At 66.0% G+C, this 55,128-nt stretch carries 59 protein-coding genes and 1 tRNA gene (2 of these 60 cut by a window edge); 22 read left to right on the forward strand and 38 right to left on the reverse strand.

Annotation, left to right across the window (positions count from 1 at the left end):
• The 17 genes from rplF to rpsJ form a co-directional block, all read right to left on the reverse strand.
• A protein-coding gene (gene rplF, locus RIE32_03120) for a 50S ribosomal protein L6 (GenBank protein MEQ9095235.1) crosses the window boundary here: on the reverse strand, positions 1-175 show its 5' end (the start). It extends 377 nt beyond the left edge of the window; 175 of the gene's 552 nt are visible here — the first part of the coding sequence; it begins with the start codon at positions 173-175; the stop codon falls past the left edge of the window.
• Positions 176-231: 56 nt separating this feature from the next.
• A complete protein-coding gene (gene rpsH / locus RIE32_03125; GenBank protein ID MEQ9095236.1) occupies positions 232-630 on the reverse strand; it encodes a 30S ribosomal protein S8 in 399 nt (132 codons plus the stop codon).
• Between the two features lie 118 nt (positions 631-748).
• The gene (locus RIE32_03130) at positions 749-934 is read right to left on the reverse strand and encodes a type Z 30S ribosomal protein S14 (GenBank protein ID MEQ9095237.1); all 186 of its coding nucleotides are present in this window, start codon (positions 932-934) and stop codon (positions 749-751) included.
• A 54-nt stretch (positions 935-988) separates the two neighbouring features.
• A complete protein-coding gene (rplE, locus tag RIE32_03135; protein MEQ9095238.1) occupies positions 989-1,633 on the reverse strand; it encodes a 50S ribosomal protein L5 in 645 nt (214 codons plus the stop codon).
• A gap of 32 nt (positions 1,634-1,665) precedes the next feature.
• Positions 1,666-2,025, reverse strand: a complete 360-nt coding sequence (rplX, locus tag RIE32_03140) for a 50S ribosomal protein L24 (protein ID MEQ9095239.1) — start codon at positions 2,023-2,025, stop codon at positions 1,666-1,668.
• On the reverse strand, positions 2,025-2,411 hold the full coding sequence (rplN, locus tag RIE32_03145; GenBank protein MEQ9095240.1) for a 50S ribosomal protein L14: 387 nt from the start codon (positions 2,409-2,411) through the stop codon (positions 2,025-2,027). The genes rplX and rplN overlap by 1 nt, the downstream gene beginning before the upstream one ends.
• 72 nt (positions 2,412-2,483) lie before the next feature.
• Positions 2,484-2,774 (reverse strand): 30S ribosomal protein S17, encoded by a 291-nt coding sequence (gene rpsQ / locus RIE32_03150; protein MEQ9095241.1) that lies wholly within the window; start codon positions 2,772-2,774, stop codon positions 2,484-2,486.
• 48 nt (positions 2,775-2,822) lie between these two features.
• Complete coding sequence (gene rpmC / locus RIE32_03155; GenBank protein MEQ9095242.1) at positions 2,823-3,026, reverse strand: 50S ribosomal protein L29; 204 nt, start codon at positions 3,024-3,026, stop codon at positions 2,823-2,825.
• Positions 3,027-3,092: 66 nt separating this feature from the next.
• Entirely contained in the window at positions 3,093-3,521 is a 429-nt protein-coding gene (rplP, locus tag RIE32_03160; protein MEQ9095243.1) for a 50S ribosomal protein L16, read from the reverse strand.
• A 54-nt stretch (positions 3,522-3,575) separates the two neighbouring features.
• Positions 3,576-4,283 (reverse strand): 30S ribosomal protein S3, encoded by a 708-nt coding sequence (gene rpsC / locus RIE32_03165; protein ID MEQ9095244.1) that lies wholly within the window; start codon positions 4,281-4,283, stop codon positions 3,576-3,578.
• Positions 4,283-4,618: a 50S ribosomal protein L22 gene (gene rplV, locus RIE32_03170; protein MEQ9095245.1), complete on the reverse strand. Its 336-nt coding sequence runs from the start codon at positions 4,616-4,618 to the stop codon at positions 4,283-4,285. The genes rpsC and rplV overlap by 1 nt, the downstream gene beginning before the upstream one ends.
• A gap of 290 nt (positions 4,619-4,908) precedes the next feature.
• Positions 4,909-5,193: a 30S ribosomal protein S19 gene (gene rpsS / locus RIE32_03175; GenBank protein MEQ9095246.1), complete on the reverse strand. Its 285-nt coding sequence runs from the start codon at positions 5,191-5,193 to the stop codon at positions 4,909-4,911.
• 60 nt (positions 5,194-5,253) lie between these two features.
• Positions 5,254-6,114, reverse strand: coding sequence for a 50S ribosomal protein L2 (gene rplB / locus RIE32_03180; protein MEQ9095247.1), 861 nt, complete (start codon positions 6,112-6,114; stop codon positions 5,254-5,256).
• A gap of 38 nt (positions 6,115-6,152) precedes the next feature.
• On the reverse strand, positions 6,153-6,431 hold the full coding sequence (gene rplW / locus RIE32_03185) for a 50S ribosomal protein L23 (GenBank protein MEQ9095248.1): 279 nt from the start codon (positions 6,429-6,431) through the stop codon (positions 6,153-6,155).
• Positions 6,431-7,138, reverse strand: a complete 708-nt coding sequence (gene rplD, locus RIE32_03190; GenBank protein MEQ9095249.1) for a 50S ribosomal protein L4 — start codon at positions 7,136-7,138, stop codon at positions 6,431-6,433. The genes rplW and rplD overlap by 1 nt, the downstream gene beginning before the upstream one ends.
• 283 nt (positions 7,139-7,421) lie before the next feature.
• Positions 7,422-8,123: a 50S ribosomal protein L3 gene (gene rplC / locus RIE32_03195; GenBank protein MEQ9095250.1), complete on the reverse strand. Its 702-nt coding sequence runs from the start codon at positions 8,121-8,123 to the stop codon at positions 7,422-7,424.
• 92 nt (positions 8,124-8,215) lie between these two features.
• Complete coding sequence (rpsJ, locus tag RIE32_03200; GenBank protein ID MEQ9095251.1) at positions 8,216-8,524, reverse strand: 30S ribosomal protein S10; 309 nt, start codon at positions 8,522-8,524, stop codon at positions 8,216-8,218.
• Positions 8,525-8,886: 362 nt separating this feature from the next.
• Between rpsJ and RIE32_03205 the strand changes: the two genes are divergently transcribed.
• From RIE32_03205 to RIE32_03215, 3 genes are all read left to right on the forward strand, one after another.
• On the forward strand, positions 8,887-10,245 hold the full coding sequence (locus tag RIE32_03205) for a hypothetical protein (protein ID MEQ9095252.1): 1,359 nt from the start codon (positions 8,887-8,889) through the stop codon (positions 10,243-10,245).
• A gap of 68 nt (positions 10,246-10,313) precedes the next feature.
• Positions 10,314-11,366, forward strand: coding sequence for a Holliday junction branch migration DNA helicase RuvB (ruvB, locus tag RIE32_03210; protein MEQ9095253.1), 1,053 nt, complete (start codon positions 10,314-10,316; stop codon positions 11,364-11,366).
• 36 nt (positions 11,367-11,402) lie between these two features.
• Positions 11,403-11,474 (forward strand) — tRNA-Gly (locus tag RIE32_03215).
• A 44-nt stretch (positions 11,475-11,518) separates the two neighbouring features.
• Here the strand turns inward: RIE32_03215 and RIE32_03220 are convergent.
• The 7 genes from RIE32_03220 to RIE32_03250 all read right to left on the reverse strand — a co-directional run bounded on the left by RIE32_03220 (position 11,519) and on the right by RIE32_03250 (position 18,782).
• Positions 11,519-12,535: a glycoside hydrolase family 3 N-terminal domain-containing protein gene (locus tag RIE32_03220; protein ID MEQ9095254.1), complete on the reverse strand. Its 1,017-nt coding sequence runs from the start codon at positions 12,533-12,535 to the stop codon at positions 11,519-11,521.
• Positions 12,532-13,983, reverse strand: coding sequence for a hypothetical protein (locus tag RIE32_03225; GenBank protein MEQ9095255.1), 1,452 nt, complete (start codon positions 13,981-13,983; stop codon positions 12,532-12,534). Before RIE32_03225 ends, RIE32_03220 begins: the two co-directional genes overlap by 4 nt.
• Entirely contained in the window at positions 13,977-14,891 is a 915-nt protein-coding gene (gene murQ / locus RIE32_03230; GenBank protein ID MEQ9095256.1) for an N-acetylmuramic acid 6-phosphate etherase, read from the reverse strand. The genes RIE32_03225 and murQ overlap by 7 nt, the downstream gene beginning before the upstream one ends.
• Positions 14,888-15,967, reverse strand: coding sequence for an anhydro-N-acetylmuramic acid kinase (locus RIE32_03235; protein ID MEQ9095257.1), 1,080 nt, complete (start codon positions 15,965-15,967; stop codon positions 14,888-14,890). The genes murQ and RIE32_03235 overlap by 4 nt, the downstream gene beginning before the upstream one ends.
• A 135-nt stretch (positions 15,968-16,102) precedes the next feature.
• Complete coding sequence (locus tag RIE32_03240; protein ID MEQ9095258.1) at positions 16,103-16,798, reverse strand: NAD(P)H-dependent oxidoreductase; 696 nt, start codon at positions 16,796-16,798, stop codon at positions 16,103-16,105.
• Positions 16,799-16,991: 193 nt separating this feature from the next.
• Positions 16,992-18,197 (reverse strand): YHS domain-containing (seleno)protein, encoded by a 1,206-nt coding sequence (locus RIE32_03245; protein ID MEQ9095259.1) that lies wholly within the window; start codon positions 18,195-18,197, stop codon positions 16,992-16,994.
• A 90-nt stretch (positions 18,198-18,287) separates the two neighbouring features.
• On the reverse strand, positions 18,288-18,782 hold the full coding sequence (locus RIE32_03250; protein MEQ9095260.1) for a nuclear transport factor 2 family protein: 495 nt from the start codon (positions 18,780-18,782) through the stop codon (positions 18,288-18,290).
• Positions 18,783-19,021: 239 nt separating this feature from the next.
• On the opposite strand from RIE32_03250, the gene RIE32_03255 reads away from it, so the two are divergent.
• Positions 19,022-19,621, forward strand: a complete 600-nt coding sequence (locus tag RIE32_03255) for a TetR/AcrR family transcriptional regulator (protein ID MEQ9095261.1) — start codon at positions 19,022-19,024, stop codon at positions 19,619-19,621.
• Here RIE32_03255 and RIE32_03260 read toward each other — a convergent pair.
• Entirely contained in the window at positions 19,618-20,439 is an 822-nt protein-coding gene (locus tag RIE32_03260; protein MEQ9095262.1) for a type 1 glutamine amidotransferase domain-containing protein, read from the reverse strand. The genes RIE32_03255 and RIE32_03260 overlap by 4 nt on opposite strands.
• A gap of 100 nt (positions 20,440-20,539) precedes the next feature.
• Here RIE32_03260 and RIE32_03265 point away from each other — a divergent pair, with 100 nt between their 5' ends.
• The gene (locus RIE32_03265) at positions 20,540-20,764 is read left to right on the forward strand and encodes a hypothetical protein (protein MEQ9095263.1); all 225 of its coding nucleotides are present in this window, start codon (positions 20,540-20,542) and stop codon (positions 20,762-20,764) included.
• Position 20,765: 1 nt separating this feature from the next.
• Here the strand turns inward: RIE32_03265 and RIE32_03270 are convergent, their stop codons facing one another.
• Positions 20,766-22,166 (reverse strand): GC-type dockerin domain-anchored protein, encoded by a 1,401-nt coding sequence (locus tag RIE32_03270; protein ID MEQ9095264.1) that lies wholly within the window; start codon positions 22,164-22,166, stop codon positions 20,766-20,768.
• Between the two features lie 82 nt (positions 22,167-22,248).
• Between RIE32_03270 and smpB the strand changes: the two genes are divergently transcribed.
• Positions 22,249-22,749 (forward strand): SsrA-binding protein SmpB, encoded by a 501-nt coding sequence (smpB, locus tag RIE32_03275; GenBank protein ID MEQ9095265.1) that lies wholly within the window; start codon positions 22,249-22,251, stop codon positions 22,747-22,749.
• Between the two features lie 395 nt (positions 22,750-23,144).
• Positions 23,145-24,446, forward strand: coding sequence for an FG-GAP repeat protein (locus RIE32_03280; GenBank protein MEQ9095266.1), 1,302 nt, complete (start codon positions 23,145-23,147; stop codon positions 24,444-24,446).
• Between the two features lie 178 nt (positions 24,447-24,624).
• Here the strand turns inward: RIE32_03280 and RIE32_03285 are convergent, their stop codons facing one another.
• The 3 genes from RIE32_03285 to RIE32_03295 are packed head-to-tail and all read right to left on the reverse strand — an operon-like array spanning position 24,625 to position 29,067.
• A complete protein-coding gene (locus tag RIE32_03285; protein ID MEQ9095267.1) occupies positions 24,625-25,254 on the reverse strand; it encodes a response regulator in 630 nt (209 codons plus the stop codon).
• A gap of 17 nt (positions 25,255-25,271) precedes the next feature.
• On the reverse strand, positions 25,272-27,728 hold the full coding sequence (locus RIE32_03290) for a prolyl oligopeptidase family serine peptidase (protein ID MEQ9095268.1): 2,457 nt from the start codon (positions 27,726-27,728) through the stop codon (positions 25,272-25,274).
• 43 nt (positions 27,729-27,771) lie between these two features.
• Positions 27,772-29,067 carry an NAD(P)/FAD-dependent oxidoreductase gene (locus tag RIE32_03295; protein ID MEQ9095269.1) on the reverse strand — a complete coding sequence of 432 codons (1,296 nt, stop codon included), beginning with the start codon at positions 29,065-29,067 and terminating at the stop codon, positions 27,772-27,774.
• 32 nt (positions 29,068-29,099) lie between these two features.
• On the opposite strand from RIE32_03295, the gene dtd reads away from it, so the two are divergent.
• Positions 29,100-29,555 (forward strand): D-aminoacyl-tRNA deacylase, encoded by a 456-nt coding sequence (dtd, locus tag RIE32_03300; protein MEQ9095270.1) that lies wholly within the window; start codon positions 29,100-29,102, stop codon positions 29,553-29,555.
• Here the strand turns inward: dtd and RIE32_03305 are convergent.
• From RIE32_03305 to RIE32_03320, 4 genes are all read right to left on the reverse strand, one after another.
• Positions 29,533-30,069: a hypothetical protein gene (locus RIE32_03305; protein MEQ9095271.1), complete on the reverse strand. Its 537-nt coding sequence runs from the start codon at positions 30,067-30,069 to the stop codon at positions 29,533-29,535. The two genes, dtd and RIE32_03305, sit on opposite strands and share 23 nt — an antisense overlap.
• Positions 30,069-30,560 (reverse strand): YkgJ family cysteine cluster protein, encoded by a 492-nt coding sequence (locus RIE32_03310; GenBank protein ID MEQ9095272.1) that lies wholly within the window; start codon positions 30,558-30,560, stop codon positions 30,069-30,071. The genes RIE32_03305 and RIE32_03310 overlap by 1 nt, the downstream gene beginning before the upstream one ends.
• Positions 30,557-31,918: a SpoIIE family protein phosphatase gene (locus RIE32_03315; GenBank protein ID MEQ9095273.1), complete on the reverse strand. Its 1,362-nt coding sequence runs from the start codon at positions 31,916-31,918 to the stop codon at positions 30,557-30,559. Before RIE32_03315 ends, RIE32_03310 begins: the two co-directional genes overlap by 4 nt.
• A gap of 84 nt (positions 31,919-32,002) precedes the next feature.
• On the reverse strand, positions 32,003-34,123 hold the full coding sequence (locus tag RIE32_03320) for a LamG-like jellyroll fold domain-containing protein (GenBank protein ID MEQ9095274.1): 2,121 nt from the start codon (positions 34,121-34,123) through the stop codon (positions 32,003-32,005).
• Between the two features lie 183 nt (positions 34,124-34,306).
• Here RIE32_03320 and RIE32_03325 point away from each other — a divergent pair, with 183 nt between their 5' ends.
• A complete protein-coding gene (locus tag RIE32_03325) occupies positions 34,307-34,855 on the forward strand; it encodes an HYExAFE family protein (protein ID MEQ9095275.1) in 549 nt (182 codons plus the stop codon).
• Here RIE32_03325 and RIE32_03330 read toward each other — a convergent pair.
• A complete protein-coding gene (locus RIE32_03330; GenBank protein ID MEQ9095276.1) occupies positions 34,852-36,048 on the reverse strand; it encodes a hypothetical protein in 1,197 nt (398 codons plus the stop codon). The genes RIE32_03325 and RIE32_03330 overlap by 4 nt on opposite strands.
• 257 nt (positions 36,049-36,305) lie before the next feature.
• Here RIE32_03330 and RIE32_03335 point away from each other — a divergent pair, with 257 nt between their 5' ends.
• From RIE32_03335 to RIE32_03345, 3 genes are all read left to right on the forward strand, one after another.
• On the forward strand, positions 36,306-37,565 hold the full coding sequence (locus RIE32_03335) for a GC-type dockerin domain-anchored protein (protein MEQ9095277.1): 1,260 nt from the start codon (positions 36,306-36,308) through the stop codon (positions 37,563-37,565).
• A 49-nt stretch (positions 37,566-37,614) separates the two neighbouring features.
• Entirely contained in the window at positions 37,615-38,346 is a 732-nt protein-coding gene (locus RIE32_03340) for a GC-type dockerin domain-anchored protein (GenBank protein MEQ9095278.1), read from the forward strand.
• Between the two features lie 141 nt (positions 38,347-38,487).
• Positions 38,488-39,303, forward strand: a complete 816-nt coding sequence (locus tag RIE32_03345) for a type III pantothenate kinase (GenBank protein ID MEQ9095279.1) — start codon at positions 38,488-38,490, stop codon at positions 39,301-39,303.
• Between the two features lie 6 nt (positions 39,304-39,309).
• Here the strand turns inward: RIE32_03345 and RIE32_03350 are convergent, their stop codons facing one another.
• A complete protein-coding gene (locus RIE32_03350; protein MEQ9095280.1) occupies positions 39,310-40,143 on the reverse strand; it encodes a peptidylprolyl isomerase in 834 nt (277 codons plus the stop codon).
• 355 nt (positions 40,144-40,498) lie between these two features.
• On the opposite strand from RIE32_03350, the gene RIE32_03355 reads away from it, so the two are divergent.
• The 6 genes from RIE32_03355 to serC all read left to right on the forward strand — a co-directional run bounded on the left by RIE32_03355 (position 40,499) and on the right by serC (position 47,731).
• A complete protein-coding gene (locus tag RIE32_03355) occupies positions 40,499-41,539 on the forward strand; it encodes a type II secretion system protein (protein MEQ9095281.1) in 1,041 nt (346 codons plus the stop codon).
• A 236-nt stretch (positions 41,540-41,775) separates the two neighbouring features.
• Positions 41,776-42,828: a type II secretion system protein gene (locus RIE32_03360; GenBank protein ID MEQ9095282.1), complete on the forward strand. Its 1,053-nt coding sequence runs from the start codon at positions 41,776-41,778 to the stop codon at positions 42,826-42,828.
• Between the two features lie 202 nt (positions 42,829-43,030).
• Entirely contained in the window at positions 43,031-44,074 is a 1,044-nt protein-coding gene (locus RIE32_03365; GenBank protein ID MEQ9095283.1) for a type II secretion system protein, read from the forward strand.
• Between the two features lie 296 nt (positions 44,075-44,370).
• Positions 44,371-45,432: a type II secretion system protein gene (locus tag RIE32_03370; protein MEQ9095284.1), complete on the forward strand. Its 1,062-nt coding sequence runs from the start codon at positions 44,371-44,373 to the stop codon at positions 45,430-45,432.
• Positions 45,433-45,573: 141 nt separating this feature from the next.
• On the forward strand, positions 45,574-46,554 hold the full coding sequence (locus tag RIE32_03375; GenBank protein ID MEQ9095285.1) for a hydroxyacid dehydrogenase: 981 nt from the start codon (positions 45,574-45,576) through the stop codon (positions 46,552-46,554).
• Positions 46,555-46,609: 55 nt separating this feature from the next.
• A complete protein-coding gene (serC, locus tag RIE32_03380) occupies positions 46,610-47,731 on the forward strand; it encodes a phosphoserine transaminase (protein ID MEQ9095286.1) in 1,122 nt (373 codons plus the stop codon).
• On the opposite strand, the gene RIE32_03385 is transcribed toward serC, so the two are convergent.
• Entirely contained in the window at positions 47,728-48,792 is a 1,065-nt protein-coding gene (locus tag RIE32_03385) for a glycosyltransferase family 9 protein (GenBank protein MEQ9095287.1), read from the reverse strand. The genes serC and RIE32_03385 overlap by 4 nt on opposite strands.
• Positions 48,793-48,852: 60 nt before the next feature.
• Between RIE32_03385 and RIE32_03390 the strand changes: the two genes are divergently transcribed.
• The gene (locus RIE32_03390) at positions 48,853-50,076 is read left to right on the forward strand and encodes a hypothetical protein (GenBank protein ID MEQ9095288.1); all 1,224 of its coding nucleotides are present in this window, start codon (positions 48,853-48,855) and stop codon (positions 50,074-50,076) included.
• A gap of 23 nt (positions 50,077-50,099) precedes the next feature.
• Here the strand turns inward: RIE32_03390 and RIE32_03395 are convergent, their stop codons facing one another.
• Positions 50,100-51,791, reverse strand: coding sequence for a GspE/PulE family protein (locus RIE32_03395; GenBank protein ID MEQ9095289.1), 1,692 nt, complete (start codon positions 51,789-51,791; stop codon positions 50,100-50,102).
• A 183-nt stretch (positions 51,792-51,974) separates the two neighbouring features.
• On the opposite strand from RIE32_03395, the gene RIE32_03400 reads away from it, so the two are divergent.
• The 3 genes from RIE32_03400 (at position 51,975) to RIE32_03410 (ending at position 54,203) form a co-directional block, all read left to right on the forward strand.
• The gene (locus RIE32_03400; protein ID MEQ9095290.1) at positions 51,975-52,493 is read left to right on the forward strand and encodes a DinB family protein; all 519 of its coding nucleotides are present in this window, start codon (positions 51,975-51,977) and stop codon (positions 52,491-52,493) included.
• A gap of 20 nt (positions 52,494-52,513) precedes the next feature.
• On the forward strand, positions 52,514-53,338 hold the full coding sequence (locus RIE32_03405) for a metalloregulator ArsR/SmtB family transcription factor (GenBank protein MEQ9095291.1): 825 nt from the start codon (positions 52,514-52,516) through the stop codon (positions 53,336-53,338).
• 265 nt (positions 53,339-53,603) lie between these two features.
• A complete protein-coding gene (locus RIE32_03410) occupies positions 53,604-54,203 on the forward strand; it encodes an SRPBCC domain-containing protein (GenBank protein ID MEQ9095292.1) in 600 nt (199 codons plus the stop codon).
• Between the two features lie 4 nt (positions 54,204-54,207).
• Here the strand turns inward: RIE32_03410 and RIE32_03415 are convergent, their stop codons facing one another.
• Positions 54,208-55,128 carry the 3' portion of a SpoIIE family protein phosphatase gene (locus tag RIE32_03415; protein ID MEQ9095293.1) on the reverse strand. Its footprint extends 348 nt past the window's final position, so 921 of the gene's 1,269 nt are visible here — the last part of the coding sequence; the start codon falls outside the window, past its right edge — the gene reads right to left on this strand; its stop codon occupies positions 54,208-54,210.

Below are 55,128 nucleotides of genomic sequence, written 5' to 3' on the forward strand. Positions count from 1 at the left end.
CCTCGGGCACGGCGAAGGACAGCGTCTGCTCACCTTCGTCCCAGGCAACGCTCACCAGAGGATGCACCTCATGGGTCAGCGATCCCTTGGAACCCTCGACGCGCACGGTCTGACCGTCGACGTTGACCTTGACGCCCTTGGGCACGGAGATGGGCTTCTTGCCGATGCGTGACATTGCGAATCAACCTCCTCGGCGTGCCGGATTGCCGGCCGCCGATCATTGCCCCTGGCTTACTGGACCACCGCCAGCAGTTCGCCGCCCACGCGCTCGTTGCGGCACTTGCGATCGCTCATCACGCCCCGGCTGGTAGACACCACGGCGATGCCCATGCCCTGCAGCGGACGCGGCAGCTTCTCGACGCTGCTGTATACGCGGCGACCAGGCTTGCTCACGCGAGTGAGCGAGGCAATCAGCGGCTCGCCAGCCGAGCCGTACCGCAGCGACACCCGCAGGATGCCTTGGCGGCCGTCCTCGACCACTTCGAAGCCTTCGACGTAGCCCTCGTCCTGGAGGACCTGAGCGACGCCACGGCACACCTTGCTGTTCAGGCAGTCCACCTGGCGGCTGCGGTTGCGCAGGCCGTTGCGGATCCGCGTGAGCATGTCCGAGATCGGATCGTTGACCGACATCGTTTCCGATGACCTCCTGCCCGGCCCCACGGGGCTCGAGCCTTACCTGACCGCCGTTGCCGCCCGTCGTGGGCGCCGGCGCGTGTGCCTGACGAAAGAGTCTTGTCGCCCGCCGAACTTACCAGCTTGCCTTGCGCATGCCCGGAATCTTGCCCTCGTGGGCAAGCTTGCGGAGCATGATGCGGCTGATGCGGAACTTGCGGTACACCCCGCGAGACCGCCCGGTCAGCTCGCACCGGCGCACCGTCCGAGTCGAGAACTTGGGCGTCTTGTTGCTCTTTGCGATCTGTGCCTTGGTCGCCATACTTCTACTTCACTCCCGGCGGCCCTGTCGGCCGCCTTGGTGGTTGGATCTCTTTCAGCTGGCCTTCTTCTTCGGCGGCGCGGGCTTGCGGAAGGGCATGCCCAGGCTCTCGAGCACGGCCCTGCTCTTGGCCTTGTCCGAGTTGCGGAAGACGAAGTTGATGTTCATGCCGTGCGTGAACGTCACGTTCGCCATATTGATTTCGGGGAACACGCCCTGCTCGTTCAGGCCCAGCGAGTAGTTGCCAGCCTTGTCGAACGAAGTCTCCGAAACGCCACGGAAGTCCTTGATTCGAGGCGTTGCGAGGTTGATGAAGCGATCGAGGAAGTCCCACATGCGATCACCACGCATCGTGACCATCGCCGAGGTTTCCATGCCCTCGCGAACCTTGAAGTTCGAGACGCTCTTCTTGGCCTTGACCACCACGGGCTTCTGGCCGGTGATCTGCGTCAGCGTGTCGATCACAGTCGAGCGGATGTTCGGCGGAATCTTCGGACCATCCAGGAAGCGTCCCATGTTCACGTTGATCACGATGCGATCGAGCACGGGCATGGCCATGGGGTTGGACACGCCGAACTGCTTGGTGATCTCGGAACGCGCCTCTTCGAGGTAGCGCTTCCGCAACCGCTGCATGCCCTCGCGGGGCGCGGCCGCCGCCTTGATGGCGGGATCGTCCTGATTGGGCTTGTTCTTAGCCATCTCGTATCAGTCCTTCCGAAGAACCGCGTGGGTTACAGGGTGTCCTTGCTTGCCGACTCGCCGCCCTTGCGCCGGGCCTGGACGGACAGGACCTTTCCGCCCCGCACCGCCACGCGCTGCTTCTTTCCATCGTCGCCCGTCGGGAAGCGCACCCGCGTGGGCTTGCCGTCGACCGCCGGACTTAAGTTTGAGATGTGGAAGGGCGCTTCCTTCGTGACGCGGCCGCCCTCGGGGTTGATTCGCGTGGGCTTGACGTTCCGCGTGCGAAGGTTGAGCCCCTTCACGTACACGCGATCGCGAGCCGTATCGACCCGCATCACCTCACCCGTACGGCCCTTGTGGTCGCCGCTGGTCACGATCACGTTGTCACCCTTGCGGATATGACGCGCCATTACACCACCTCCGGAGCAAGCGACACGATCTTCATGTAGTTCTTCTCGCGAAGCTCGCGGGCCACCGGCCCGAAGATGCGCGTGCCGCGGGGGTTGCCATCAGGGTTGATGAGCACCACGGCGTTGCTGTCGAACTTCACGTACGAGCCATCGGGGCGACGCGTGTTGCGGGCGGTCCGCACCACAACGGCCTTGGACATGTCGCCGGGCTTGATGTCGGCGCCGGGCAGGGCCTTCTTGACCGAGATGAGCACGCGATCGCCCACGCCGGCCGCCGGGCGGGTGTTGTTCCCGCTGGCGCTGGTCCGGCCGTAGACGCGGATGACGTAGGCCACCTTGGCCCCCGAGTTATCCGCGACTTCGCATCGTGATTCTTGCTGAAGCATGGCTTGCTACTTCCTACGTGCCCAACACGGGCGTGCGAGACTTGGGTCGGACCCTCAACGGCGCGGGCTCGTTCAGCCCGGTGTGTGCTCCAGAACGCGGGCGAGCTTCCAGGACTTGGTCTTGCTCATGGGCCGGCACGGCACGACTTCGACACGGTCCCCCACCTGGGCCTGGTTGCCCTCGTCGTGGGCGTGGAGGACGGTTCGCCGGCGGACGTACTTGCCGTACTTGGGGTGCTTGGCCACGTAGCTGACGACGACCTTGATGGTCTTGTCGCGGCCGGCGGTCGTCACCTCGCCCACGCGGGCGCCCTTGGCCTTCTCGCCGGTGGTCTGGGTCGTGCTGGCGGTGTTGTCGCTCATACGTTCACGTTCTCTTCTAGTCGGTGTGCCGAACCGCGATACCTGCTGTTAGCTGGCCTTCTTTGCGTGCTGCCTGGCCGAACGCTCGGTCATCAGGCGGGCGATGTCCTTGCGGGTCTTGGAGAACTCGCTGTTGTCCTCGACCTTCTCGGTGGCCGCCTGTACGCGCAGCTGGAACAGACGCTTGCGCAGCCGGACGAGCTCGGCCTGGATCTCGTTGTTGTCGAGCTTGCGAACTTCTTCGCCGGTCATGACGCCTTCTCCAACTGCGTGCCCCTCGAGGCCCGCGATTCATTCCAGGGACTCAAACCCGTCCTATCAACCCACCGTGGTGCGACGCTTGACGAATCGGCAGCGGATGGGCATCTTCATGGCCATGCGCTTCATCGCCTCGCGAGCCATCTCTTCGGGCACTCCGGCCAGCTCGTAGAGCATCGTCCCCGGGCGAACCCGAGCTGCCCAATAGTCCACGTCGGCCTTGCCCTTACCCATGCGCTGCTCGAGGGGCTTCTTGCTCACCGGCTTGTCAGGAAACACGCGGATGAACAGCTTGCCCTGACGCTTGAGGAAGTGCGTCGACGCGATGCGTCCGGCCTCGATCTGGTTGCTCTTGAGCCAGCAGCCCTCGAGCGCCTGGAGCCCGTAGTCGCCGAACGCGACGTAGTTGCCCTTGGTCGCCTTGCGATCGCGGACGCGGCGGAACTCCTTGCGGAACTTCACTCGCTTTGGGATCTTATACGGTGGCATCGATCAAACCCTTCCTGGCGGCCTCCGAACGCTTCGGATGACCGAGTGTCTTGCTTACCTGCGGCCCCGGCTGCGAACGCGGGCGCCCGCGGCCTTCGAGGTGGTCTCTTCGTCCTGGGCCTCGTACTCACCCTTGTAGATCCACACCTTCACGCCGATGCGGCCGGCAGTGGTGCGGGCTTCCTCGAAGCCGTAGTCGATGTTCGCCTGCAACGTCGAGAGCGGCAGTGCTCCCAGACGCACGTCCAGGCGGCGGCTCATCTCGGCGCCGCCCAGGCGACCGGAAATCTGGATCTTCACGCCCTTGGCGCCATTCTGCATCACACTCTCAGCACGCATCTTCACCACGCGGCGGAAGCTGCTGCGCCGGCTGAGCTGTTCGGCCACGTTGGCAGCCACGAGCTGGGCGCTCATGTCGGGGTTCTTGATCTCGATGATCTTGATCGAGACCTTGCGGCCGGTCATGAGCTGGAGCTCTTCGGTCATCCGCTCGACCTCAGCGCCCTTGGGGCCGATCACCACGCCCGGGCGAGCCGTACGGATGAGCACGACCAATTCCTCGCGGGTGCGCTCGATCTCCACGCTCGCGACGGCGGCGTGGGGGCGACCCGGGTTGCGGTTGAGCCGCTTGTCCAGGTACTCGCGGATCTTCTGGTCTTCGACCAGCAACTCGCCGTAGATCGCCTTGGGGGCGTACCAGCGGCTGCGGTGGGCTTCGGTGACTCCCAGGCGGAAGCCGAAGGGGTGGATCTTCTGTCCCATTACGCTCGCTCCTGGACGCCCACGGTAATGTGGCTGGTCTGCTTGATGATCGGGTGGGCCCGGCCGCGGTCCTTGGGGCGGAATCGCTTGATCTGAGGGCCCTCGTCGACGCGGCTCTCCACGACGAACAACTCGGTCACGTCCGCGTCGGCCTGCTCGGCGTCGGCAATGGCCGCGTTCAGGGCCTTTGACATGTTGTCCGAAGCACGCTTCTGGCTGAAGTTCAGCAGGTTGAGCGCCTCGTCCACGGACTTGCCGCGGATCAGGTCGGCAACCAGCCGAGCCTTCTGCGTGCTGCCGCGGTGGAAGCGGACCTCGCTGACGAAGCGGGCGATGTCCCGCGGCTCGGCGTTAACTACGCGGGCCAGGGCACGAATATGCGCCGCCTTGCACGTGGGCTTGGGGCGGCCCGCCAGCCAATTGCGCACGGCGCTCTCGGCCTTGGCGCCCGGCAGCCCGAGCGGACGGACAGCCTCGGCGAGGGCCTCGACGCTGGCGCCGGCCTCGTCGGCAAACTTCTTGAGTTGATCGCTACGCAGTCTCACCGATGGATCTCCGAAGTCGTCCGTTTCCTGTCACGCATCGAATCGAAAAGTCACGAATCCGCTCTTGCCTCAGGCCGGGCCTACTTGCCCGACTTGATGCCTTCCTTCTTGTTCGTGTGGCCCCGGAAGGTGCGCGTCAGCGAGAACTCGCCGAGCTTGTGGCCCACCATGTCCTCGGTCACGAACACCTCCAGGAAGGCACGGCCGTTGTGCACCTGGAACGTGTGGCCCACGAACTCGGGCACGATCGTGCTCCGCCGGGCCCAGGTTTTGATGGGCTCGCGCTCGCCCGACTCCTGCTGCTTCATCACCTTCGTGTACAGCTTCTCGTCGACGAACGGACCCTTCTTGAGGCTACGACCCATGCTTCACGCTCCTGCCAGTGCTTCCAACACTCGTCCGAATCACCTGTGCCCCTGCCACACTCACTTGGACAGCTGCCCGTACCGCTTGCTGCGGCGGCGACGGATGATCAGCTGCGTGCTGTACTGCTTCTTGTTACGGGTGCCACCGCCCTTGGCGTCCACGCCCGTCGGGCTCACCGGTGTGCGGTTGCCCTTGCTTCGGCCCTCACCGCCGCCCAGCGGGTGGGCGTGGTGGCTCTTGGCCACGCCGCGGGTGATCGGCCGGCGGCCCAGGTGCCGCGTCAGGCCGGCCTTGCCCAGGCGGCGGTTCTGGTGGTCGCTGTTTCCAACGGCCCCCACCACGGCCCGGCAGTCCAGGCTCACGCGACGCGTCTCGCCCGAGGGCATCACCAGGGTGGCGTACTTGCCCTCGCGGTTGGTCAGGCGGGCGGACGAACCGGCCGAGCGGCACATCTGGGCGCCCTTACCCGGGGCCAACTCGATGCAGTGCACTTCCATGCCCGAGGGGATGTACCGCAGCGGCATGCAGTTACCAACCGTCGGCTCCACGGCCGAATCGCTGGACGTCAGCACGGTCATGCCCGTCTTCATGCCCTTGGGGGCAATGACGTAGCGCTTCACGCCGTCGGCATACTCGATCAGCGCGATATGGCTGGTTCGGTTGGGATCGTACTCGATGCCCACGACCTTGCCGGCGATGCCGTCGCGGTCCTTGCGCTTGAAGTCGATCTTGCGGTACATGCGCTTCGCGCCGCCGCCACGACCCCGGACGGTGATCACGCCGGTGTGGTTACGACCGCCCGTCTTCTTCAGCGGGCTGAGCAGCGCCTTTTCCGGACGCTTCTTGTCGACCTCGACGTGGAGGTTGACCGAGGCGTTGCGCCGGCCGGGCGAGGTTGGTTTGTAGACTCGGATGGCCATTGAAAATCTCCGATACTCAGTCGTTGCCTACGCCCGATTCAGAACAGGTCGATGGTCTGGCCCTCGGCCAGCCGAACGATGGCTTTCTTGGTCGGCGGCGCCTGCACGTAACCGTACTTCAGGCGACGCTCGCGGTTCTTGCGAACCTGGGTGGTGATGCCCAGCACGCTCACGCCATAGAGCGATTCGACGGCACGCTTGATGCTCGTCTTGTCGGCCCGGCGGTCCACCAGGAAGGTGTAGCGGTTCTCGTCGGCCATGGCGGCGGTGCTGCGCTCGGTGACGATGGGCTTCTTGATCACGGTGCTCGGGTGCATCAGGCGGCCTCCCCTTCACTCGTCTTGGCCTGGGCGGCGTCGCGGCCGCGGGGCTCGAGCTTGGCGTCCTTGCCCGTCTGCGTGTGCGGACCGGCCAGGAAGGCTTCAAGTTCGCTCTTCTCGATGATCACGTAGCGGCTGTTGAGCAGGTTCCAGGCCGTGAGCTGATCGCTGCGGCACATGGTGATGTCGTCGATGTTGCGAGCGCTCAGGCGGGCATCAACGGCGCCCTCGGACAAGGCCAGCAGCACCGTGCGATCGATCTTGAGCGCCTTGAGCAGGTCGGCCATCGCCTTGGTCGAAGGCTTGTCGAAGCTCAGGCTGTCGACGATCCGCACCTCGTTGTCCACCAGCTTGGCCAGCAGGGCGTTGAGATTGGCCTTGCGACGCATCTTTTTGGGCATTGACAGGTGGTAGTCCTCGCGGGTGCGACGCTTTTCGTGCGCGTGGCCACCCTTGCGGAACTGCGGGGCCTTCTTGTTGCCGTGGCGTGCACGACCCGTGCCCTTCTGCTTGTAGATCTTGCGCGTCGAGCCGGCGACATCGCCGCGGCCCTTCGTGCGGGCAGAGCCCTGACGCAGGTTAGCGTGGTAGCAGACGTAGGCCTGCTTGATCAACTGAGGGTTCAGGGAACCGCCCAGGATGGCTTCGTCGATCGACATCGAGCCGACCGAATCGCCTTGCATGTTGTAGACCGGCACATCCATCGTGCTCGCTCCTGACGCCTGTGCGACCCTCTTGAAAACCGAGGAGGAGTCGCCTGCCGCACCGGCCCACTCCTGTTGGGAGTCTTGCTCCCCACCTGGCCGACGCAGCCAGGCGGGAATGGGCTCGGATCAGACTCGGCCGTCTGTTCCACGGGGCCTTGCCGAACGAGCGAGGCCCCAACCTGTTTGTCCATACCCGGCGGTTTCGCTTGGTGCGACCTTCCGGGCCGCCCCATCGCCGTCGTTTCCCGACGAAAGGGCGTCCATCATTCCGCGTGCCCCATCAGCCTGAAGCGGCCTGCTGGGCGGCGGCCTTGCTCGGCCGCAGTCGAATCGCCGGACGAATGTGGACCACACCGCCATTGGCGCCAGGCACGGGGCCCTTCACCAGCAGCAGGTTACGGTCCGCCTCGACCCGAACAACGTCGAGGTTGCGAACGGTGACGCGCTCGTTGCCCATCTGGCCGTTCATCTTCTTGCCCTTCTTGATCCGGCCGCTCATACCAGCGTTATTGGCATGGCCGCCGATCGAGCCGGGCGAACGGTGCTTGCGCTCCACGCCGTGGGTGGCGCGCATGCCCTTGAAGTTGTGCCGCTTCATGGTGCCGGCAAAGCCCTTGCCCTTGCTGGTGCCCGACACGTCCACGAACTTGTAGTTCTGGAAGTGGTCGACCGTGATGGTCTGGCCCAGCTCGAACTCGCCGGCCTCGGCCTCGTCCATGCGGTATTCCACGTGGACGGCCTTGGGACCGGTTCCGGCCTTGTTGTCGTGGCCCATGATCTGGAAGGTCGAACGGCGGGGGCGGGCGTCTTGGCCACCGATCTGGATGGCCGAATAGCCATCACGCTCGGGGGTGCGCACCTGGGTGACCACCGCGGGCTCCACCTCGATCGCCGTCACGGGAATGGACACGCCGTCCTGATAGACGCGCGTCATGCCGATCTTGCGACCGATGAGCCCCAGCTTGTCGTTTCCGCCTGCCATGGTCTGTTCCACCTTGCTTCATGGCTCTCGGAGTGCCCGGGCCAGAGGAAGCGATGATTCCCGTCTGATGCTGACGCCTGCGAACGGGTCCGTCAGGCCTTGATCTTCACGAACACGCCCGCGGGCACCACCAGCCGATTCAACGCCTCGACCGTGCGGGCGTTGGGCTCGTGGATGTCGATGATCCGCTTATGCGTGCGGATCTCGAACTGCTCGCGGCTCTTTTTGTCAATGAACGGACCACGGAGAACCGTGTACCGCTCGATGCGAGTCGGCAGGGGGACCGGACCGGCTACGCGAGCATTGGTCCGCTTGGCGTGGTCCACGATCTCCCGAGCCGAAGCATCGAGGGCGATGTGGTCGTACGCTTCCATCCGAATTCGAATGCGACCGCCTTGCATGAGCCGGCCAACCTCCTGCCTGCTGGGTTTCGCGTCAACCGTCCGGCAACCCCGAACGGCACTGACCCGCACCAGAAGGGGCCGCAGCCCCCCGCCACCGGCGCGGAGAGAAGGATAGATCGTCGCGGATCCCCGTCAACTGCCCAGCGACAGGAATGTGAAGATCGGGCGATCTTGCCACGTATCCTATCCTTTAAGACAGAGACGCCACGCAGCGACGCGTTCGACCCAAGGAGGGGCGCATGACTTGTCCGGCACCGGCCCGATTGATCAGATTCGCCCTGCTCACGCTGTCGCTTGCGGCCGCGTTTGCACTGCAGTGCCGGGCTTGGGGGCAACAAAGCGGGCCCTCGAGCATCATCATGTCGAACGACCCGGTGGCCCTGGACCCGGTCGGTCTGGAGATCCAGATCCCAGAAGATGCCACGGCGTTTCGCGCTGATCGCGGGGATATACCTACGATCGAGGTCAGCCCCACCCTGGGCCACTGGTTCCTGCTCGTCCAGGCTCCGCAGCGCCGCGCCGCCCGGCCGAGCGACGCCCAGACGCAGGTCGGCGGGAATCTCCGGGTCGACGACCTGACCGATCGCGTGCTCGACAACCTCATGGGCAGCTATCGGGTGGATCAGACTGGCACCGAGACCATCGAGAGCCGGGCCCGGGTGCTACTCCGCGAAACCGGCCTGACGGTCGCGGGGCGGCCCGCTTCGAGGTTCTACGTGGCGTTTCCCGAAGCAGACCGCGAGCGCGTTCGGATGTACACGCTCGTCGACGCGGGCGCCGGTCAGATGGTGAGCTTCGACCTCATGTGCGACCCGCGCGACGAGCGTGAGGCCCGTATGGCCTATCTGGCGGTGCTCGCCAGCGCCCAGTTTTCGGGCAACACCGAAATTGCCGCGGCGCGGGCCGTCGCCCTCGAAACGACCGAGGCGCTCATCGGCTCGCTGACCGAAGCGGACTACCTCGAGGCACTTGACCAGATCGACGGCCGCTGGGATCGGCTGAGCGATGCCTCCGGGACGGGCCTGGAAATGGACGACACCGAGCGGGGCTATCGGCGCATCCGTACCTGGAAGGGGCATCGAGGCGAGATCAATCCCGAACGCAGCAGGGAGTCCTGGTCGCAGGAAGAGCAGGAAGAGGGCTATCTCGTCCGCATGGATGGTCGGATGATCGAACGAACCCTTGGCGGCACGTGGAACATCATCGACACTCGAATCATCTGCTTCATGAGCCCGGATCGGAGCAAGGAGGCCTGGACCGCCTCGACGACCTTCCGCCAGGGAGAGCAGAAGCCCATCGTGAACACCGAATTCGGCGTTCGCGTGGGCGAAGAAATGCGGGTCGCCCGCCGCGGCATCACTTCGAACACCTTCCAGCCGGCCGTGCCGCCCCGCGGGTACGTGAACCAGGTGGAGTTCTATCTGTTGCCCCAGTTGCTCATCGGACAAGGCGCCAAGGCGAGCTATGGCGTGTATGCATACGCCAGCGGTGACACGAGCGTCCGCTACCGCCAGTTCGACCTCGAGGAGGGCGCCGGCGCCGCGTCGTGGCAACTGAGCACCGAACTGGGCGACGAGGCAAGATCCGTCTCGCTGTACGACGAAAACGCCGAGTTCCTTGGCAGCGACCGAGGCGATGGATCGCAGTGGACGCCCTCGAGCCAGCGTGACCTGCTGGATCTGTGGCAACGCAAGGGCCTGCCGACGAGCACTCGATGACGGTCGCCCCGAGCGACCGAACGAACCTATAACTCACGCATTGCACACTTCCGGGCAAGGAGTCGCCCATGGCCCTGGATCGCGTCATCGCCCCCACCGCCACGGACACCGCCGACGAGCACGCCGGCTGGGCGCTTCGCCCCCAGCGGTTGGCCGAGTACGTCGGGCAGCGTGACACGCTCGAGCGGCTCGCCATCGCGGTGCAGGCAGCCCGCGGCCGCGGCGAGTCACTCGACCACGTGCTGCTGCACGGCCCGCCCGGGCTGGGCAAGACCACCCTGGCCCACGTCATTGCTGCCGAGATGGGGACGAAGGTGCACGTCACCAGCGGACCGGCGCTGTCCCGCGGCACGGACCTGGTGGCAGCGCTGACGCGGCTGGAGTCGGGCGACGTGTTGTTCATCGATGAGATCCACCGCACGCCGGCGGCTGTCGAAGAGTTCGTCTACCCAGCCATGGAGGATTTTCGGGTCGATGTCACGCTCGATGCCGGCCTCAATGCTCGGACGGTGCAGATCAAATGCAAGCCATTCACGCTGATCGGCGCCACCACGCGGGCCGGCCTCCTGAGCGCTCCGCTGCGCAGCCGCTTCGGCCTGATTCATCACCTGCGGTTTTATGAAGTCGCCGAACTGGCAGCCATCGTGGAACGCAGCGCGGGCCTGCTGGGACTGAAGATCGAAGCGTCCGCCATCGATGCGATCGCCCGCCGCAGCCGCGGAACTCCCCGCATCGCCAATCGCCTGCTTCGCCGCGTACGAGACTTTGCATCGGTTCGTGCCGATGGCACCGCGACGGCCGCGACCGTCGACGAGGCGCTGTCGCTCGAGGGCGTCGACGCGCTCGGCCTGGACGAACTGGACCGCGGCTACCTCCGGACCATCGGCACGACCTACAAGGGCGGACCGGTCGGCCTGGAGGCACTCGCCGCCACGATGAACGAGGACCCGGGTACGCTGGAGGACATGGTCGAGCCCTTCCTCCTGAAATTGGGCTTCGTCGCCCGCCACCGGCGCGGCCGGGAGCTGACCGAAGCCGGCGCCTCACACGTGGGCGTCGACGCCCCGGTCAAGCCGGCCACGGACGCTTCACCGCTCTTTGACGACGAGCGGAGCGCGTGACGGGCGGGATCCAGGCATAGAATCGTCGCACCGCTGGCGGGTGTAGTTCAGTGGTAGAACGTCAGCTTCCCAAGCTGAATGTCGCCGGTTCGAGTCCGGTCACCCGCTTTCCCCTCCATATCCCTGGATGCGAAGTTCGCGGGGTCGTCGGCTTATGCCAGCGACCGGACGCGTTCACGCGACAACCTCGATCGGGCAGTGAGCCCGTCGATTTTCGGGTACACGCTTTCCATCGCTTTGACGACGTCCGGGGCATACTCGCCCCTGGCCGAGTTGCAAGCGTGCACGAGCACGTCGGCGCCGGCCTCCACGCCCAGTCGGATCGTCTCCTCGAGCGACCAACGTGCTCGCACGCCCTCCATGTCAAGCGCATCGGTAAACACCGGACCGGCAAACCCGAGCTCCTCGCGGAGCAGCCCGGTCGTCACCGCGTACGACAACGAAGCCGGAAGGTCCGCATCGATGGCGTCCAGCAAGAGGTGCCCCGTCATCACGCCCACACGCTCATCCGTCAGCAAGCGGTAGGGTGCCAACTCGCGTTGGCGCTCCCAACTCCGCGAGATATCGACCAAGTTGTGATGCGAGTCGAGAGACGCTGACCCATGCCCGGGGAAGTGCTTAAGCACGCAACGCACCTCATGCTCCTGGTGCGCTCGAATGACACGCTTTGCACACGCCACGACCTCATCGGGATCAATCGAGAAAGACCTGCCGAGCGCCCCGATGACCGGCGACGCGGGATCGACGTTCACATCAACGCACGGTACGAAGTTGAGGTCGATGCCTACACCGCGGAGCGCGCCCGCCATCGTGAGCGATTGCGATTCCTGCTCGTTCACCGTCAGAGATGCGAACTCTCGCGGCGAGGGCCAGCTCGCGAAACCGTGCGCATGCGAAAGTCGCTGCACACGGCCACCCTCCTGGTCGATCGCAACCAGTACATCGTCGCCAAGTCGCGATCGCACGTAATTGGTGAGCATCCGGAGTTGCCCGGGCGATCGCACGTTTCGTTGACCTCCAGTGGCGAGATCGCGATCGAACAGGATCACCATCCGCACGCCCGCATGGGCGCAGGCATTGAGATCTTCCTCCAGCCCCGGTTCGCCCGGTGTTGCGCCGCGGATGCCCAGCATCATCATCGAGCCGACGTCGCGTAGCGCCGCGTTCATCGCTGCGGGCCCTTGATGAGCGAACAGACCACGAGACTCACGAGGAATCCGCCGAGCATGCGCCAGCCCAGCGACGGAGCCGGATCGACCACGAACTGCAGCACCGCGACGGTGCCCGCCCCACAAATCAACGCGTATATGACCGTCAGAGCGCTCCCGCGGCCAAGCAGCAGCGTCGATACGAACACGCCCAGCAGCCCCGCGTAGGCGTAGATCATCACGCCCAGGGCGAAGGGAATCAGCCCTTCGCCCTTTCCGCCCTCGGCGAGCACGAAGACACACGCCATTATGATCAACGCCGAGCCGCAGAGCGCGTTGACGATTCGGGCGGTGCGAGCGCCGGGGTCGTTCTTGCCAAACCCCAGATCGACGACCACCGAGCTCGACATCGCGTTGAGCGCCGAATCGGTGCTGCTCATCGCGGCGGCGAACAGACCGGCGACCAGCAGCCCCCGTAGTCCCGTCGGGAGATCGTCGAGGATGAACGCGAGGTACACCCCGCGTGTATCGCCCTCCACCACCGCGCCGCCCGAGGCGTCGCGCACGAACAGCAGCAGCCCCACGCATAGGAACAGCCCGACGACGAGCGTCCCAAGCAGGCTCGACGCGATGAGCGACCACGCCGCCCGGGGCGCGCTCCGCGAAGTCAGGAGCCGTTGCGCGAGATCCTGGTCGGTGCCAAATGCCGCGGCGTTGAAGAGCGTCAGCCCCAGCAACACCGCCCACAGCGTAAAGGGAGAACCGAGATCCCACGACAGGTCGATCAGCACGAGCTTATCGCCCGTCGGGTCAGCGTCGGCAATCGCCCCGGGCAGGTCGCTCGGCACGACGCCGATCTGCCCCACGAGAACCCAGATGCTCGCGACCACCGCGACGACCATCACCAGGGCCTGCAGCGCGTCCGTCCAGATGACGGCCTTGATTCCGCCCCAAGACGTATAGATTAATGCCAGTGCTCCCAGGGCCACGACGCTCGCCAGCAGGTGACCGATCGCCAAGTCGCCGAACACGATGAGGCTGCACGGCACCGCCGCGATATAGAGCCGCGAACCGCTCGCGAGCAGGCGTCCGAGCAGGAACGCCGCGGCACAGGATTTCTGTGCGAGTACCCCGTGCCGTGCGCCGATGGGCTCGTACACCGTCGTCGCTCGCGCCGCGTAGAACTTTGGCAGGAACAGCCACGCCACCAGCACCGCCCCGAGCACCGACGCGATCGATGCGGAGAGGTATGTCAGGTTCGACGCGTACGACTGCTGCGGCCCGCCGATGAATGTGGCGCCCGAGACCGACGTGGCGACGACCGAAACTGCGATCGCCCACGCCGGCACCCGCCGATCGCCCGTGTATAGCGCCTCGGCGCTTCGCACCCGCCGGGCCGCGAGCCAGCCGATCGCCAGTACCGCCAGGGCGTACGCCGCGAAGACAACGAAGTCGAAGGCCGTTAGCACGACGCCTCCCAATCCAGCGCACTCCGCAGGCTTCCGCCCGATGCCTCGAGCATCGCCTCCGCGTCGTCTCTCGAAATGCGCCGCGAGCGCATAACCACCGCCGTCTTCACGTGCCCACCGGCCTCGTCGAGCAGCACGAGGGCCTCTTCGCGCGATCCACCGACCAGACGTACCACGATCCGTGCCGCCCGGTCACGAAGCTTGTCGTTCTTGGCGCTCACGTCCACCATGAGCCCGTCGTGCACCTTGCCCAGACGCACCATCAGGGCGGTCGAGATCATGTTGAGCACGAGCTTCGTCGCGGTCCCAGCCTTCAGCCGCGTCGAACCCGCCAGCACCTCAGGCCCCGTGTGGATACGGATCACGTGATCCGCGGCATGATCTTCCGGAAGGCTTCCGCACGTCACCAGAGCCGTCAGTGCACCCCGCGAGCGCGCTATGTGCAGCGCCCCAAGCGGGTAGGGCGTGGTTCCGCCCGCAGTCAGCCCCACAACGGTATCGAGCCGGCTCAGGTTGAGCCGATCCAACTCGTCCTGGGCGCCCTGCGGATCGTCTTCGAGCGACTCGCTCGAACGACGTAGAGCGGCATCGCCGCCGGCGATGATCCCAATGACGCGAGACGGGTCCACCAGGAAGGTCGGCGGGCACTCCGAGGCATCCAGTACGCCGAGGCGACCCGACGTTCCGGCTCCAACATAAATCAGGCGCCCGCCCGCCCGGAACCTCGGCACGACCTCCTCCACCAACGCGGCGATGCGCTCGGTCTCGGCGCGCACCGCACGAGCCGCGCGTTCATCCTCTTCGGACATCAACGCCAGCAACTCCGAGGTCGGCAGCGCATCCAGACCATCGCTTCGCGGATGCACGCCCTCCGTGGGCACGTCCGAACGATCCGGCGGCGCCTTCATGGTCGCACTCCGATCCACGATCCTTCGGTCATCAGCGGCCCCTTCCGCCCGGTGATCGGGGCTTGGGTGTAGATGACGCCATCGAGCGCGAGCAGTCCAAGAACCGCGATGCACGCCGCCTCGCGTTCCTGCGCGTCAATGCCGAACGCATCAGTTGTCCGGCATGGACCGACAACATCCTGAATCGCGCGCAAGAGTGCAGCGTTCCGAACTCCACCGCCAGCGAGTACGGCTGCGCCCGTGGCCCGCACCCGCTCGCCGATCACGGTGCCCACCGCCCGGGCGGCACTGGCCAGCAGGTCTTGCCCAGCCAGCGAGGCGTAACGGTCCACCCATGCCCCACACTCATCACCCGTGCCGAGCGACCGTTCACCCGAAGATTGCGCACGGAGCATGTCCAGCAGCGAGCCAACCGCGTCAGCGTCGGGCGTCCCCGCCAGGGCGGCTCGCCCGTCCACGTCGTACGACTCATCCAATGCCCGTCTAGCGCAGGCGTCGAGGACCTGATTGCAGGCACATACGTCGTACCCACGCACGCCCTCGGGACCCGAACCAGCGGGCAACGTGGTGACATTGCAGAACCCGCCCAGGTTCACGATCGCGCGGTCTTCGTCCTCGGAGCGAAACAACACCCAGTCGGCAATCGGGGTGATCGGGGCGCCCTGGCCGCCCGCCGCAAGGTCGGCGCCGCGAAGGTCGTGCAGCACCGGGCAACCCAGCCGCTGAGCGACTGGCCATGGGTTGATGAGCTGCATGGAGACTGGGGGCGCGTGAACGATCGTCTGGCCCGGTAAGACGCACACCGATAGCTCAACATCCGCCGAGTCGAGCAACTCTCCCACCACCTGGGCATGCAGCTTCCCGAACTCCAGCGCGAGGCTCGAAAACTCCCCGGCGGTCATCGGCGTGCCGCTCGCGGCCGCCCGGAGCCCGTCGGAGAGATCGCCAAGCCCCGATCCGACGTGTCCGACCGTGTGCACGCGTAGTTCCAAACCAGTTCCCGATGCCTTCACGAGGACGGCGTCGAGCCCGTCGAGGCTCGTCCCGGTCATGCAGCCTATCGCGTAGCGCACCATCGGGACTGTATCGGCGACCGCCCCCTTGCGCCCCCAACCCGGCCCGTCTTTGGCATGGCCAGTTCTGCCGCCGAACCTCGCAGCGTTGACTCCGGCCAAGGGACGTGGTCCGCGTGGATGGACTCGGGGCGGCGCTCACTGCCCCGCAGGGCAGTGCTGCGCGACCTCTTCGGCGCGGCGCGCGGCCGCGAGCCGAGACCCGAGTTCTGCCGCGTCATGCAGGGCCTGTTCACGCGAGCGTTCGTGCCGTTCATCGTGGAACTCCTGATACTCCGAGGCGATCTCGTAGATGTCCTCGGGCGCGATGCCGAGCAGACGAGTCGCAACCGTCCGAAGGTGTGGATTCAAGTGGTTCCACCCGTCGCGAACGCCGCCCGGCTCGAAGCCGAACTCCCCCCTCGAGGAAAGCACGACGAGCGACTTGCCGCTGAGCGTGCTCTGGATCGGGAAGTTCCCCCGCCGACGATCGAACGAGAACGTCTGCCCGACCCGGATGATCTGGTCGATCCACGCCTTCAAGGACGCAGGGAGTCCATAGTTGTAGAGTGGCGCGCCAAGCACGAGAACGTCTGCCTTCCGGACCTCTTCAATGAGGGCCGTCGATTCTGCGAGGGCATTCCTCATCTCCGGCGTCCGATCTTCGCCCGGCGTAAACGCCGCTCGGATCCAGGCCTCGCTCACCGCAGCGGGCGGCCGCTGGCCAACATCTCTGAGCGTGACCTGAGCATCCGGCTCGCTGATGCGCCACGCCTCAATGAACCGGTCGGCCATCTGGCGGGTGATCGAACGATCGAGGCTTGCGCTGGCGTCGACTCGGAGCAAGGCGGTCATCATGGCTCTCCTTCGTGCCTGGGGTTGGTGAACGCGTGTGGTGATCGAGCAGACATCACCTCACGGCGATATGCGGAACTCGCATTCGCCCCGCTCAGGGCTTCATCTCGCGGGTTCGGATGGTTCCGCGAATCGGCCGACGAGGCGTGTCCGCCGCGCCAGCCGAGGGGGAAGAGGAGAGTGATGCTCGTGGCTACTCGGCGAACTCGCTGAAAAGCCCGGGCCAGTTGGCATTGGCCCGTTCGACGCTGCCCTCGAAATCGGCGTTGAACTTCTCCAGGATTTCGGCGTTGACGTTCAGGTACAGCTTGCCGTTGCGCACCTGTGCCGTGGTGATGTCGACCGGCAGCAGGATGCCCAGCGACACGCCGTAGGCACAGAACCCGCCGTACTGCGGTGCGAACCGATCCGGATTAGCCAGGAAGCGGTCGCGATTACGCTCCGATGCGAAGAGGTACGTAGCGCCCGCGTGCTCGCCTCGGATCATCGGCGAGCCGTTCAGCGGCGTGTCGCCCTCGAAGAAGCTGACCGGGTCGAAGCCCGCCAGGCCGATGCCGCTGGCGCCCGACGTATTGACCAGGTTGCCACGAGCCGCGCCGATCTTCGCGACCGCTTCATCGGTGCTCCAGACGTCGCTGGCGATCATGCGGTAGTTGACGAACGCTGCTTCGAACCCGTCGTAGCCGGGCAACTTGGCGGCAGCCGTCGCGTCAGACACGATGGCAACCTCGAAGCCTTCCTCGATCAGGTCTCGCATGTGCGACTCGACGCACAGGTTGGCCGACATGCCGGCAATCACGACCTGGCTGATTCCCGCCTTGCGCAGCTGCAGCGCCAGATCGTTCGACTCGGGACCGTAGACCTTGTGCGGCCCGACGATGATGGTTTCGCCGTCCTCGATGTAGGGCTTGTACTGCTCGAGCCAGTCGGCGCCCGAACCCTTGATGCCTTCGGTGTCCAGCGGGCCGGCGCGATCGAACATGCCGATGTCGTGCATCAACCGCTCGAGCGCCCCCTCGAACTGCCACTGGTGGTCGTGCGGGTAGTAGTAGTGCGGGCTGATAACCACCTGCGCGTCGGCGCCTTTAGCCGCCTTGAACAGCCGCTCGATGTTGTCGACCGTGCCGTTCTCGGTCACGCTCTGGCCGACCACCCCCCAGGCCACGCCATCAGGGCTGAGAAAGTCGTTCTGCGGATCGATTACCAGCACGGCAAAGCGACCAGGCGCCAGCTCCAAGCCGGGGCGGGGAATGGGCGCATCCTCTCGAGGTCCGTCGATGTAGTGAACGTGGCCGGCATGGTCGGCGTGAGCCCCGTCCTGGGCAAGCAGGTCGTACGGAGCCGCGACGAGGCAGGCAATCGCGGCGAGCTTTACGGCGAAGGTCTTGCGGTTGGACATCTTCAAACTCCTGGTCGTTGCTTATTGTGTCTGAGTCGGGTGCAGAACATCGCGGCAGGACACCCTCCGGCCGCGCGGGTATTGGTCCGTTCAACGCACGGCGGGAATGCCTGGGTGGTCCTGGGGGCGGGGACCGGGCGCACTCCAGCGGAAGCGACGCTGCCGCTCGAGGATGGGCACGTCGTTGATGCTGGCTTCGCGGCGACGCATCAAGCCGGCCTCATCGAACTCCCACAGCTCGTTGCCATAGCTGCGGAACCACTGGCCCTCGCCATTGCGCCACTCGTACTGGAAGCGGACGGCGATGCGATTCTCGCGAAAGCCCCAGAGCGCCTTGGCGAGCCGGTAGTCCAGCTCCCTTGCCCACTTGTTGCTCAGGAAGGACTTGATCTCGTTTCGGCCACGCAGGAACGTGTCTCGGTTGCGCCACTCGCTGTCGGGCGAGTAGGCCATCGCCACGCGTTGGGGGTCACGGCTGTTCCAGGCATCCTCGGCCGCACGCACCTTTGCGGTGGCCGTCTCGAGCGTGAAGGGCGGCACGAGCTTCTTGGAAGTCCCGGCGGCGGGCTGAACGGCGGGGTTCATGGGGGTCTCCTGTCTTGGCCGCCCACCCCACAAGGGTTGGACGACAGAGAACTATACTGACTGATCAGTATGTATCAACGTCTGGCCAGCAAGAAAATTCGGCCTGGGCACAGCAAAAAGCGCAAGTATCCCAGAATCAGGAGTTTATAGGGGCTAATTTTTTTGGAAGGAAGCCGTCCAAGATCCAATTATCTATACTGGTTGGTCAGTCTTTATGCCAACCATCGAAGGAGCCACGCTTGCCCCCCAGCCGCCGAGACGAACTCATCGATGCCGCCATGCGGGTCTTCTACAAGTACGGCTTCCACGCCACAAGCCTGGACGACATCCAGAAAGAGGGCGGCATCAGCCGCATGACCCTCTACAACCACTTCAAGTCCAAGGACGAGCTCATCGTCGCGGCCATGCGTCGACGCGACGAGATCTTCCGCAATCGACTCATGAAGTTCGTCGATGCCAACGCCAAGACGCCTCGCGAGCGCATCCTCGCGGTCTTCGACTTCCACGCCGACTGGTTCGACGGCGACGAGTTCTGCGGCTGCATGTTCATCAACGCCGCCGCCGAGTTCTCCGTCGCCCAGTCCGCGCCGCGTCGATTGGCGGCGGATCACAAGCAGGACATCGTGCAGTATCTGCGAGAGCTGTGCGCCGCGGCCGGCATCGAAGACCCCGGCGAAGTAGCAGATCAACTCAACATCCTGCTCGAGGGCGCGATCGTCACCGCACGCGTAGTCGGGCAGGTCGCCAACGGAGGCGCCGAGCCGGCAACCGCGGCCCACCTAGCCCGGCGCATGGCGGTCGACGTGCTGGACCGCGCGGGCGTGCCGAGCGACGCCTAACGATCCGCTTCCTCGGCCGCGATGCGCACGACGGCCTGAGCCGCACCCCGGGCCGACGCGGGATTCTGCCCCGTCACCATGCGGCCATCGACGACGACGTTCTCTTCGAAGTTGCCCGCCCCGACGAACTCGGCTCCAAGCTCACGAAGCCGAGTCTCGAGCAGGAAGGGCACCGCGTCAGTTAACTCCACCGCGTCTTCCTCGGCATTGGTAAACCCCGTGACGCGGCGGCCGGCGATCAGCGGCTGGCCGTCCTTGCCCCGCAGGTTCACCAGGGCGGCCGGGCCGTGGCAGACCGCGGCGAGGACGCCCCCGCTCTCGTACACCCCCTCGGCCGTCTCGCGTAGGCCCGGGCCGTCTGGAAAGTCCCACATCGTCCCGTGGCCGCCGGCGAAGAAGATCGCCTCGAAGGCGCTGGCCTTCATGCTCGTCAGCCGGGCCGTGCCTGGCACGACCATGCCGTCCTTGCTCTCGCGCGCGAACTTGTCCAGGAATCGCTGGCTCTCCTCGTCGACGTTCTCCAGGCTCCTGGGGTCGATGGGCGCCTGGCCACCCTTGGGGCTCGCGAGCACGACGATCCAGCCCGCCTCGTTGAAGACGTGCCAGGGGTGGGCCGCCTCGGACAGATAAAAGCCCGTGGGCTCGCCGGTGTCGCCCGGCCCCCCACCCAGTTGGTCATGGTTGGTCAGCACCAGCAGCACGGCGGGCCGGGCGTCGCTGGGGGCCAGCTTGCCGCTCTGGCAGCCTGTGAGCGCCCCGGCACACGCCATGGCTACGAGCAGGGACAGGGCGAGGCGGAACGTCCGGATAGGCAGCATCGGGGGCCTCCAAGGGCAACGATGAAAAACGCCGCGGCGGGCCCCCAACAATACCGCCGGGCGTGTTGCCGGCCGGGGCCCACCGGCGGAGGGTATGGCCATGGAATCGATTCTCCACGAGATCGTCAAGGACGGCGGGGTGTTCTGGATCGTCGGCGGGCTGATCGCGATCATCGCCATCGTGTTCGGCATCATCGGCGGGACGATCAAGGCCGTCGCCCGTGAGCGGACCCGCCGCGAGATCGCCGCCTACATCGCCGAGGGCTCGATGACCCCCGAGCAGGGCGCCAAGCTGATGAAGGCCGCGCCCAAGGACGAGTGCTGACTCAGCCGCACCCCGCCTGAAACGCGTCCTGGAACGCCAGGAAGTCGAAGATCGTCAGCTCGCCGTCGCCGTCGAAGTCGGCTTGGGGGTTGCCGTCCTGGAAGAGGTTGAGGTAGGTCAGGAAGTCGTAGATGGTGAGCGAGCCGTCGAGGTCGAGGTCGGGGGGGCAGATCTCGCACGAGAGGTCGAACGCGTGGGCGGCGCCGCGCTTGTCTCCATCGATCATCGTGTACGACGCGCCGACCACGACATCGTTGCCACGCATCGCCACGGCGCCGCCGTACTCGAGCACCCACTCGGGCGTGCTGGGCGGCAGTTCGGCAACCTGCGCCCACAGCCCGCCCGCGCCGCGTGCGAACACGTAGGCCGAGCCGGTCGGCCCCGCCGCCGTGTCGCCTTGCATCGACGTCACGACGAGGCGATCACCGTCGAGGGCCATGGCCCTGCCGAAACGGTCGCGCTCGTTCGAACCTTCCGCCGTGAACTCCTGAACGAGCTCCCAGCGTCCTTCGATCAGGCGATAGGCGTAGGCCGCGCCCTGGGCTGTTTCCGGGCGATCCGAGAGCATCCCGCCCAGCACCAGCGTGTCGCCCTCGATAGTGACCGCGGTTCCCAGCCTTGGCCCCTCCAGCACGTCGGGCGCGATGAGCTTCTGCTCGAAGGCCAGCGTGCCGTCGGGCTGGCGGCGGAAGACGTAGGCCGCGCCGCCGTTGGTCACTGTGGAACTTTCCAACTGCGCCCCGATGACCACACGCTGGTCGTCGATGGCGAGGGTGTAGCCGAAGCCTGCGTCCTCACCGACGGCATCGATCGACTCGAGAATCTCAATCTGATTCCATCTCTCGCTATCAAAGTGATAGACGATGGCGCCGTTGCCGCCGGTTGGCCCTACTCCGCCTTGGATCACAGCGATGTCACCGTGAAGCACCGCGCTATAGCCAAAGTCAAATCGAGATGGATTGAACACCTGCTGCCGCTCGACCCATTGCTCGCCGTCGTGCTGGAAGAAGTAGGCCGCGCCGTGCCCGCCCATGCCGGTTCCATCGCCCGCCGCGGTGGCCACCATCCAGTCCTCATGCACGGCCACCGCCGCGCCGTAGGCGAACCGCGGCCCCAGGTCGGCCGGCTCGACGCGCTGGGCCAGCACCCAGCGCCCGTCGGCGTCCTTCTCGTAGGCGTACACCATGCCGTTCGAGCAGGTGGGGTCGATCGTGCAATACCGGCTGTCGTGCCAGTCGCCGATGAGCAGGTGCCTGTCGGTCATGGCCACGGCCCTGCCGAAGCTGCTCGCGCTCGCGTCGGGCGTCAGATACTGCGGCTCGCACGAGGTCTGGACGGGGGCGGCACTCGACAGCCCATAGATGCAGCAACCCGCGATCAGCCATAACGAGTTCGTGTTCATGTCGTCATTGTGACCGAACCCCGACCGCGATGCAACCCCATGTCACTCCAAACACCCAACACCCCCTCCCCTACCATCCCCCATGGCCAAGAAGCCCCGCAAGCCAAAGCCCGTCATGATCGAGAACCGCAAGGCGCGGCACGAGTATGACATCCTCGACACGCTCGAGGTCGGCATTCGCCTGACCGGCAGCGAGGTCAAGAGCGTCCGCGACGGCAAGGTCTCTCTGGGCGAGGGCTACGTGCGGGCCCAGCTCACGCCGCTGGCACTCGAGCTGCACTCGGTGAACATCGCCGAGTATCCGCCCGCCCAGGGGCACCAGCACATCCCCACCCGAGTGCGCACGTTGCTGGCCCACAAGCGCGAGATCAGCAAGCTTGCCAAGGCCAGCGACGAGAAGGGCATCACCCTCATCCCGCTGCGGCTCTACTTCCAGGGCCCCTACGCCAAGCTCGAGATCGCCCTGGCCCGGGGCCGCGGCAAGGTCGACAAGCGGCACGCCATCGCCGACCGCGAGATGAAGCGCGAGCTGGACCGCTCGATGAAGAGCCGGCTCAAGGGCGGCGCCGGGGTGGTCGGGTAGCGAGGCACGAAGGCACGCAGGCACAAGGGGCGGGGAGGCCCAGGCCCGAGAACGCCGCGACCACGACCCCGCCAGGCCCGAAGCCGGCCACGCGAAGTGCGACATTCCTTGCACGGGGAGCGGTTCCGGGCGTGCACGGAGCGACGCCGAGCGTACACGGCACGGCTCCGGGCGTACACGGAGCGACTCCGGGCGTACACGGAGTGGCTCCGGGCGTACACGCAGCGACTCCGGGCGTACACGGAACGGCTCCGAGCGTACACGGAGCGGCTCCGAGCACGCTCGGAACTCTTCTTGGGGTCGCCAGGGCGGTTTCTCTATCGGACGCATGGTTTGTTCGGGGGCTGCCGAACATCGGGCTGCAACCGGGCGCGCTGGCCGGCGGAAGAATGGGCATGCGAGGAATTGCCCATTGCGTGTGCGCCCTGGCGGTGGTCGTGGGTGGTCCGGGAAGCGCGCTCGCCGACGAACCCTGCCAGCTCCAGCGGCTGCTGGCTCCCGGGCCGTACGCATCGACATCGTTCGGTAACGCCGTCGCTCGAAGTGGGGAGTACTGGTTCGTCGCCGACTACCGCGCAGAGGTCCTCTGCACCGGCTTTGGGTGCGGGGCCGGGGCGGTCTACGTGTACCAGATGATCGACGGGCAACTCGAGCATGTCCAAACACTCACGTCCCCATTCCCGCAGTCGCCGGACAACTACGGCATTTCGATCGATGCGGACGATGTTCATCTGGTTGTTGGGGCACCGTTCAGCGGACTTCCAGGGCGCAGCGACCGACCTGGTGCCGTGTTCGTATACCGTCTTTCAGATGGGTCATGGGCGGAGAGCGCACGAATAGAGCCACCCGCGGAAGCCCTCGAATTCGGCACGGAGGTGGCCGTTGATAATGGCCAATTGCTCGTATCAGAAAACTACAACGACCGCCTAGGCCGTCTACCCCGCGTGCTGGCTTATGAAGCGCGGGGTTCGAATTGGGAACTACGCGACATTGTTTCCCGTCCCGACGACGTTTCAGAGAACTCGTGGTTTGGGATTGCACTCTCGCTCAGCAACGAACGGCTGGTCGTCGGAGCTCCTTTCGACAGGGCCGAGCGAACCAATGGCGGTTCCGTGCACGTGTACAGGCGTTCGGTCGACGGCACATACGAGTTGGAGCAGAGCCTTCGCGTGGACGCCGCCGAGCGGATCGGCCGCAGCATTTCAATCAGCGGCTCGCGTCTGCTGGCCGGGGCGCCGCTCGCCACTCGCGATTTCGAGTTCCAGGGCGTGGTTTACGAGTACGAGTTCGATGGCTCGCAATGGGTGCAGTCAGCGGAGATCCGCAGCAACGAGCCCGATCAGCAGGATACGTTTGGTACGACAGTCACGCTCGAAGGCAACCAACTCTTTGTCACGGCGGAGGGCGACAGCGTGGGCTCGGTCCAGGCGTTCGGGCGATCAGCCGATGGCGACTGGCAGCAGCAATCCCGCATCGTGCCCGACACCACGACGCTCGCTTTGCGCTTCGGGTGGAGCATGGCGACCGATGGCCGATTCCTGCTCGTGGGCGCCCCCGAAGAGAGCGACGTCTTCTCCAGCGACGACTACGGCGCCGCCTACTTCTTCGACCTCGCCTGCACCGACTGCCAGCCCGACCTCGACCTCGATGGCTCTCTCACCATCTACGACTTCCTTACCTTCCTGAACCTCTTTTAAGACGGCGACGCGCTTGCCGACTTCGACGGCGACGGCGAGCTGACGCTCTTCGACTTCCTGGCGTACCAGACAGCGTTCGACGCAGGGTGTTGAAGAGAGGCACCGAGGCACTGAGGCACAAAGGAATCAGAGATCCGCCCCTTCGTGCCTGCGTGCCTCGGTGCCTTCGTGCCTTCCCCTAAAACTCCGCCCCCGCCAGCCACTCGCTCGGCAGCGCGCCCAGCGCCTGGGCGATCATCAGCAGGCTCTCCAGGCTCGGCAGGTGCGCGCCGCGCTCGATGCTGCTGAGCTGGCTGACGCTGACGCCCGACGCCTCGCTCAGGTCCTTAAGCGTCCAGTCTTTCGCCGAGCGCGCGAGGCGTATCTGCCGGCCGAGCGCGGCGCGGAGCTTGTCCTGGGGCCGCACGCCCAGCGCGTACTCGCTGGCCGCCTGGGCGAGCACGCGGGTCAGCTCGGCGGGCTCGAAGGGCTTGGTGACGTAGTCGAAGACCTGCTTCTTGAAGGTCTGCCGCATCGAGTCCATGGTCGGGTGGCCGGTGATGACGATGACGCAGAGCTTCTCCCAGCGCTCCCGCAGCTCGGCCAGCACGTCCTCGCCGCGGTCCTTGCCCATGTTGATGTCCAGGAGCACGACCTCGGGGAGCCGGGCCTCGCACGCGTCGTAGAGCGCCGCGGGCGTGGCGACCGTGCGCACCTCGTGGCCCGCGTCGGCCAGCAGGCCCTCGAGGTACTCGCGAAAGTCCGCGTCGTCGTCGAGCGCGACGATGCTGAGGCTGGGAGCTGGGTCGTTCGTGTCGGGGCCGGCCATGGGCGGAGGATAGGGCTTCAGCGCCAGGCGCTCTGGGCCGGGTCGACCGACCAGTCGGGCCCGAAGAAGCCGGCGCCGATCACCCCCTCAAGGCCCTTCTCCAGCACGTCGGGGGTGAGGAGCAGCCAGTCCGGATAGCCCACGCCCGAGATGAAGTACCGCGGCTCGTCGGCCAGGCGCCGGCCGATCGCGCCCGTGCCCGCGACCACGCCCACCAGTGCCTCGTCGGTCCCGGCCCGCGGGTAGGCGAAGAACGCGGCCACGTCGTCGCGCTCGATGGTGCGATCCCCCACCGTCGCCGAGCCCCGGCCGATGCGTACGGGCCCGTCGCCGAGCAGTTGGTCCCACAGCCGGTGCGAGTCGGCGCAGCCGTAGAGGATGACGTTGCGATTCGCGTTGACCTCGGCATCGGGATCGAAGGCCGTGTCGGGCACGACGTCGACCGCGCCGTTGGCCCGGTACTGCCAGGTGTCGGCGTCGTAGCGAGCCTTGGCGAGCGCCCAGGCGTTCTCTTCCTCGGTGCCGCCGGTGGCGTAGACGAAGGCCATGTTGTTGTCGAAGGCGTGCTTGAAAGGGCCGGCGCGGTGGGCGCCCTTGAGGGCGGGGTCGTGGAAGGGCGCGATCGCCTTCCATGGGTCGTCGAGCGTCGCACGCTGGAAGTCGTACAGGATGCCGCCGCCCATGCGGTGCACCTCCTGGCCATCGATCATCACGGTGTCGCGGAAGTGCTCGCCATCGATCACATCGTGATCCAGCGAGAAGGCCAGCACGTTGCTCGTGGCGATGTCCATGGGCGCCTCGGCCGTCGGGCGCACCACCGTGAGCGTCGCGGGCTCCATGGACCGCGCCTGCCGCTGGATCGTGAACAGCCTCGCCTCGCTGCTGATGGCCGGGTTGATGGTGGTGAAGCGCTCCCGCGCCGGGGTCATGTCGATGGCGCGATCCTCGAAGAACCGCATCATGGGCGGCCAGTCGACGCACTGGTTGCCCCACCAGTGCCCGGCCCCGGGCCGCTCGTAGTACGCAAAGTCCGGGTGGAACTTTGCGAGCCGCTCGCGCATGAAGCGTGCCTGGCTCACCGGCACGTTGTTGTCCGCGTCGCCGTGGAGGACGTAGACGCCCAGGTCCTGGTAATTCTCTTCGAGCAGCAGCGTGCGGCTGGCATTGTTGGCGGTATTGAGGATCCGGCCGATGGGGTCGCCCTCGTCGAACTCGCCCGCGCCCCCATAGCTCCAGAAGTCCCGCCAGCCCGCGCTGGGGCCGATGGCGGCGAACTTCGGGGCAAAGTGGGCCCCCACCTGCCACGTGCCGTGGCCGCCCATGGAGTGGCCGGTGAGGTACGTCCGCTCGGGGTTCTGGTGCCCGTACGCCTCGCGGGCGTGGGCGAGCACCTCGATGGCGTCGAGCCGGCCCCAGTCCTCCCAGTCGAAGCCGAAGGGCCGGCGGTTGGTGGGCGCGACGATGATCGTGCCATCCTTGTGGCCGTAGGCATTGGCCTGGTTTCTCGCCTCGACGCTGGCGCCGTGCAGGGTCAGGATGAACAACTCGGGCCTGGAGCCCTCGACCGGCGGCGTGACGGCGTAGTACTGCACGCTGCCGTCGATGTCGCTGATGAAGGTTTGAGAGTGCTTTTCGTGGGGCTGGCGAACGCCTAGCGATATCGGCATCTGGACCCGTGTCATCCCCGACAGGGCCTCCAGATTCGTAGTGATCTCGCCGGTCTCCGAGGTCGCGGGGAGAACCATGTGTACTGGCAGCTTGCGGACGCCAAGAGGTGCGATTCCTCCGAGCCCGGGCGCGACCTGGGTGACAAAGCGTCCGCCATCCCACACGCCCTGCACGCCAATCAGTTGCTCGGCCGTGGCGTTGACCAGAGGTGCAGCGGCGATGTATTCGCCATCATTGACAACGTCGGGCTTGGTCACGTCGCTGTCGAGCCAGAACAGCTCGGCTTCGGGCTCGCGCAGCTCGATCCGCATCCGCCCGCGTCCACCCTTGAACAGCAGCTCGTTGTCACCCTCGCGCAGCTCGATGGGCAGGGCCGTGATGCCCAGGTTGTAGACGTCGCCTCCGCGGCGCTGGCCGTTGACCACCACGTGCCGGTGGCCGCGGGCGTGGAGCATCGCGATGCGGCGCTGCGGCGAACGAATGACCACGTGGGCGTAGCCCCCGGCGAGCGCGCGGTCGTTGAACACGCCCTCGTCGTTGGCGCTCAGGGGCTTCCAGCTCGCCGACCGTCCGTCGGGGGTCGTGACCTCGTCGCCCTCGGCGGGCGGCTTCCAATCGCCGCGGACCAGGCTCAGCTCGACCGGGTCGCTCACGATCAGGCTGCGCCCGCCGCGCGAGAGGCGGTCCAGGGCGAGCACGTCCTTGACCACCAGCGTGTCCGAATCGGCCGGCCACGGAACGACGGCCTGGGCCAGCGCCTGGAGGCACGAGATGGATACGGCAAGGACGGCGGCAATGGTTCGCATGGGCATCTCCGTGCCCGAGCGTATGGCCCCGGCCCCGCACCGGTCAGGCCGGCACGTCGTCCAGCACGGCCCGGGCGCACCGCTTGCCGCTGGACAGCGCGCCGTCGATCGAGCCGTTCTCCAGCCAGTCGCCGCAGGCGTAGAGCCCCTCGCCCAGCCGCGACGGCCACTGTGGGGTTTCCATGCGTGCCGGGCCCTGATCGGGCAACGCGTGCTCGATCCGATCGAGGTTCAGCAGTGTGGCGCCCTCGACGGCCTGGCCGAACCAGCGTTGCAGCTGCGGGCGGCACGCGGCATCGAGCGCTGCGTCGTCGGCGTGCTCGGCCAGCACCGCGGGATCGACCACGTTGGCGTAGAGCAGGTGGCGTCCGGGCGGGGCGTAGTGCGGCGACACGTCGCTCATCACCGCCAGGTGGTTGATTGGCCCCTGGCCATCGCCATCGAGCACCAGGATTGGCTCGTCGGTGGGCGAGGCGTCGCAGGCATAAGCCAGCGTCGCCGTCGAGCGCCACGCCTGCGGGGGCGTCGGGGCCGTCGCGCGGCCCTCAAGCAGGCCGGCGGCCACGCCGCCATCGGTCGCCACAACCACCGTGCGGGCACGCCACGAGCCGCCCTCGGCATGCACGACCCACTGCTCGCCCGGGCGCTCGATCCGCTGGACGGCCGTGCCGGTCAGCAGCGCGTCGGCGGGCAGGCCCTCGGCCATCTGCGTGGGCAGGCGCCCCATGCCGTGGGCGGGCACGCACGCCCGCCCCTGCGCAAACATCCGGAACACGAACTCGAGCATCCGGCTGCAGGTGTCCAGTTCGCGGTCGAAGAACACCCCACCGAAGAACGGACGGAAGAATCGATCGATCGTGGACTCATCGAAGCCCGCGTCCCGCAGCGCCTCGATCGCGCTGCGGCCCGGACGCTTCCAGATGTTCTCGACCGGCCCGGCGAGCACGCGCAGCGACCACTCGGCCAGTCGGAGCTTATCACGCGTCGTCGCGATCGGCGTCCGAAAGCCCCGCAAGGCATCCCCGGGCCGTCGACGCGGATCGGCCACGCGGTGAAAGTCTCCCGAAAGAATGACCTTGGCGCCGGGATAGAAGCACCGCAGGTCCAAGGACTCGTAGTCGAACGCCTCGGCCGCGTGCGGGTACGCCGTCAGCAACACCTGGAAACCCCGGTCGACGAGGTACGCGCCCTCAAGCGTCTCGATGGTTTCGGTTCGCACGCGTCCGCCCATACGGTCCGACGCTTCGAGCAGCACGAACGGACGCTGCGCCGCGTGCAGCACCCTGGCGCAATTCAGCCCGGCGAGTCCGCCGCCAATGATCACCGTCTCAGTGTCCATGCCCGCCTCGAAACAACGGAGTGAGCCAGGAAATGCGAGTGATCGTCCAGCGTGTCATCGAAGCCAGCGTCACACTCCCACAAGAAGGCGATATTAGCGGCCACATCGACCAAGGCCTACTGGCCATGGTTGGCCTTCAACGCGACGACACCGACGCAAGCCTCGACTGGATGGTGGAGAAACTCATCCATCTTCGCATCTTCCCCGACGAGAACGGGAAAATGAACCTTTCCATTAAAGAGTTGGAGGCCGCCAGCGTCCTCCTGATCCCGAACTTCACGGTTGGCTGCCACGTCGGCAAGGGGCGCCGCCCCAGCTTCGATGGTGCGCTGCCGCCGGATGCGGCCGACGTGATGTTTTCCAGATTCGTAGAGAAATTCTCACAAAAGTTTGCACGGGTGCAGACCGGCCGGTTCGGCGCACACATGCTGGTCCGCTCGTGCAATGACGGACCGATTACGTTTGTTATTGAGTCTCAGGCTCAATAACCCCCGCGTCGACCAGGAGCGACAGCATCGAACGCCACTCCATGTATCGGTATTCGATGCCGAGCGTCTCGTGGAGTCGCTTGACCATGGCGTGGGCCCGTTCGGTCAGATCCTCTTGCCATGCATCGGTCCCGGCGTCGCAGAAATAGGTTCGGCAACCCACGGGCTTGATGGCGTGGACGCCGCAGAGCTTGCCCACCTGGAACGGGCATCCGCCCCGCAGCCGGGCCTGCTGGATCGTGTCCCTGGAGAGCAAGGGGTGCTCGCCTCGCAGTTGTCCGACGCACCAGGCCGCTTCGAGCCCGGTGACGTAGAGCCGATGGCCGTAGGACTCGAAGTTGCAGCAGCGCCCCGAGGCGACGCACATCGGCGCCCGGGCGGCCACCTGCTCGGCGATCATCGCATAGATCGCTTCGAGCCAGCAACCGACCTCGTCGCGTTCGGCAGCACGCAGCCACCCCCGCGCGACGTCCAGATCATGGGCATCGAAGCGATCGTTCGGGAATCCGTTCATCAGATCGGGCTCGCGTCGCGCGTAAGCCGGACGAGCGAGGCGGGCGTCCGCGGGCCGGAGTTCATGCCCGGGCACGTCGTCGCGGCACGATCCCATGAGCGTTCATCGCCCAAATTGCGCTTCCAGAACGGCCAGGTCCGGCATTGGAGGGGGCGATGGTCATACACCCCGCAGACGGCCCTGCCCGGCATCGACGTTCGGTCAAGGAAGACGCAGTCCCATCCAAACGCCGTGAGGCGTTCTCGCAGCGACGCCCCGCCGTCCAGGGGCTTGGTGAATTGCTCGACGAAGGCGGCTTCGGAAAGCCCCAGGTGGGCCGAAAGGTCGGCCAGTTCCGACCCGTCGAGCATGACCGATCCGGGCGCCCCGGTGCAGCAGTTGCCGCACATCGTGCAGCGGAACCGCAAGCCGTCTTCGGGGGCTCGCCGCCCCTGGTCGTCGGCAGGCCCAAAGGGGGAGGCTTCGAACCAGTCACTGCGATCTTCGCTCATGCCAGCACGCCGGCGGCGGTCTCGAAGGTCGCTTCCTGGAGCTGCGGCACCGGGGTATAGCGCAGCGCCACGATGGTCTGGTCGTCCTCTCGCGTCCGAGACTGGGTATGCTCGTACACGGCGCCGTGCACCGAATCGACGACGCAGGCGGGCTGGCCCGAGCAGCTCTCGAGCGACGCGTCCAGCCCTTCGACGCCGAACATCTCACGCTCGGCGTTGAACGATTCGGTGATGCCGTCGGTGTATAGCACGACGGTGTCGCCCTCTTCCAGCCGGATCGAAGCGCTGGTTGCGCCCAGCGGCTCGAAGACGCCCAGCGGCAAGCTGCCCGCTTCGTCCAGGGGAACGACCTCGCCCGTGGCGCCCTTCTTCCAACGCGGCGGATTGTGCCCGGCCCTGCTGAACTGGAACTCGCCCGTGGAGGGGTCGTAGATCGCCAGGAATGCCGTCGTGAAGGCGCCCTCAAGCCCCGCGGCAACAAGGCGGCTGTTGGCATGCTCGAGCACCAGGTGCGGGTGCATGCCGCTCCCCTCGTACGCATGCAGGATGGCGTGCAGCATGGCCATCACGGTTGCCGCCGCTGCGCCATGACCCGAGACGTCGGCGATGAGGATGCCCCACCGCCCGTCGTCGAAGGGGAAGAAGTCGTAGTAGTCGCCGCCCGCCTGGTCGCTGGTGAGATAACTCGTGGCCAGCGACAGTCCAGGAATATCGGGGAGCGTCCGCGGCAACAGGCTCTGCTGGACCCGGGCAACCTCCTCGAACTGGGAACGCAGCCGCATTGTCGCGCTCTCGGCTTCACGCACCGCCACGAGGTTCCGCGTGGCCGTACCGCTGAGGTTCGCGAGCATTACGAACATCTCGAGCGTTTCTTCATCGAACGACTCGGCATCCCGCACGAACTGGAAGGCCCAGTTCAACGGCCGGCCTCGGTCGAAGATGGGCGTGGCAATCAACGACCGCATGTCGGCGGCCGCGTCGCCCAGCGCAGGATCCGACGGCACGCCGTCGAGCGACACGATGGCGGGCTCGCCCGCCTCGATGATCGGGCCAAGCAGGCCTGCGGTGTGGACGGGCAGCTTGGCCCAGTCTCGCCAGGGATCAAATCGCTGGTAGGCCGCGGCGCCCCCGTCGTCGGCGCTGGCCACCTCGCGGGTGTGGATGAGCCGGGTGATCTTGTACTCGCCCTGCCCGAGCCCCCGCGTCGAGGCCGACACGTACAGGTCGACCGGGTGCAGCCGCCACATGCGCCGCAGGGCGGTCTGGATCTGCCCTGGCTCCTCGGCGCGGCTCACGTCCTCCAGCAACTCGCGAACGAGCGCCAGGCGGGCCTTCGGATCGGTCAGGACGTGGTCCATGCTGAATGATATGGATTCCGATTCGCCCGGCCCTATTCCCAACCGCAATCAAAGGGTGGGCCCACGGCCAATCGGGGAGAGCAATTACCGGGCTTGGACGACGCTCGGCTCGCCAACCCGCCGGGCATGATGGCCGTGCCCGGACTCATCGACCACGTACGGCCCCATCGACCGGTCGAAGGTATACAGGGCCAGGGTGTGCTCATCGGCTTCCAGTCGACGCGCTGGGCTGAAGCGCTCTCCGCGATAGCGGGCGATCCCCGACAGGCGGACCTCGTCGATCTGGCCCTCGAAGAAGCTCATAGGGCTGCCTGAACCATCCGGGTCGGCTCCGATGATCAACGGCAGGCTGTTGGTCGTGCGATCCCACGCCGGGTCGACGCCCTCGGTCGAGACCAGCACGCCGTCCAGGTAGACCCGGGTGGCGTTTCCGTCGTAGACCGCGGCAACGTGGTGCCAGGCGTCGGTTCGGATCGAATCACGGACCCGGTTGTTGCGGTAAGCGCCCCCGAGATGGTTGCTGAAGCCCAGCACGCCATCGCTCACGAAGAAGCCGTACTCGCTGCTCTGGGTCTTGGTCAGCAGGCCCCGGCGGCCCTCGAAGTTCCGCGCGTTGAACCAGCACTCGATGGTGAACGGTCCTTGCTCGAAGCTGGCCACCTCGCTCGGCACCAGGATGGCGTCGTCCACGCCGTCGAAGTTCAGGGCCATGTTGGTCTCGGGTCGAGCGCCGCCCAGCAGGCTGGTCAGATCGACGGGCGCTTCCACTTCGGTGGTCGGCAGCGCGTAACGGGCGGTCTGGCCCAGGTAGTCGGCGTCGACCGCGAAGCTCAGGCGATCAAGATACGCGTCGGCGGTCTGCGCGGGACGGCCCACGAGGAAGCCGACGTCCCTGGTTTCGCCGGGCTGAAGGATTGCATGCACGTGATCGGGCCGCACGAGCCAGCGGTTGTCGAGGCTGCTGGGGGTGACCTCGACCTGGAGTTGCCGATCGGTTGTGTTCTTGACCGTCAGGGCGACCTCGCCTCGGGCGCCGCCCTCGGATCCGAATGCCACGACGCCGTCGACTTCGATACCCTGGCGCGCCTGCCGGGCCAGACTGTCGGCCATCTCTCCGGTGATCTCACGGACGTTCATCGCAGCGCCCACGGGATATGCCGTCATGGCAATCTGCTGGGGCCGCACGGTGATGAGGTGGTACTGGTGCAGCCAGCCGGCCTGAGGAACCTGATGGCTCTGTCCGCCACCCACGGTCGCCAGCGTGACGTATTCGATGCCATCGTCGCCGTTGGGTCCGAAGTCGTGCCGCATGCGGTGAATGTGCCCGGCAAAGACGGCCCGGACGTTGCCAGCCTCGACCAGCATCGGATGCACGTTCTCGTTCCAGTCGCTGCCGTAGTTGTTGCCCAGCCATCGCGGATGGTGGACGAAGATGAACTGGTGGGTCGCGTCCCTGCCGCGCTCGAGGGCCTGGGCCAGGAACTCGCGCTGCTCGACCGTCATCTGCTGGCTCTCGGGCTTATGAATGCTCTTTTCGCCGGTCTGCTGGTTGCCCTCGTCGGTATAGAGCGCGATGAAGTGGCAGCCCTTGTGCATGAAGCTGTACCACAACGGACCGAAGTGCATTTCGTAGGCCGTCTCGTGCTCGCCCTCGGGCTTGTTGTCGCCCCGCCAGTAGACATCGTGGTTGCCCGCGACGGGGAACCAGGGGCACAACAGCTCGCCCATGACCGCCTTGAACTCGCCCATCTCGGTCATCCACTGGGCGCTCTGGTTGTAGCCATCGATCATGTCGCCGACGGTCATGACCAGGTCGGGCTCGATGAGGTTCACGTCGCGCACGGCGTCGGCCAGCACGTTGATACCGAGGTCGGGCCCGCCCGTGCGGTCGCCGAAGATCGCGAACACGAACGCGTCATCCTCACCCGGGAGGGGCAAGGTCACCGACGAATCTCGCGTGGTGAAGAACCGCGTGCCATCGGGCGCCACCGTCGTGTGCGGGCGGTTGTGGGTGTGCAGGTGTCGTTCGTGGAAGAGGAAGGGTGTCTCCACATTGGGCTCATAGCCATCGTCCATGGCTCCCGGCTCGCGCACGCCGTCGCTGGTGCTGGCGCCGCTCGGCTCGCCGTGCTGAGCGATGGCGCTCAACGGAGTCGCGAAGCAAGACAACAGCAGCACCGCGGCCGCGGAATGGGCTTGACGCATGACAATCTCTCCGGAAGTGCGAGGCTGGACGGGGCGTACCGGCCCCAGCGTACCGCCCCAATATCCTCGCGTCCGCCATCCGCGCTTCAAACCGCGCACACTTCACGCAGCGCTTGCCGGATCTGAACACCACGCTTGCCATGCCCGCGTTATCCCCCGAACAGGCCGCTAGCATGAAACTCGATGGGACGCCGCCAGATCCATTACGAGCAGGCCTTCAAGGCCATGCTGAGCGAACGGGGCGTTCCGTTCGTAGCGGTCGACGAGGCTCGCCGGGCCATCCTGCCCGGCGAGCAGGCGCCACTCGAGACCACCCTGGCCGGGCAGACCAGAACGCTCAAGGCGTTCGACTACGTGCTGTATGGCACGCCCAATCTCCTCGTGGAGCTCAAGGGCCGCCGCCTGCCCGCCGGCTCGACGCGATTGGAGAACTGGGTGACCGACGACGACGTCGACAGCCTTCGCCGCTGGTGCACCATGTTCGGTCGCGGCTATGTGGGGTGCTTCGTTTTTGTGTACGAGTGCCCGGGCGAACCCCCCGCCACGCCGAGCCCGCTGTTCGAAGACGTGTGGATGTACAAGGACCATTACTATGCCCTGCGGGCCATCGACGTGGAGGCCTACGCGGCACACATGAAGGTGCGCAGCGCGCGCTGGCGCACGGTGTGCCTGGCCAAGCCTGACTTTGAACGCTATAGCGGGCCGCTGATGGGACGGGCCGCGATGGCCTAGCGCACCGGTCGCTCGAGCAGCGGATAGCGAATCACCGCACGCGACGGCATCGGAGGGTGCTCGACGACCAATCGCAAGCAGTGGAAATCCTCGGCAGACCAGCCCGCGCGCTCGAACGACAGCCGCATCACCTCCGCGTACTGATCCGCCAGGGGCGTCGACACGTCGGCTCCTCGCCCCAGGTGCACCGGGCGATCGTTGATGGGCAGCTTGGCCGAGGGTGGAAACTGCGGCGTGTTCTGCCAGGCGCCGCCGTAGATCGACGTTTCGGCCTGCAACGCCTCGGGCATGTCCTTGTGTACGAACAAATCGAAGAGGAGCGTCTCGACGGGCATACTTACCGCCGCGGCAAGCCATGCGGTTTCATCGGGCTTGGTCTGGTATCGCGGTACGTCGGCGCGATATCCGAAGCCGAAGTAGCAGCCAAACTCTCCGGTCTTGCCCACCGGTCCGTCGCCGACCTCGTACGTGACTTCGTCGCCATCCTCACGCACGTGGATCTCGGGCATGGGCCCGCGGGAGAACGAGGGCAAGAAGCCCCATGGCGCGTCCGGCGCCTCTTCGACCGCGAAACGCTGCACCTGGCCCTCGAACTCGTAGCGGCCAAGCCGGAACACGGGCCATCGCGGGATGGGACGGAACCGTCGGACCTTCTGCAACCCGGCGATGAGCATGACGTCGAGCATGTTCGGATCGTCGGCGTTGGGCGCCAGAACCTGCGCCGAAACCCGGGCCTTGGCCATCACGCCCCAGATGCCTGCATTGCCCCGAAAGGCGAGCTTCCGACTCTTCTCCAGGCCGGTCTCGGCCATGCTGTCCAGCATCAGATCCATCGTGGCCCGATCGCCACCGTGCGTAGCCACCATCGCCTCGATTTCGGCAATCGCAAGCCGGGTGCGCTGAAGGGCCGCGGCGTCGGCCCCAGCCTTCTCGGTCGCCTCCATCACCAGATCCAGCCCGGCCATTCCTGGCAGGAGCGGAAGGGCCTCGAATGCGTCCTCGGCCTGCAGCACCCGAGAGATCTTCCAGGTCAGGTTCTTGTTGAGCCCCAGCCGGCGCGAAACGTCCTGCGGGCGGTCCGGATCGGCCCCAACCTGCGAGTACAAGCCCAACAAGGCCCCGCGCAACTCACGGACGGCGTCGCGGCAGTGCTCTTCGAAGGTGGACCCGTTTGAAGTAGTCGTAGTACTCATTCTGTTCAAATACCGAACAATTAGGGTCGTTGACGAACGTGACGCAGTTGCGACGACGCATGGTACCCGCTTGGGGGCCACACGCAACAATTTTTCCTGAATTTTCTCTGGGGAAACTTGTGGAGATGGAACCAGGCGGCATAATCTCTCGGACCGATTTCGCATCCCTGGGGCAGCGAGCCCTTTCACGGGCACGCCATGAAGCGAGCCCCACCACGCACACGAGCGAGCCGCTCGCGGCTCCGGAGGCACGAGAAATGCAGATTCGAACCATTGCAGCGGCCGCCGCCCTGGTGTCGGTGTCCGGCCTGGCACTCGCCCAGGAGTTCTACACCATTCCCGTCGGCCAGGGCTTTGCCGACGACATCAGCAACACCGGCGTCGTCAGCGGCTCGAGCGGCTTCGGCGAGCAGTACTTCATGTGGACCGCCGACACCGGCTCGATGCAGATCGGTGGCGTCACCCCGGGCTTGGGCGTTGGCGGCCAGGGCAAGATCTCTGCCGACGGCCTCTTCATCAGCGGTACCACGTTCAATGCCGATCAGGGCTGGCACGAGATGTCGCGCTATGACGTCGCCGCCGGCGAGTGGACCGGCTTCGGCATGATCCCCGGCGTTGGCACGCAGATCGATGCCGAGGTCTCCAGCGGCTGGGCCATCTCGGGCGACGGCCGCCACGTCGTCGGGCTCGGCTGGACCAGCCTGGGCACCGCCGACACCCACGTCATGAAGTGGACCGAGGGCGTGGGCGTCATCGACATCGGCACCATGGCCGACGGCCAGTCGGCCCGCGCCAACGGCGTCAGCCACGACGGCGAGGTCATCGTCGGCTGGCAGGACGCGCCCGACGGCTTCCGCCAGGGCTCGGTCTGGATCGACGGCGTGCAGACGCTGATCACCGACGACATGGGCACCCAGCTCTCCGAGGCCATGGACGTCTCGGACGACGGCGTCTGGGCCTTCGGCATCGCCTTCGGCGGCCTGTTCGATCCCACCGACACGTGGCGCTTTAACACCAGCACCGGTGAGTTGCAGACCATCCCTCGCCTGGCGGTGGGCGCCGACAGCCGCATGGCCGCGGCGGCGGTCAACCACGACGGTTCGCTCGCCGGCGGCGGCACCTGGGGCTTCGGCTCCCCGGCCAGCTTCGGCCGCGGCTTTGTCTGGCAAGAGGGCGTGGGCACCACATCGGTGGCCGACTTCCTCGACAGCAAGGGCGTCAGCTACCCCGCGGGCTACACCTTCGCGTTCGTGAGCGCGATCTCGCCCGATGGCAACTGGATGGCCGGCTGGGGCTACCCCGACACCCTACGCAACCTCCAGACCTGGGTGGTCCGCCTGGACGCGTCGTGCCCGGCCGACTTCGATGGCGATGGTGATTTGACCCTGTTCGACTTCCTCGCGTTCCAGAACGCTTTTGACGCCGGCGAAGCTGCCGCCGATTTCGATGGCGACGGCGAGTTGACCCTCTTCGACTTCCTGGCGTTCCAGAACGCCTTCGACGCCGGCTGCGAGTAAGCCGCGCCCCGCCTGCTCACAAACTCTCACTTAGACAAGAAAGAGAACCATGAACAAGACGATCATCCTGGCCCTGCTCGCCGCCACCGGCGCCGCGGCCCATGCGGACCCCATCACCGTCACGATCACCGGCGAGGTTGCTTCCAGCCGAATCACCGAGGGCGATCTTGCGGCCGTCTCGGCCGGCGACATCACCACCGTCACGTTCCAGGTCGATTCGGACGAGTTCTTCGATGTCCTGCCCGGCGACCTGCGCAACTACCCCGTGAACAATGACTCATTCCTGCTGGACTTCGGCTCGGTCAGCACCACGATCGTGTCGGGCACCGAGGCGTTCTTCACGCTGGTTGACGGCTTCCCCGTCTCGGACGGCTTCATCCTGTCCACCTCGCGCACCTCGCCGGGCGGCGTACCGCTCCAGACCTCCCCCTACCAGCTCGGCTTCGACCTGGGCTACGAGGGCTCGACGCTCGACTCGCTGGACATCGCCGATGCCCTGGGCCTCTACGAGTTTGCCGGCCTGACCCGCTTCAATTTCACTGTTTGGAGCATCTTCCCAGACAACGTCGCGATGGAGATCAACTTCGTCTCGATGGAGATCGCCAGCGACGTGTGCGCTGCAGACTTTGATGGCGACGGCGAGCTCACGCTCTTCGACTTCCTGGCCTTCCAGAACGCCTTTGATGCCGGAGAGCCGGCCGCCGACTTCGACGGCGATGGCGACCTGACCCTCTTCGACTTCCTGGCGTTCCAGAACGCCTTCGACGCCGGCTGCGAGTAAGCCACGCCCCGTCTCCCTCGGCCAGCGTCCCCGCGCTGGCAAGACCGACTCCGCCGTGGCCGCACCCGCTGGCGGGGTCGGTTTTTGCGTGCGCGCTCCATACTCTGTGGGCTTCCCCCCTGTTGAAACGAGGCCCCGTTCATGACCCAGGACCCGGATCGCACGCCCGCCCCACCCGCCGCTCTCCTGGTCGTGGGCAACACCCGCGCCCGGACCGCAAGCTACGCCGACGGGGCCGTCCACCACTCGGCTTCACACGCAGCCACCGACGCCGCGGCCATCGCCGACGCGCTCGCGCCCTTCCTGGACGATCACCACGGCGCTCCGCTTTTGATCGCCAGCGTCAACCAGCCAGCCGCCCAGGCCGCCGCCGGGGCGCTCTCGGCGCACACCGAGCACGTTGCGTACGCGGGCAAGGAATTCGCCGTCCCGCTGGTCACCGCTGCGACCAGGCCCGATCGCGTGGGCATCGATCGACTCCTCTGCTGCCTGGCTGCCTTCCGCATGGCCGAGCAGGCATGCATCGTGATCGACGCCGGTACCGCCATCACGGTCGACTTCATCGACGGGCAGGGCACCCACCACGGCGGCGCCATCGCCCCGGGCGTGGGAGCGATGCTCGCCGGCCTGAACTCCGCGGCGCCAGCGCTTCCGAAGCTGAGTGCCGCCGACGCGTTCGCGATCTCAATTCCTGAGGCCGAACCCTGGGGACGCGACACCGAGCCCGCCATGGCTCTTGGCGTAAAGCAAGCCGCCATCGGGCTCGTGCACGGCCTGGTGGATCGCTTCGCGCTCGCCTACGGAGGCTACCCACGCGTCATCGCGACCGGCGGTGACGCCCTCCCGTTGTTCGAGAACGACGAGATCGTCGAGCATGTCGTGCCAGACTTGCAACTGGCCGGCCTTGCGCGCGCGTACGAAGCGATGGTGAACGCCGATGAGGACGACGACGGCTGAACCATTTCAGCGGACCTGGTTTTCCCAGCTCCACTGGAGCGACTCATCCAGCGGCTCGACACGCATCGCGGCCCGAAGCCGCTCAAACAAGGCCGCCATTGCGCGCTGCTCGGCGTCCAGTTCCAATCGCTCGATCAACTCGCCACGCACCGATTCGGGCGGCGCCTGATCCGCCGAACGCTCATTCACGACGTACGCCACCGCGAATCCCTCGTCGAGTGCGATCACCGGCGTCAGCGTGCCCACGGCGGTTTCGAAGACGGCCTCACGGAACGCATCGGGGTACGTTGCGTCGAACCGTCCAACGGGGTCAAGCAATCCGCCGCGTGAGGCCGAGACGTCGCTGCTGTGCCTGGTTGCCAGCATCATGAATCGCGCCTCGCCCGACGCTCGCGACTGTGCGAGCGCCGCGGCAACCTCGGCTCGGTGGCGGGCAACCTCGCGCTCGCTGGCCATGACCAGCACCCGCACCTCGCGCCGCGCGCCATAGAGCACCTCATACAACCGGGCGATGTCGGCCTCGGTCGGGGCGGCAGCGTCATCCCTCGTCAGCTTGCGCGCCAGGGCATTGCGGCGGAGCAGGCCTTCGAACCACGTGGGTCCCCACCCACGTCGCGCCCGCGCCTCCGCCACGATGCGGCCGCGCTGCTGCCGATCGGTCAGACCAACACCCGCCAGCGCGCGCTCCACGATCGCACGCTCCGCCTTCAGGTCATTTTCGTCGACCTGCACGCCCGCGCGGTCAGCCTCGCGCGCCACGGCTCGATCAAGGGCGATGGCCTCGAGCCCGGCAGCCCCAGCTCGCTCGGCCAGCAGCGGCCAGAGGTCTTCGCGGGTCACCAGCGTGCCGTCGATGAGAGCCGAACGCGAAGCGGGCTGAAGGCGTGTCGGTCCGGCGTCGAAATCGCTCCCACGTTCGGTGGAAGAGCAGCCAATTCCAAACAAAATAAGAACAAGCGTCGCCGGCTGGCCGATTTTGAGGATTCGGGACGAAAAAAGGGAACCGGAACGCTGCAAAAAGGTTTGTGGCATTCCGGAATGATCGGGTACACTGCCAAGACGTCAAGGGCCGACCCGAATATGTGTGATGGTTCCGATCAGCCATTCGCCGGGTCGTAGGGGGTTCTTGCTCGGGGGCCTCGTGGCCTCGCCAATGCCCGGTGATCGGCGGGCAGATCCAGGAAGGATGGACGACATGCTGCCAACCTCAAGGCTGCACCGGCTCGGGAACCGCCCGGGCTTCACCCTCATTGAGTTGCTGGTGGTCATCGCGATCATCGCTCTGCTGATCAGCGTCCTGCTGCCCGCCCTTGGCGAAGCCCGCAAGTCGGCCCGCCTGGCCATCTGCATGGGCAACATGAAGCAGTTCGGCTTCGCGACGGGTACGTACGCCGCCGATTACCAGGATCGCCAGTGGGGCTTCACCTGGAACGACAGCAACGACTGCGCTCAATCGGAGTTCGGCGATCTGCGGGCGGCGGCCAATCCGATGCAGGCCGCGGCCAACCAGGCCATCGACATCCTGCGCCGCCGAGCGACCCGCGACGACATGCCGCGTGTCACCGGCTGGATCCCCTACGTCTACTACAGCCACCTCGTCGTGAACGACTACCTCGCCCAGAAGCTGCCCGAGAAGATGGTCGTCTCGCCCGCCGACCGCGACCGCCTGAACTGGCAGGAAGATCCGGAGAACTTCTTCGATCAGAACTACTGGTTCCCGCGCCAGCCCACGGCCTCGAGCCGCAACAAGCGCTGGCCGTACAGCTCCAGCTACCAGCTCGTGCCCGCAGGGTACGACCGCACCGCCAACCCGGGAGATCGCGTTCGCCAGGCGAGCGCCCACTACTCCTACGGCAGCACCAGCCGCACCAAGCTGGGCGACGTGCGCCTGACCGCCGTCGACAGCCCGGCCCAGAAGGCCCAGATGCACGACGCCGAGGGACGCCACTTCGGAAAGGAGCCCATCTGGACCGGCTACGACCAGTGCCGCCAGCCCGTGCTCGCCTGGGACGGCTCGTGCATCGTGCGTCTGAGCCAGGATTTCAATCTCGGCTGGATTCCCACCTCGCCGACCAGTTCGCAGTACACCCGCATCAGCTACCAGCCCCGCGCGTGGGAGGCCCCCACCTTCACGGGCGCCACGTCTGACATCACGCCCGGCAAGCTCCGCTGGACGCGTGGCGGCGTGAAGGGCATCGACTTCGGCGGCACCGAGATCGATACCGGCCAATACTAAGCCCAACAGGCCGGGCCAAGTAGACCGGGCCGAGCCCGTGTCACCAACATGAATCTTCGCATAAACCCGCATAATGTGCGGGTTTTGTTATAGTTACCCTGAAAATTCTCTGGACATGGATCGAACTCTCTGGTAATCTCAAAGTGTCGGGCTTCCCCCCGATGCGACGCTTCGGTGTTGCCTCGTGTTCTGGCCGCAACGGCGCGTCGCCCAAGGCTCTTTGGGGAGTACGAACCATGTTGCGAAACATCTTGAATCACACCGGGACCAACGGCGTTCGCCGCGGCTTCACGCTCATCGAATTGCTGGTGGTCATCGCCATCATCGCGCTGCTCATCAGCGTGCTGCTGCCCGCGCTGGGCGAGGCTCGCAAGACAGCGAGACTGGCCATCGATCTGGGCAACCTCAAGCAGTTTGGGTTCGCACTTGGAACCTACTCGGCCGACTATCAGGACCGCATCTACGCGTTCACCTGGAACGATCAGGACGACATCCGCCGCAACCGACAGAGCGATGCGGGTGGGCCGCTGACCGGCACCACGGCGATCCAGGCTTCGGCGGCTCAGGCCACCGACATCATCCGCTACCGCGCCAACCGCCCGGACTTCAACCAGCCCTCGAGTTGGATTCCCAACGTGCTGTACACGCACCTGGTGGTGAACGATTACCTGGCCCAGAAGCTACCCGAGAAGATGGTCGTCTCGCCCATGGACAAGTACCGCCTCCAATGGCAAGAGGACCCGCAGAACCTGTTCGACCAGAACTACTGGTTCCCATACCAGGAGCCGGCGAGCAATCCCAACATCCGTTGGCCCTACAGCTCGAGCTATCAGGTGGTGCCGGCGACGTACGACGCCTCGCAGGAGGGCAGCCGGATCTACCAGAACCCCAGCAGCCATCGCTCCTATTTCATCCCCGGCGGCGCCAAGATCGGCGAGCTGCGAATCACCGCGGTCGATGCGCCCGCCCAGAAGGTGTTCATGCACGACAGCAACGACCGCTACAGCAAGCAGGAGCTCTTCTTCGCCTTCCCGGATGCCAAGTCCACGATCCTGATGTTCGACCTTTCGGCCGGCCAGCGTGTCACCGACGACGCCAACCTGGGCTGGGATCCGCGGTCGCCGCGCTCCACGACACCCATGCGCTTCGTGTTCGACGCTTCGTCATCTGCCTGGGAGCCCCAGGCCCGCAGCCCCTCGCCGGTCAACGGCTACTACCGCTGGACCCGCGGCGGCCTGAAGGGCATCGACTTCGGCGGCACCGAGATCGATACCGGCCAGCTCCGCTGATCAACTCGTGAGGGTGCCGATTCGACCCGCGGATTGGCAAAAATCCGACATGAAAGCCGTTCGACCCGCGATTTAGTCTGGAATCGCGGGTCGTTTTCGGTTAGTCTGAGGTTCAGATCGTGTAACGCCCGAGTTTGTTCGGTATTCTTCCGGATTATCGCGGGATGTGTTCAAGGACGACCTGGACCGAAGGGGACCCATCATGAAGAACACGCGTGCCGCTGCCACGGCCAGCCTCCGCCAGAAGATGCGCGGATTTACCCTCATCGAGCTGCTGGTGGTCATCGCCATCATCGCGCTGCTCATCAGCGTCTTGCTGCCCGCCCTTGGCGAGGCCCGCAAGACCGCCCGCCTGGCCATCGACCTGGGCAACCTGAAGCAGTTCGGCTTCGCCTTGGGCACGTACTCGGCCGACTACCAGGACCGCATCTACGCGTTCACCTGGAACGATCAGGACGACATCCGCCGCAACCAGCAGTCCGAAGGCGGTCCGCTGAGTGGTGGCTCGCCCATCGCCGCAACGGCCGCTCAGGCTACCGACATCATCCGCTACCGGGCGAACCGCCCGGACTTCAACCAGCCCGGCGGCTGGATCCCCAACGTCCTCTACACCCACCTGGTGGTGAACGACTACCTCGCCCAGAAGCTGCCCGAGAAGATGGTCGTCTCGCCCATGGACAAGTACCGCCTGCAGTGGCAGGAGGATCCCAAGAACCTGTTCGACCAGAACTACTGGTTCCCGTTCCAGGAACCGGCCTCGGGCTCGAACAAGCGCTGGCCCTACAGCTCGAGCTATCAGGTGGTTCCCGCCTCGTATGACGCGTCGCAAGAGGGCAGCCGCATCAGCCAGGCCACCCACCGCTCCTACTTCGTTCCGGGCACCGTCAAGCTGGGCGACCTGCGCATCACCGCGGTGGATGCGCCGGCCCAGAAGGTCTTCATGCACGACAACGTCGATCGCTACGCCAAGACCGAGCTCTACCACGCCTTCCCCGACGCCAAGGCGACCATCCTCATGTTCGACCTCTCGGCCAACGTCCGGGTGACCGATGATTCGAACCCGGGCTGGATGCCCAATTCGCCTCGTTCGACCAGCCCCACGCGCTACCAGTTCGTGGGCGGCTCGGCCTGGGAGCCCCAGGCTCGTGCCGACTCGATCGTAACGGGCTACTACCGCTGGACCCGCGGCGGCCTGAAGGGCATCGACTACGGCGGCACCGAGATCAACACCGGCCAGCTCCGCTGAGCCAGGCTCGCCAACCGATCCTCCAGAAGGAAACTTGCCGGCCGGGGTGGGAACACTCAGGCCGGTTTGCCTGTTAAGATATCGTGACGGAAAATTTGCGCGTGCCACCTGTCTCCATGCATCCAAGGCGGCATGACACGCGTACAACCACCGTTTGGAGCCTGCCGAGCCGCTTCGATCCGGACTCGGCATCCCACCTGTTCGGCATACGGCCGGATCGAGAAACGACCCGAGCAACGCTCGGCACGGTATCCAAGGAGCCCCCCTCGTGGGAGGCAGTGGAGGACACACGCAACATGATCACTCTCGCTGACCGCATCCGCCGTTCTCGCGGCGCCACCTCCGGCCGATCGGGCTTCACGCTCATCGAGCTGCTGGTGGTCATCGCCATCATCGCGCTGCTCATCAGCGTCTTGCTGCCCGCCCTTGGCGAGGCTCGCAAGACCGCCCGCCTGGCAATCGACCTGGGCAACCTGAAGCAGTTCGGCTTCGCCCTGGGTACCTACTCGGCCGACTACCAGGACCGCATCTATGCGTTCACCTGGAACGACCAAGACGACATCCGCCGCAACCAGCAGTCCGATGGCGGCGGCCTCACGGGCGGCACGGCCATCCAGGCGTCGGCGGCTCAGGCCACCGACATCATCCGCTTCCGCGCCAACCGGCCGGACTTCAACCAGCCCGGCAGCTGGATCCCCAACGTCCTCTACACCCACCTGGTGGTGAACGACTACCTGGCCCAGAAGCTGCCCGAGAAGATGGTCGTCTCGCCGATGGACCGCTACCGCCTCCAGTGGCAGGAAGACCCCAAGAACCTGTTCGACCAGAACTACTGGTTCCCGTTCCAGGAGCCGGCCAGCAACCCCAACATCCGCTGGCCCTACAGCTCGAGCTACCAGGTCGTGCCCGCCTCCTACGACGCCGGCCGCACCGCCTCGGAGCGCCTGTACCAGAACCCCAGCAGCCACCGGTCCTACTTCGTGCCCGGCGGCGCCAAGATCGGCGAGCTGAAGATCACCGCTGTCGACGCACCGGCCCAGAAGGTGTTCATGCACGACAGCAACGATCGCTACAGCAAGCAGGAGCTCTTCTACGCCTTCCCCGATGCCAAGACGACGATGATCATGTTCGACCTGTCGGCCGGCCAGCGCGTCACCGACGACTCGAACCTTGGCTGGGACCCTCGCACGCCCACGCAGGATCGTGCCATGCGGTTCGTGTTTGACCCCACCGGTTCGGCCTGGGAGCCCCAGGCGCGCGGCCCGTCGGCGGTCGACGGCTACTACCGCTGGACCCGCGGTGGCCTCCAGGGTATCGACTACGGCGGCACCGAGATCAACACCGGCCAGCTCCGCTGATCTGAAGCCTGCATCTTCGCAGAACACGCACTCGGCCCGCCACTTGGCGGGCCGTTTTCGTTGGTGGTGCGCTAGGATTCCGCCAACGCCCGCGGGGCGGCCCGCGCGGGGCCGCACGTGGTGGCCGAGGAGGTTTGCCCGGTGCGAGTGCTCATCGCCGACAAGTTCGAAGATTCCGGAATCAAGGCCTTGAAGCAGGCCGGTTGCGAGGTGGTGGTCGAGCCCGGGCTCGGCCCGGACACCTTGCCCGAGGCGCTCTCGAAGCACCAGCCGGAGATCCTGATCGTTCGTTCCACGAAGGTGCCCGCCAACGTCATCGAGGGGCAGAGCTCGCTCAAGGGCATCATCCGTGCGGGCGCCGGCCACGACAACATCGATTCGGCCGCCGCCAGCTCAAAGGGCGTGGCGGTGTGCAACTGTCCGGGCATGAACGCCGTGGCTGTGGCCGAACTGGCGATGGGCCACATCATCAACTGCGACCGTCGCCTGCCCGCTCAGGACGCCGAGCTGCGCACGGGGCACTGGAACAAGAAGGAGTACGCCAAGGCCCGCGGACTCAAGGGCCTGACGCTGCTGCTGGTGGGCATGGGCGCCATCGGGCGCGAAGTGGCCTCCCGCGCAAGCGCGTTTGGCATGGACGTGGTCGGCTGGTCGCGCAGCCTGACGCCCCAGAGCGCCGACCAATACGGCGTGCGCTTCGGCGGTAGCAGCCAGGATGACCTGAAGAAGTTGCTGGGGCAGGCCGACGTGGTCAGCATCCACGTGGCCGCGACGCCCGAGACCAAGGGCATGTGCGATGCGGCGTTCTTCGCAGCCATGAAGGACGGCGCCTACTTCATCAACACCGCTCGCGGAACGCTGGTGGACGAGGCCGCCCTGCTCGAGGCCATCAAGACCAAGGGCCTGCGCGCTGGCACCGACGTGTACCAGAACCAACCCGGCACGCCCGACGAGGCGTTCCAGACCCCCCTGGCCGCCGAAGGCGTGTGCTGCTCGCACCACTGCGGCGCCTCGACCGATCAGGCCCAGCAAGCCGTGGCGGACGAGACCGTCCGCATCGTGACCGAGTATCAGAAGACCGGATCGTTCATCAACGTGGTGAACCAGCTTCAGCCGGCGTGAGCACCGACCAAACCAGAAGCACGACGCAGATTTCATGCGAGAGGAGATCGATACCATGACGGCATCGGCAACGCGCGGCACCCTGATCGATTCGGCACAGACGCGCAGCACGTTCAATTTTTCGGCAGGTCCGGCAGCCTTGCCCGAGGCCGTGCTCCGGCGCGTGCAGCAGGACATCTGGGACATCGATGGCAGCGGCATCGGCATCATGGAGCACAGCCACCGTGGGCCCGTGGTCGACGGCGTGTGGGAACGTACCGAGGCCGCGTGCCGGAAGCTTGCCAACATCCCCGATGACTACGCCATCCTCTACCTCCAGGGCGGCGCATCAACGCAGTTCTCGATGGTGCCGGCCAATCTGCTCCCCGACGGGGGCACCGCCGACTACATCAACACCGGCACGTGGTCGAAGAAGGCCATCAAGGAAGCCAAGCTGTATGGCTCGGTCAACGTGGCGGCCAGCAGCGAAGAGAGCAACTTCGACCACATCCCCACCGACTTGAAGTGCTCGGACAATCCGGCCTACCTGCACTTTACCAGCAACAACACGATCTTCGGCACCGAGTTCAGCACCGAACCCACGTGCCCCGATGGCTCGTTCCTGGTGTGCGACGCGTCAAGCGATATCTTCAGCCGACCGATCGACGTCAGCAAGTACGGGCTCATCTACGCCGGAGCCCAGAAGAATCTGGGCCCCAGCGGCGTCACCCTGGTGATCGTTCGCAAGGACATTGCCGAACGCTGCGAGCGCACGCTGCCGAGCATGGGCATGTACAAGACCCACGCCGAGAACGACAGCCGCTACAACACCCCGCCGGTGTTCGGCGTCTACGTCATGGGCGTGGTGTTCGACTGGATTCTCGAGAACGGCGGCCTGGAGGGCATGGGCGTTCGCAACGCTGCCAAGGCATCGACGATTTACGATGCCATCGACGAGGGCTTCTACAAGCCCCATGCGAAGACCGGTAGCCGGTCGATGATGAACATCACCTTCAACTGCCCCAACGACGAGCTGAACAAGAAGTTCCTCGAAGAGGCGCAGGCCCAGAACTTCGACGGCCTCAAGGGCCACCGATCGGTCGGCGGCATCCGCGCGAGCATCTACAACGCCTTCCCGCCCGCTGGCTGCCAGGCGCTCGCCCAGTTCATGCGAGACTTCGCCCAACGCAACGGTTAACGCTGCCGGAGTCGAGTCATCGCCGCCTCGATCACTTCGTCCGCCGCGATCGCCCGCATCATGCCGGCGTTCGCGGCGTTCTTGTGCGCGCTGGCATGATCCGGCCGCTCGTGCTGCAGGACGTCGGCTTCACGCCGATAGGGGCCGACCAGCCCGGTTAGCGTCGGGCCGAACAGGGCCACCAGAGGCCGTTCAAAGCCAACCGCCATGTGCAGGACGGCCGAGTCGTTGGCGACGACCAGCGACGATCGCTGGACGATGGCCATGAGTTCTCCGATGCCGGTGCGACCCACAAGATCCCGGACACGAGGATGTCGATCAGCCAGTTCGCACGTGCGTGGACACTGGTTACGCTCGCCACGACCTCCCACGATGACGATGGATGCGTTGGACTGGTCCAGCAGCGCATCAGCCAACTGGGCAAATCGTTCGTCTGGCCACTGCTTGGCGGGCCACCGGCTGGTCGGCGCGAGCACCACCAGCCGCCCATCGGCCGGTTCGCCCACCATGGCGGCCGCCGCCGTGCGCGCCGCCGCGGTCGTGTACAGCCGCATGTCGGGCGCGTCGATCGGCTCGGCAGCGCCGTACGAGTCGATTGCCGCCTGAGCCAGGGCGAGCATCTTGTCCACCGCGTGTTGTCCCGGTGGTGTCGGCACGCGACGCGTATACGCCAGGTGGGCGAGCTCCCGGGCATCGGCCGCACCAACTCGCACCGGAGCCGCCGTCGCCATGGTCATTAGTCCGCTTCGCATGAGCCCCTGGCAATCGACGACCAGGTCGTAGCGGCGGCGGCGCAGGCCGTTGCCCCAACGCAAGGCGGCAATGAACTTGTCTGGTCTGGCCAAGGGCGAGAGATCCCGGCGTGGGAACGCAACCGCCTCGCTCAGCGCCGGATGGGCGACGATGGCCTCGGCAAAGGCGTCCTGCACCAGCCAGTCGATCGTCGCGTGCGGCCAGCGGGCCCTCAGGGCGGCCAGCACCGGCACGCTGCGGCACACATCGCCCAACGCGCTCGGGCGGATGATCAGGATTCGCCGGGGCTGGCTGTCTGGAGGCTCCACCGCCCAGTGTATCGGTGATTGTCCCGTGTGGGAGCGGCGTCGGGGCTCTATGCTGGAGGCATGAAGCAACGCGTTCTGCTGGCGTGTCTGACCCTGATCATGCTCCTCACCCCGAGCACATTGGGCCAGGGCACCGAGATCGAGGTTCAGCCCACCCCACCACCGCAGCAGGCGCTCGCGGCCATTCGCACGTCGGGGCAGGTTCCGCCCGAGGACGTGCAAGAGGCCGTCGAACATCTACGGGACGCCATGCTCCACATGAGCCAGTTCCGATCCCTGGGTGAGGCCGACGGCGTCGCCGCCCTGGTGCGGCTGGCGTTGGCCACCATGAGCATCGGTTCCGGCGCCACGGTCGTGGTGACGGGGATCGAGCCGGACCCACAGAATCCGGCACACGCCAGGAAACTCCACATCGCCGCATCGCTCTCGCTAAGCGGTGAAGCCGACGTTGATCGACTGGTCGGCGCATGGCCCGCTCCTGACGGGGATGGCCTCGTGTTCATCCGAGAGAGCGATGCTGGCATCGAACTCTGCTTCACGAAAGTCGACTTCAAGGAAGGGTTTCTTCGACCTGACGCACTCGATCCCTTCGCTTCGCACACGCCCGAATCCGCCGGTGGCGTCGAGTTGATGCTCGATCTGGAAGGACTCCGACGCGCCTGGCCGCAGTCCCTGGCCGATGGTCCCGCTCGCCGAGTCGTCGCCGTGACCGGTCTGGCCAACGCCCGCAAGATTCACGTACACGTGCCCGAGTCGAGTGCCGTGCGCCTGGCATATTCGAGCCGGGCCCTCCCACCCGAAGACGTCACGACCCGCAGCGGCCCCGTGCCCGACGCTGGGAATGTTGGGGCCCGCTGGCCGGCCCTCTTCGACGCAGGCCTGCGTACCTATGCCGTAGCGCTCGAGCCGGACGACCGCGAGGCGTTTGGCCGGCAATTCCAACAGTGGATGGGCCAGCACGGCAACCGGCTGCGCGGCATCGTTCAGGCCGTCGAGATCGGCATGAGCTGGTCGATCGACTCGACCGAAACCGGGCTGCGCACACGCATCGTGGTCCCGGTACGCGAGGGCATCGAAATCCCAAACCTGACCGAGGCGCTCAAGGCAACGCTCACCGGCGCAGGCTTCTCGGTCGAAGGTGATGCCGGTACGCTCTCGCTGCCTCCGACAGTTGCAGACGCCTTTGGCGGTTCCGCACTGACCATCCAACTCGAACAAGTGGAACAGGGTGAAGGCCAAGACGCTGATGCGGCACCCGCACGCATCGTGGTGACGATCGAGTAACGGCTGTCGTACGGGGGACTGACCTATACCGTCAGCACGCGCATCACTTCGGAAATAGTCGTCTTGCCCGCCCGGGCTTTTGCGAAACCGTCCTGGCTCATGCGGGCCAGCACGCCGTCTTCCAGGGCGTGGGCAGCGATCTCGCCCGCGCTGCGACCGTGCATGATGTCGTCGCGCAGGCGATCGCCGCTCTTCATCAGTTCATAGAGCCCGATGCGCCCGCGGTAACCGCTCTGGCGGCACTCGCGACAGCCCGTGCCCTTGGTGAGCGTCCCGTCGTCGTTGGGCGTGAATCCCGGCGGCAGGTCGGTTGGCTCGGGCGTGTAGCTTTGAGCGCAGTGCGTGCAGACCCGCCGCACTAGCCGCTGGGCCAGCACGCCCTCGACGCTGCTGGAAACCAGGAACGGCTCCACGCCCATGTCGAGCAGTCGCGTCATGGCGCCCGGAGCGTCGTTGGTGTGCAGCGTGCTGAACACCAGGTGGCCGGTCAGCGAGGCCTGCACGGCCGTCTCGGCCGTCTCCTTGTCGCGGATTTCGCCGATCATGACGACGTCCGGGTCGTGTCGCAGGATTGATCGAAGGCCGGCCGCGAACGTCAGGCCCACCTGCTGGTTCACCTGGATCTGATTGACACCGGAGACGTGGTACTCGACCGGGTCCTCGACCGTGATGGCCTTAATCTCATCGCTCACGATGCGGTTGAGCGAGGCATACAGCGTCGTCGACTTACCCGAGCCGGTCGGCCCGGTGACCAGCAGGATGCCATAGGGCCGCTCGATCAGTTGATTCCAGCCATCCTCGATCCACTGGGGCATGCCCAAGTCGCTCAACGCCATGAGCACCGCGGACTTGTTGAGGATGCGGAGCACCACGCCCTCGCCGAAGAGCATGGGAATGACGCTCACGCGCAGGTCGAATTCCTGGAGCACCATTCGGCCGTTTGCGTCGGGTACGCGCTGCTTGAGCGTGATTCGGCCATCCTGCGGCTTGCGCTTCTCGGCGATGTTCATGTTCGACATGATCTTCAGGCGACTGATGATGGCCGCCGAGAAGCGGTTGATGGTCTCGGGCACGTTGGCACGCTGGAGCACGCCGTCGATGCGATACCGAACCACTAGCTGGTGTTCGTAGGGCTCGATGTGGACGTCGGTTGCGCGTTCACGGACGGCCTCGAGCAGCAGGTCGTTGACCAGCTTGATGACGCTGGCTTCCTGGGCCTGCTCGATCTCGTCCTCGTCTCCCTTGGCCTCGACCTGAACGCCGGCCTCGGCCGAAAGCGCATCGAGCGTGTCCGAACCCACACCGTAGTTTGCCCGAATGAACCGTTGCAGGCCATCGTCGTCGGCCAGCACCACCTCGATGCTGTGGCCGGTCAGCAGACGAAGCTCGTCGAGCACGCCCAGCTCGAAGGGATCGCTGGTCGCGACCGTCAGCGTGCCGTTCTCGCGGCGGATGGGCACGCACCGCTGCTTGTGCACGAGGCTGGCCGGCAAGGCCTGGAGCACCTTGGGCTCAACGACCATGGAGTCCAAGTCGACCACGTCCAGGTGGAACTGGTCGCCGATGGTCTGGAGGACCTGGTCGGGGTCAACAAGCCCCATGCGGACCAAAACCCGGTCCAGACGCTCGCCCGAGGACCGCTGCTGGTCCAGGGCGCGGTCCAGTTCTTCCTGGGTGATGACCCCACGGTCGAGTAGTACGGTTCCGATTCCCATGGATACACAGAGTGTATTGCCCCCTGGCTCAGCCGTAACGGGCCTTTACAGCCCGCCGACCGTTTTTCTGGTTATGGGGTTGACACGCCAGCATATTCATGTTACTATTTAGTCACATATTGGTCCACGCTCAAACGCGGCCAATGCTGACCAAAGACCGCATTTCCCGCCAGGAGTTTCGACATGCCCGACGCACCCTCCGCCGCCCAGTCCTTCACCCACGTTCGCGACGGCCTGCGCAACATGGAGTTCGCCCGGACCCTGCTGCTCGAGATGGCCAAGGCCACGCCCGACGAGAAGTTCTACCAGCCCCCGGCCCAGGGCGGCAACCACGCGGCCTGGAACCTCGGTCACATCGCCGTCACCGACGATCTGGTCCGCGCCCAGTTGGGCGGTGGCGAGCCCGTGCTGCCCACGGAGTGGCACGACATGTTCAAGGGTGGCAGCGAGTGCAAGCCGGGCGCGGAGGGGCACCCCAGCCGGGAAGAACTGCTCGACGGTCTTGCTCGATCCCGCGCGGCCGTGGTTTCCTGGTTCAGCGGCCTGAGCGAGAGCGAACTCATGGAGCCGCTCTCGGGCGGCATCGCCCAACTGGCAGCAGACCGCATCATGCTCATGGGCTCGCTGGCATCGCACGAGGCCTTCCATGCCGGCCAGATCAGCACCGCGCGACGCGTGTTCGGCATGCCTCCGCTCTTTTAGGCCTGCTGGTCTGAATCGGCATGGACGCGAGCACACATCCGCCGCAGGCCGGCGTCGCCGACGCCGTGTGGAAGGCCCTGAGCGATCCCACACGGCGGGCCATCCTCGATCGCCTGCGGCAGGGCCGATCCACCACAGGCGAGCTGGCCGGCGCGTTTCCGGCACTCAGTCGGTTTGCCGTCATGAAGCACCTTTCGGTACTCGAAGAGGCCGGTCTGGTCGTGGCTCGCAAGGAGGGGCGCCAGAAGTTCAACTACCTCAACGCGGTACCCCTGCGCAGGGTGTACGAGCGTTGGGTGAGCAGGTACCAGGACCGGTGGGCGGGGTCGCTCGTCGGCCTGCAGCGGCTCGCCGAGGGCGAGCATGCCAGCCAGGGAGAACGCGAAATGTCCACGCAGACGATCAACGTCTCGGCTACGGTGGTGCAGGCCGAAGTCACCATCGACGCACCGCCCGCCAAGGTGTATGACCTGTTCTTCGACCGCCCGAACGACTGGTTCTACGAGAGCGAGGAAAGCCGCAAGACGCAGACCACCATCGCCGAACGCAAGATTGGCGGCCACTTCTACATCGAAACCAAGCGAGATGCGGGCCCTCCCGACCAGAACGTCATCGGCACGTTCACCATGCTCAAGCCCGGCCGGAAGATCCGGATGCGTGGCGATTGCACCATCCCAAGCGCCTTCATCGCGAACATGACCATCACGTTCGAGCCGGCAGGTCACGGCACCCGGGTCAGCGTCGAGCATCGCATGGCGGGCGAGTACGACGAATCGTTGCCCGCTGGCTTCGAAGAAGGCTGGCAGGACGGCCTCCAGAAGCTCAAAGCGCTGGCCGAGGGCTGAAGACCCCTACCGCAACCGGACCACGTAGTGGTCGGGCGAACGATCGAAGTCGCGGGCTCGCATCGTCGGCAAACCGACGCACTACAAATGCGATAAACAACCCAACGCCCTCTGTCGGCTTCCTGCTCTGCGGCTTGTTCGGCCGGGGCTCGACCATTCTGGCGACTGTACGACTCTTGCTCGATGAGGGCTGGGCGCGACGGGCGTGCAAGGCCGACCGACTCTCTGCCAAGAAGGAGGCGAGTGGATCCGCAAGGAGGATGCAATGGCACGCGGGGTGAAGGGATTGGCAGCGGTGGTCGGTCTTGCCGTAGGCTTGTCGGTGCTGGCGATGTCGCCGGCAGGCACGCAACGGAGCACGGGCATGGCCGAACAAAGCTCACATGGGAACCTGGTCGTCGACGGCTCGCGCCACGTGGCCGACGCCACCGATCGCATGATCGTCGAGTCACGCATCGTGCCGGCCACCCCGGCCGAGTGCTGGGCGAGGTGGACCACGGGCCAGGGTGTGGCCGGGTTCATGAGCAAGCACAACTCGATCGAACTGCGGATCGGCGGGCCCTACGAGGTGTACTTCGCCATGCAGTTGCCCGAAGGCCTCCGCGGATCGGAAGATTGCCGGATCCTCAGCTACCTTCCCGAGCGCATGCTGAGCTTCGAGTGGAATGCGCCGCCGACGTTCCCCGAAATTCGTCAGGAGCGCAGCCGCGTGGTCGTGCTCTTCGAACCGGTCGAAGGCGGGACGAAGGTCGAGCTCACGCACCTTGGCTTCGGCCGCGGCAAACAGTGGGACCAGGTCTATGCGTACTTCACCAAGGCGTGGCCCCGCGTGATGGACGGCTTCGCGATGCTGGCCGAAGCCTGAAGCTTCAGGCGGCCTGCTCTCGTGACTGGGCGACGGGCTTGAGCGCGATGGCAACGGCCGTCAGGTCGTCCTGTTGATGCAGCGAACCCGCCTGGCAGTCCACGCGCTCGGACAGCCGGCGGATAGCGCTGGCCGTACAAGCCTCTTCGCTGCGCCCGATCCACGGGAGGTTCGCAAACTCGGTGAGGTACGCCTGCACGTCCAGCTTCCCGTTTGCCGAACCCAAAGCCGCCTCGTCCGCGTCGGGGAAGGCAGTCTCGAATCCGTCGCTATACAGGAGGAGCGTCTCGCCCGGCTGGAGCGTAAACGTAATCTGCTGATAGGGCTCGCCTTCGAAGACGCCAAGGAGTGCGCCTCCGGAGTCGTAGGATCGCTCCTCATCGCCGCCCAACACCAGTGCCGGCGGGTGGCCCGCGGTGCACAAGGTGACCTCACGCGTACGCAGATCGAGCGTCCCGCAGATCGCCGTCGCGAAGCGCGAACGTCCCCGTTGGGTGCGCACAAGGTCGGCATTCAGCGCGGTCATCGCTTCGGCCGGGGATCGCGTCGCCGCACCGCTCCGAAGGCTCCGAGAGATCACCATCGTGAGCAAGGCCGCGGGAACGCCGTGCCCCACGGCATCGGCCACGAAGAACCACAGGCGATCCTCGTCGATCCGCGTGACGTCGTAGATGTCGCCGCTGACGTACGTCGCCGGGCGGTACATCACGCCGAACTCCAATCCGTCGGCTTCGGGCAGCTCGGCAGGCAGCAGCTCCTGCTGGATGGCCGCCGCCAGGTTCAATTCCTCGTGCATGCGGTCCATTTCCTGGCGCACGCCGCCTTGAGCGCCCGTCAGGATGCGTAGCTCCTGTTGCAGCTCGACGATGGAGTCCTGGCGACCCAGCAGCGCCTTGAGGGCGGTGGCGATCGCGTGCGGGTCCAG

The organism is Phycisphaerales bacterium, assembly GCA_040221175.1.
Taxonomy (GTDB): domain Bacteria; phylum Planctomycetota; class Phycisphaerae; order Phycisphaerales; family UBA1924; genus JAHCJI01.

Coding starts and splice junctions, on each gene's coding strand:
- rpsH (MEQ9095236.1), bottom strand. CDS start 630: ATGTCGGTCAACGATCCGATCTCGGACATGCTCACGCGGATCCGCAAC.
- RIE32_03130 (MEQ9095237.1), bottom strand. CDS start 934: ATGGCGACCAAGGCACAGATCGCAAAGAGCAACAAGACGCCCAAGTTC.
- rplE (MEQ9095238.1), bottom strand. CDS start 1,633: ATGGCTAAGAACAAGCCCAATCAGGACGATCCCGCCATCAAGGCGGCG.
- rplX (MEQ9095239.1), bottom strand. CDS start 2,025: ATGGCGCGTCATATCCGCAAGGGTGACAACGTGATCGTGACCAGCGGC.
- rplN (MEQ9095240.1), bottom strand. CDS start 2,411: ATGCTTCAGCAAGAATCACGATGCGAAGTCGCGGATAACTCGGGGGCC.
- rpsQ (MEQ9095241.1), bottom strand. CDS start 2,774: ATGAGCGACAACACCGCCAGCACGACCCAGACCACCGGCGAGAAGGCC.
- rpmC (MEQ9095242.1), bottom strand. CDS start 3,026: ATGACCGGCGAAGAAGTTCGCAAGCTCGACAACAACGAGATCCAGGCC.
- rplP (MEQ9095243.1), bottom strand. CDS start 3,521: ATGCCACCGTATAAGATCCCAAAGCGAGTGAAGTTCCGCAAGGAGTTC.
- rpsC (MEQ9095244.1), bottom strand. CDS start 4,283: ATGGGACAGAAGATCCACCCCTTCGGCTTCCGCCTGGGAGTCACCGAA.
- rpsS (MEQ9095246.1), bottom strand. CDS start 5,193: ATGGGTCGTAGCCTCAAGAAGGGTCCGTTCGTCGACGAGAAGCTGTAC.
- rplB (MEQ9095247.1), bottom strand. CDS start 6,114: ATGGCCATCCGAGTCTACAAACCAACCTCGCCCGGCCGGCGCAACGCC.
- rplW (MEQ9095248.1), bottom strand. CDS start 6,431: ATGCACCCGAGCACCGTGATCAAGAAGCCCATCGTCACCGAGCGCAGC.
- rplD (MEQ9095249.1), bottom strand. CDS start 7,138: ATGGATGTGCCGGTCTACAACATGCAAGGCGATTCGGTCGGCTCGATG.
- rplC (MEQ9095250.1), bottom strand. CDS start 8,123: ATGGCAGGCGGAAACGACAAGCTGGGGCTCATCGGTCGCAAGATCGGC.
- rpsJ (MEQ9095251.1), bottom strand. CDS start 8,524: ATGCAAGGCGGTCGCATTCGAATTCGGATGGAAGCGTACGACCACATC.
- RIE32_03205 (MEQ9095252.1), top strand. CDS start 8,887: ATGTCGAACGACCCGGTGGCCCTGGACCCGGTCGGTCTGGAGATCCAG.
- ruvB (MEQ9095253.1), top strand. CDS start 10,314: ATGGCCCTGGATCGCGTCATCGCCCCCACCGCCACGGACACCGCCGAC.
- RIE32_03220 (MEQ9095254.1), bottom strand. CDS start 12,535: ATGAACGCGGCGCTACGCGACGTCGGCTCGATGATGATGCTGGGCATC.
- murQ (MEQ9095256.1), bottom strand. CDS start 14,891: ATGAAGGCGCCGCCGGATCGTTCGGACGTGCCCACGGAGGGCGTGCAT.
- RIE32_03235 (MEQ9095257.1), bottom strand. CDS start 15,967: ATGGTGCGCTACGCGATAGGCTGCATGACCGGGACGAGCCTCGACGGG.
- RIE32_03240 (MEQ9095258.1), bottom strand. CDS start 16,798: ATGACCGCCTTGCTCCGAGTCGACGCCAGCGCAAGCCTCGATCGTTCG.
- RIE32_03245 (MEQ9095259.1), bottom strand. CDS start 18,197: ATGTCCAACCGCAAGACCTTCGCCGTAAAGCTCGCCGCGATTGCCTGC.
- RIE32_03250 (MEQ9095260.1), bottom strand. CDS start 18,782: ATGAACCCCGCCGTTCAGCCCGCCGCCGGGACTTCCAAGAAGCTCGTG.
- RIE32_03260 (MEQ9095262.1), bottom strand. CDS start 20,439: ATGCTGCCTATCCGGACGTTCCGCCTCGCCCTGTCCCTGCTCGTAGCC.
- RIE32_03265 (MEQ9095263.1), top strand. CDS start 20,540: ATGGAATCGATTCTCCACGAGATCGTCAAGGACGGCGGGGTGTTCTGG.
- RIE32_03270 (MEQ9095264.1), bottom strand. CDS start 22,166: ATGAACACGAACTCGTTATGGCTGATCGCGGGTTGCTGCATCTATGGG.
- smpB (MEQ9095265.1), top strand. CDS start 22,249: ATGGCCAAGAAGCCCCGCAAGCCAAAGCCCGTCATGATCGAGAACCGC.
- RIE32_03280 (MEQ9095266.1), top strand. CDS start 23,145: ATGCGAGGAATTGCCCATTGCGTGTGCGCCCTGGCGGTGGTCGTGGGT.
- RIE32_03285 (MEQ9095267.1), bottom strand. CDS start 25,254: ATGGCCGGCCCCGACACGAACGACCCAGCTCCCAGCCTCAGCATCGTC.
- RIE32_03290 (MEQ9095268.1), bottom strand. CDS start 27,728: ATGCGAACCATTGCCGCCGTCCTTGCCGTATCCATCTCGTGCCTCCAG.
- RIE32_03295 (MEQ9095269.1), bottom strand. CDS start 29,067: ATGGACACTGAGACGGTGATCATTGGCGGCGGACTCGCCGGGCTGAAT.
- dtd (MEQ9095270.1), top strand. CDS start 29,100: ATGCGAGTGATCGTCCAGCGTGTCATCGAAGCCAGCGTCACACTCCCA.
- RIE32_03305 (MEQ9095271.1), bottom strand. CDS start 30,069: ATGAACGGATTCCCGAACGATCGCTTCGATGCCCATGATCTGGACGTC.
- RIE32_03310 (MEQ9095272.1), bottom strand. CDS start 30,560: ATGAGCGAAGATCGCAGTGACTGGTTCGAAGCCTCCCCCTTTGGGCCT.
- RIE32_03315 (MEQ9095273.1), bottom strand. CDS start 31,918: ATGGACCACGTCCTGACCGATCCGAAGGCCCGCCTGGCGCTCGTTCGC.
- RIE32_03320 (MEQ9095274.1), bottom strand. CDS start 34,123: ATGCGTCAAGCCCATTCCGCGGCCGCGGTGCTGCTGTTGTCTTGCTTC.
- RIE32_03325 (MEQ9095275.1), top strand. CDS start 34,307: ATGGGACGCCGCCAGATCCATTACGAGCAGGCCTTCAAGGCCATGCTG.
- RIE32_03330 (MEQ9095276.1), bottom strand. CDS start 36,048: ATGAGTACTACGACTACTTCAAACGGGTCCACCTTCGAAGAGCACTGC.
- RIE32_03335 (MEQ9095277.1), top strand. CDS start 36,306: ATGCAGATTCGAACCATTGCAGCGGCCGCCGCCCTGGTGTCGGTGTCC.
- RIE32_03340 (MEQ9095278.1), top strand. CDS start 37,615: ATGAACAAGACGATCATCCTGGCCCTGCTCGCCGCCACCGGCGCCGCG.
- RIE32_03345 (MEQ9095279.1), top strand. CDS start 38,488: ATGACCCAGGACCCGGATCGCACGCCCGCCCCACCCGCCGCTCTCCTG.
- RIE32_03355 (MEQ9095281.1), top strand. CDS start 40,499: ATGCTGCCAACCTCAAGGCTGCACCGGCTCGGGAACCGCCCGGGCTTC.
- RIE32_03360 (MEQ9095282.1), top strand. CDS start 41,776: ATGTTGCGAAACATCTTGAATCACACCGGGACCAACGGCGTTCGCCGC.
- RIE32_03365 (MEQ9095283.1), top strand. CDS start 43,031: ATGAAGAACACGCGTGCCGCTGCCACGGCCAGCCTCCGCCAGAAGATG.
- RIE32_03370 (MEQ9095284.1), top strand. CDS start 44,371: ATGATCACTCTCGCTGACCGCATCCGCCGTTCTCGCGGCGCCACCTCC.
- serC (MEQ9095286.1), top strand. CDS start 46,610: ATGACGGCATCGGCAACGCGCGGCACCCTGATCGATTCGGCACAGACG.
- RIE32_03390 (MEQ9095288.1), top strand. CDS start 48,853: ATGAAGCAACGCGTTCTGCTGGCGTGTCTGACCCTGATCATGCTCCTC.
- RIE32_03395 (MEQ9095289.1), bottom strand. CDS start 51,791: ATGGGAATCGGAACCGTACTACTCGACCGTGGGGTCATCACCCAGGAA.
- RIE32_03400 (MEQ9095290.1), top strand. CDS start 51,975: ATGCCCGACGCACCCTCCGCCGCCCAGTCCTTCACCCACGTTCGCGAC.
- RIE32_03405 (MEQ9095291.1), top strand. CDS start 52,514: ATGGACGCGAGCACACATCCGCCGCAGGCCGGCGTCGCCGACGCCGTG.
- RIE32_03410 (MEQ9095292.1), top strand. CDS start 53,604: ATGGCACGCGGGGTGAAGGGATTGGCAGCGGTGGTCGGTCTTGCCGTA.